At 64.2% G+C, this 56449-nt stretch carries 53 protein-coding genes (1 of these 53 cut by a window edge); 23 read left to right on the top strand and 30 right to left on the bottom strand.

What is annotated here, in order from left to right:
* The 3 genes in view from gmhB to GCN74_RS18120 are tightly spaced (at most 44 nt apart) and all read left to right on the top strand, a layout consistent with a single transcriptional unit that may run on beyond the window.
* Positions 1–121: the end of a D-glycero-beta-D-manno-heptose 1,7-bisphosphate 7-phosphatase gene (gene gmhB / locus GCN74_RS18130; protein WP_152257969.1), read on the top strand. It extends 467 nt beyond the left edge of the window; 121 of the gene's 588 nt are visible here — the last part of the coding sequence; the start codon falls outside the window, past its left edge; it ends in the stop codon at positions 119–121.
* 16 nt (positions 122–137) lie between these two features.
* A complete protein-coding gene (locus GCN74_RS18125) occupies positions 138–878 on the top strand; it encodes a lysophospholipid acyltransferase family protein (RefSeq protein ID WP_152257968.1) in 741 nt (246 codons plus the stop codon).
* A 44-nt stretch (positions 879–922) separates the two neighbouring features.
* Positions 923–1846 (top strand): M48 family metallopeptidase, encoded by a 924-nt coding sequence (locus GCN74_RS18120; protein WP_152257998.1) that lies wholly within the window; start codon positions 923–925, stop codon positions 1844–1846.
* Positions 1847–1892: 46 nt separating this feature from the next.
* Here the strand turns inward: GCN74_RS18120 and waaA are convergent, their stop codons facing one another.
* From waaA to GCN74_RS18100, 4 genes are all read right to left on the bottom strand, one after another.
* Positions 1893–3167, bottom strand: a complete 1275-nt coding sequence (gene waaA / locus GCN74_RS18115) for a lipid IV(A) 3-deoxy-D-manno-octulosonic acid transferase (RefSeq protein WP_152257967.1) — start codon at positions 3165–3167, stop codon at positions 1893–1895.
* A gap of 17 nt (positions 3168–3184) precedes the next feature.
* On the bottom strand, positions 3185–4207 hold the full coding sequence (waaC, locus tag GCN74_RS18110; protein ID WP_152257966.1) for a lipopolysaccharide heptosyltransferase I: 1023 nt from the start codon (positions 4205–4207) through the stop codon (positions 3185–3187).
* A 4-nt stretch (positions 4208–4211) separates the two neighbouring features.
* Positions 4212–5594 (bottom strand): phosphomannomutase/phosphoglucomutase, encoded by a 1383-nt coding sequence (locus GCN74_RS18105; protein WP_152257965.1) that lies wholly within the window; start codon positions 5592–5594, stop codon positions 4212–4214.
* A 93-nt stretch (positions 5595–5687) separates the two neighbouring features.
* Positions 5688–5996: an H-NS family nucleoid-associated regulatory protein gene (locus tag GCN74_RS18100; protein ID WP_152257964.1), complete on the bottom strand. Its 309-nt coding sequence runs from the start codon at positions 5994–5996 to the stop codon at positions 5688–5690.
* Between the two features lie 455 nt (positions 5997–6451).
* Between GCN74_RS18100 and GCN74_RS18095 the strand changes: the two genes are divergently transcribed.
* The 7 genes from GCN74_RS18095 to GCN74_RS18065 all read left to right on the top strand — a co-directional run bounded on the left by GCN74_RS18095 (position 6452) and on the right by GCN74_RS18065 (position 12892).
* Entirely contained in the window at positions 6452–7291 is an 840-nt protein-coding gene (locus GCN74_RS18095) for a symmetrical bis(5'-nucleosyl)-tetraphosphatase (RefSeq protein WP_152257963.1), read from the top strand.
* An 89-nt stretch (positions 7292–7380) separates the two neighbouring features.
* Positions 7381–8301: an AraC family transcriptional regulator gene (locus tag GCN74_RS18090; RefSeq protein WP_152257962.1), complete on the top strand. Its 921-nt coding sequence runs from the start codon at positions 7381–7383 to the stop codon at positions 8299–8301.
* A 118-nt stretch (positions 8302–8419) separates the two neighbouring features.
* Positions 8420–8974 carry a carboxymuconolactone decarboxylase family protein gene (locus GCN74_RS18085; protein WP_152257961.1) on the top strand — a complete coding sequence of 185 codons (555 nt, stop codon included), beginning with the start codon at positions 8420–8422 and terminating at the stop codon, positions 8972–8974.
* A gap of 1 nt (position 8975) precedes the next feature.
* Positions 8976–10061: an acyl-CoA dehydrogenase family protein gene (locus GCN74_RS18080; RefSeq protein ID WP_152257960.1), complete on the top strand. Its 1086-nt coding sequence runs from the start codon at positions 8976–8978 to the stop codon at positions 10059–10061.
* Complete coding sequence (locus tag GCN74_RS18075; RefSeq protein WP_152257959.1) at positions 10058–10864, top strand: ABC transporter ATP-binding protein; 807 nt, start codon at positions 10058–10060, stop codon at positions 10862–10864. The genes GCN74_RS18080 and GCN74_RS18075 overlap by 4 nt, the downstream gene beginning before the upstream one ends.
* A 16-nt stretch (positions 10865–10880) precedes the next feature.
* Entirely contained in the window at positions 10881–12125 is a 1245-nt protein-coding gene (locus GCN74_RS18070; RefSeq protein WP_152257958.1) for an ABC transporter substrate-binding protein, read from the top strand.
* Between the two features lie 2 nt (positions 12126–12127).
* Positions 12128–12892: an ABC transporter permease gene (locus GCN74_RS18065; protein WP_152257957.1), complete on the top strand. Its 765-nt coding sequence runs from the start codon at positions 12128–12130 to the stop codon at positions 12890–12892.
* On the opposite strand, the gene GCN74_RS18060 is transcribed toward GCN74_RS18065, so the two are convergent.
* The 6 genes from GCN74_RS18060 to GCN74_RS18035 form a co-directional block, all read right to left on the bottom strand.
* The gene (locus GCN74_RS18060) at positions 12889–13635 is read right to left on the bottom strand and encodes a lysophospholipid acyltransferase family protein (RefSeq protein WP_152257956.1); all 747 of its coding nucleotides are present in this window, start codon (positions 13633–13635) and stop codon (positions 12889–12891) included. The genes GCN74_RS18065 and GCN74_RS18060 overlap by 4 nt on opposite strands.
* 100 nt (positions 13636–13735) lie before the next feature.
* Positions 13736–15037, bottom strand: coding sequence for a dihydroorotase (locus GCN74_RS18055; RefSeq protein ID WP_152257955.1), 1302 nt, complete (start codon positions 15035–15037; stop codon positions 13736–13738).
* A 24-nt stretch (positions 15038–15061) separates the two neighbouring features.
* Positions 15062–16027 carry an aspartate carbamoyltransferase catalytic subunit gene (locus GCN74_RS18050; protein WP_034746695.1) on the bottom strand — a complete coding sequence of 322 codons (966 nt, stop codon included), beginning with the start codon at positions 16025–16027 and terminating at the stop codon, positions 15062–15064.
* The gene (gene pyrR / locus GCN74_RS18045) at positions 16020–16544 is read right to left on the bottom strand and encodes a bifunctional pyr operon transcriptional regulator/uracil phosphoribosyltransferase PyrR (protein WP_152257954.1); all 525 of its coding nucleotides are present in this window, start codon (positions 16542–16544) and stop codon (positions 16020–16022) included. The genes GCN74_RS18050 and pyrR overlap by 8 nt, the downstream gene beginning before the upstream one ends.
* Positions 16545–16583: 39 nt before the next feature.
* Positions 16584–16982, bottom strand: coding sequence for a Holliday junction resolvase RuvX (ruvX, locus tag GCN74_RS18040; protein ID WP_223278885.1), 399 nt, complete (start codon positions 16980–16982; stop codon positions 16584–16586).
* Entirely contained in the window at positions 16979–17581 is a 603-nt protein-coding gene (locus GCN74_RS18035; RefSeq protein WP_035822086.1) for a YqgE/AlgH family protein, read from the bottom strand. The genes ruvX and GCN74_RS18035 overlap by 4 nt, the downstream gene beginning before the upstream one ends.
* A gap of 442 nt (positions 17582–18023) precedes the next feature.
* Between GCN74_RS18035 and GCN74_RS18030 the strand changes: the two genes are divergently transcribed.
* A complete protein-coding gene (locus GCN74_RS18030) occupies positions 18024–19487 on the top strand; it encodes a cryptochrome/photolyase family protein (RefSeq protein ID WP_152257953.1) in 1464 nt (487 codons plus the stop codon).
* A gap of 102 nt (positions 19488–19589) precedes the next feature.
* On the opposite strand, the gene GCN74_RS18025 is transcribed toward GCN74_RS18030, so the two are convergent.
* The 6 genes from GCN74_RS18025 to GCN74_RS18000 form a co-directional block, all read right to left on the bottom strand.
* Positions 19590–24932 carry an Hpt domain-containing protein gene (locus tag GCN74_RS18025; protein WP_193317144.1) on the bottom strand — a complete coding sequence of 1781 codons (5343 nt, stop codon included), beginning with the start codon at positions 24930–24932 and terminating at the stop codon, positions 19590–19592.
* Between the two features lie 74 nt (positions 24933–25006).
* Positions 25007–27244, bottom strand: coding sequence for a methyl-accepting chemotaxis protein (locus tag GCN74_RS18020; protein ID WP_152257952.1), 2238 nt, complete (start codon positions 27242–27244; stop codon positions 25007–25009).
* Entirely contained in the window at positions 27244–27855 is a 612-nt protein-coding gene (locus GCN74_RS18015; protein ID WP_319633470.1) for a chemotaxis protein CheW, read from the bottom strand. Before GCN74_RS18015 ends, GCN74_RS18020 begins: the two co-directional genes overlap by 1 nt.
* Before the next feature lie 26 nt (positions 27856–27881).
* A complete protein-coding gene (locus GCN74_RS18010; protein WP_152257950.1) occupies positions 27882–28247 on the bottom strand; it encodes a response regulator in 366 nt (121 codons plus the stop codon).
* A 35-nt stretch (positions 28248–28282) separates the two neighbouring features.
* Positions 28283–28693, bottom strand: a complete 411-nt coding sequence (locus GCN74_RS18005; protein WP_152257949.1) for a response regulator — start codon at positions 28691–28693, stop codon at positions 28283–28285.
* A gap of 85 nt (positions 28694–28778) precedes the next feature.
* Positions 28779–28931, bottom strand: a complete 153-nt coding sequence (locus GCN74_RS18000; RefSeq protein ID WP_038488910.1) for a rubredoxin — start codon at positions 28929–28931, stop codon at positions 28779–28781.
* A 96-nt stretch (positions 28932–29027) separates the two neighbouring features.
* Here GCN74_RS18000 and thiD point away from each other — a divergent pair, with 96 nt between their 5' ends.
* Both thiD and hemL read left to right on the top strand, forming a co-directional pair.
* Positions 29028–29885 (top strand): bifunctional hydroxymethylpyrimidine kinase/phosphomethylpyrimidine kinase, encoded by an 858-nt coding sequence (gene thiD / locus GCN74_RS17995; protein ID WP_152257948.1) that lies wholly within the window; start codon positions 29028–29030, stop codon positions 29883–29885.
* 50 nt (positions 29886–29935) lie between these two features.
* Entirely contained in the window at positions 29936–31225 is a 1290-nt protein-coding gene (hemL, locus tag GCN74_RS17990) for a glutamate-1-semialdehyde 2,1-aminomutase (RefSeq protein WP_152257947.1), read from the top strand.
* 71 nt (positions 31226–31296) lie between these two features.
* On the opposite strand, the gene GCN74_RS17985 is transcribed toward hemL, so the two are convergent.
* On the bottom strand, positions 31297–32013 hold the full coding sequence (locus GCN74_RS17985) for an HAD family hydrolase (protein WP_152257946.1): 717 nt from the start codon (positions 32011–32013) through the stop codon (positions 31297–31299).
* Positions 32014–32218: 205 nt separating this feature from the next.
* Between GCN74_RS17985 and GCN74_RS17980 the strand changes: the two genes are divergently transcribed.
* Entirely contained in the window at positions 32219–32701 is a 483-nt protein-coding gene (locus GCN74_RS17980; RefSeq protein ID WP_152257945.1) for a nuclear transport factor 2 family protein, read from the top strand.
* 28 nt (positions 32702–32729) lie between these two features.
* Here the strand turns inward: GCN74_RS17980 and corA are convergent, their stop codons facing one another.
* From corA to mpl, 8 genes are all read right to left on the bottom strand, one after another.
* Positions 32730–33695, bottom strand: a complete 966-nt coding sequence (gene corA, locus GCN74_RS17975) for a magnesium/cobalt transporter CorA (RefSeq protein WP_077408488.1) — start codon at positions 33693–33695, stop codon at positions 32730–32732.
* 221 nt (positions 33696–33916) lie between these two features.
* A complete protein-coding gene (gene mtgA / locus GCN74_RS17970) occupies positions 33917–34648 on the bottom strand; it encodes a monofunctional biosynthetic peptidoglycan transglycosylase (protein WP_152257944.1) in 732 nt (243 codons plus the stop codon).
* Entirely contained in the window at positions 34645–35487 is an 843-nt protein-coding gene (gene aroE / locus GCN74_RS17965) for a shikimate dehydrogenase (protein WP_152257943.1), read from the bottom strand. The genes mtgA and aroE overlap by 4 nt, the downstream gene beginning before the upstream one ends.
* Positions 35484–36341, bottom strand: coding sequence for an energy transducer TonB (locus GCN74_RS17960; RefSeq protein WP_152257942.1), 858 nt, complete (start codon positions 36339–36341; stop codon positions 35484–35486). The genes aroE and GCN74_RS17960 overlap by 4 nt, the downstream gene beginning before the upstream one ends.
* A 137-nt stretch (positions 36342–36478) precedes the next feature.
* On the bottom strand, positions 36479–38566 hold the full coding sequence (locus GCN74_RS17955; protein WP_152257941.1) for a ribonuclease catalytic domain-containing protein: 2088 nt from the start codon (positions 38564–38566) through the stop codon (positions 36479–36481).
* A 2-nt stretch (positions 38567–38568) separates the two neighbouring features.
* Positions 38569–39183, bottom strand: a complete 615-nt coding sequence (locus GCN74_RS17950) for a chorismate--pyruvate lyase family protein (RefSeq protein WP_152257940.1) — start codon at positions 39181–39183, stop codon at positions 38569–38571.
* Positions 39180–39764: a YqiA/YcfP family alpha/beta fold hydrolase gene (locus GCN74_RS17945; RefSeq protein ID WP_152257939.1), complete on the bottom strand. Its 585-nt coding sequence runs from the start codon at positions 39762–39764 to the stop codon at positions 39180–39182. The genes GCN74_RS17950 and GCN74_RS17945 overlap by 4 nt, the downstream gene beginning before the upstream one ends.
* Positions 39761–41137, bottom strand: coding sequence for a UDP-N-acetylmuramate:L-alanyl-gamma-D-glutamyl-meso-diaminopimelate ligase (gene mpl, locus GCN74_RS17940; RefSeq protein WP_152257938.1), 1377 nt, complete (start codon positions 41135–41137; stop codon positions 39761–39763). Before mpl ends, GCN74_RS17945 begins: the two co-directional genes overlap by 4 nt.
* Before the next feature lie 111 nt (positions 41138–41248).
* Here mpl and GCN74_RS17935 point away from each other — a divergent pair, with 111 nt between their 5' ends.
* From GCN74_RS17935 to GCN74_RS17900, 8 genes are all read left to right on the top strand, one after another.
* Positions 41249–41887 (top strand): hypothetical protein, encoded by a 639-nt coding sequence (locus tag GCN74_RS17935; protein ID WP_152257937.1) that lies wholly within the window; start codon positions 41249–41251, stop codon positions 41885–41887.
* 19 nt (positions 41888–41906) lie between these two features.
* Positions 41907–42473 (top strand): TlpA family protein disulfide reductase, encoded by a 567-nt coding sequence (locus tag GCN74_RS17930; protein ID WP_152257936.1) that lies wholly within the window; start codon positions 41907–41909, stop codon positions 42471–42473.
* 82 nt (positions 42474–42555) lie between these two features.
* Positions 42556–42993, top strand: a complete 438-nt coding sequence (gene aroQ, locus GCN74_RS17925) for a type II 3-dehydroquinate dehydratase (RefSeq protein ID WP_034746628.1) — start codon at positions 42556–42558, stop codon at positions 42991–42993.
* A 90-nt stretch (positions 42994–43083) separates the two neighbouring features.
* Positions 43084–43548, top strand: coding sequence for an acetyl-CoA carboxylase biotin carboxyl carrier protein (gene accB / locus GCN74_RS17920; RefSeq protein ID WP_077408497.1), 465 nt, complete (start codon positions 43084–43086; stop codon positions 43546–43548).
* Between the two features lie 101 nt (positions 43549–43649).
* Positions 43650–45065, top strand: coding sequence for an acetyl-CoA carboxylase biotin carboxylase subunit (gene accC / locus GCN74_RS17915; protein ID WP_152257935.1), 1416 nt, complete (start codon positions 43650–43652; stop codon positions 45063–45065).
* Positions 45062–46006, top strand: a complete 945-nt coding sequence (gene prmA / locus GCN74_RS17910; RefSeq protein WP_152257934.1) for a 50S ribosomal protein L11 methyltransferase — start codon at positions 45062–45064, stop codon at positions 46004–46006. Before accC ends, prmA begins: the two co-directional genes overlap by 4 nt.
* 8 nt (positions 46007–46014) lie before the next feature.
* Positions 46015–47280 (top strand): DUF3426 domain-containing protein, encoded by a 1266-nt coding sequence (locus GCN74_RS17905; RefSeq protein WP_152257933.1) that lies wholly within the window; start codon positions 46015–46017, stop codon positions 47278–47280.
* An 11-nt stretch (positions 47281–47291) separates the two neighbouring features.
* Positions 47292–48230: a carbohydrate kinase family protein gene (locus tag GCN74_RS17900; protein WP_152257932.1), complete on the top strand. Its 939-nt coding sequence runs from the start codon at positions 47292–47294 to the stop codon at positions 48228–48230.
* 91 nt (positions 48231–48321) lie between these two features.
* Here GCN74_RS17900 and GCN74_RS17895 read toward each other — a convergent pair whose 3' ends face one another.
* The gene (locus tag GCN74_RS17895) at positions 48322–48855 is read right to left on the bottom strand and encodes a YggT family protein (RefSeq protein WP_034780256.1); all 534 of its coding nucleotides are present in this window, start codon (positions 48853–48855) and stop codon (positions 48322–48324) included.
* Between the two features lie 166 nt (positions 48856–49021).
* On the opposite strand from GCN74_RS17895, the gene GCN74_RS28795 reads away from it, so the two are divergent.
* Positions 49022–50092 carry a hypothetical protein gene (locus GCN74_RS28795; protein WP_193317143.1) on the top strand — a complete coding sequence of 357 codons (1071 nt, stop codon included), beginning with the start codon at positions 49022–49024 and terminating at the stop codon, positions 50090–50092.
* A gap of 878 nt (positions 50093–50970) precedes the next feature.
* Here the strand turns inward: GCN74_RS28795 and GCN74_RS17885 are convergent.
* From GCN74_RS17885 to GCN74_RS17870, 4 genes are all read right to left on the bottom strand, one after another.
* Positions 50971–52122, bottom strand: coding sequence for a ribonucleotide-diphosphate reductase subunit beta (locus tag GCN74_RS17885; protein WP_070218582.1), 1152 nt, complete (start codon positions 52120–52122; stop codon positions 50971–50973).
* Positions 52123–52240: 118 nt separating this feature from the next.
* Positions 52241–55192 carry a ribonucleoside-diphosphate reductase subunit alpha gene (locus tag GCN74_RS17880; RefSeq protein ID WP_152257930.1) on the bottom strand — a complete coding sequence of 984 codons (2952 nt, stop codon included), beginning with the start codon at positions 55190–55192 and terminating at the stop codon, positions 52241–52243.
* A gap of 384 nt (positions 55193–55576) precedes the next feature.
* The gene (gene ampD / locus GCN74_RS17875) at positions 55577–56188 is read right to left on the bottom strand and encodes a 1,6-anhydro-N-acetylmuramyl-L-alanine amidase AmpD (RefSeq protein ID WP_152257929.1); all 612 of its coding nucleotides are present in this window, start codon (positions 56186–56188) and stop codon (positions 55577–55579) included.
* Positions 56166–56449 (bottom strand): helix-turn-helix domain-containing protein (locus GCN74_RS17870; RefSeq protein WP_319633469.1); only part of this gene is annotated, 284 nt, incomplete at its 5' end. The genes GCN74_RS17870 and ampD, both read right to left, overlap by 23 nt.

Below are 56449 nucleotides of genomic sequence, written 5' to 3'. Positions count from 1 at the left end.
AACCGATGAAACGGGCGGCCTGCCGCCCGGTACCCAGGTCTTCCCCGACCTGGCCGCCGTGGTCAGCCACCTGCTCAAGGCGCCCGCTGTACCGGCGCCCACCGTGGCATTCAGTATCTAATTTTCGGAGAACCGCATTGCGTAATATTTCCCTGTTCCTGCGATCCCTGCTGTTCATGATCATCATGATCGTGGCCACCATCGTCTGGGCCTGCGTGTGCTTTTTTGCCGCGCCATTGAGCTACAACAAGCGCTATTGGGTCACCTCGCGCTGGAACGTGTTTATCCTGTGGTGTGCCAAGGTCATTTGCGGCATCCGCTATGAAGTCAAGGGTGCCGAGAATTTCCCCGACGCGCCGGCCATCGTGCTGTCGAAGCACCAGTCGGCATGGGAAACCATCTTTTTGCTGCCCAGCCTTCCCCGTCCGCTGGTCTACGTGTTCAAGAAGGAGATCCTGTACATCCCCTTCTTCGGCTGGGCCATGGCGCTGCTGCGCATGATCCCCATCGACCGCAAGCAGGGCAAGCATGCGTTCAAGAGCGTGGTCGCGCATGGCAGGCGCCGCCTGGCCGACGGCCAATGGATTATCATGTTCCCTGAAGGCACACGCATTCCCGTGGGCCAGGCGGGCAAGTACAAGAGCGGCGGCACGCGCCTGGCCATTGCCACGGGCGCCGTGGTGGTGCCGATTGCGCACAATTCAGGCGAGTGCTGGCCCAAGCAGTCGTTCCTCAAACGCCCGGGACTGATCACCGTCTCGATAGGCAAACCGATTTCGCCGGAAGGGCAAACCCCGGACAGCATGATGCAACAGGTGGAAAATTGGATAGAATCAGAAATGCGCGTCATTTCGCCTCACGCCTACAACGCTGGCTAGACGGCATCAGCGCGGTCATCCAGGAGCCGACCCTGCGCCAGCAGATGAAGACCATCAAGGTCGGCGACCAGCAACTGGATCTGTTCGCGCATGACGTCTCGACCAGCACGCCCCCGGCGGTGCGCCCCACGGCACCGCCAGCGCCGCCCGTGGCGCCACCGGTCGTGGCCCTGGTGCCCCCCGTCGTTCACCCCGCCCCATCCCCCCTGCCTTCCCCGCCACGCACCGCCGATGGCCCGCCGCTGCGCCAGCTGCAGCTGGGCAGCCACCTGGTCGAATTCGCCCTGCGCCGCTCCACGCGCCGTTCCATCGGTTTCATGATCGACGATAACGGCCTGCGCGTGACCGCGCCCAAACGCGTCACCCTGGCCGAAATCGACAGCGCCATCCGCGCCAAGCAGGGCTGGATCGTCTCGAAGCTGCTGGAACGGGGCGAGCGCAAGGTGCAGCGTTTGCAGCGCCCGCCCGTCGCATGGGTCGATGGCGCCGTGCTGCCCTATCTCGGCGGCGAAATCACCTTGCGATTGCACCAGGCGCCGCGCCACCGCGCCAGCTTCCAGCGCGAGACGAACGAATTGCACGTATGGGTCACGCCTGCCGGCAGCGAGCAGCAATTGAAGGAAAAAGTGAAGGGCTGGTTCCAGCACGAGGCGCGCCAGCTGTTCGAAGCGCGCCTGGACCTGTACGCGGACAAGCTGGGCGTGCGCTACGACTCGCTGTCGCTCTCGTCGGCCGGCACGCGCTGGGGCAGCTGCACCATCGAGCGCAAGATCCGCCTGAACTGGCGCCTGATCCACTTCGCCCTGCCGCTGATCGACTACGTGGTGGCGCACGAACTGTCGCACCTGCTGGAAATGAACCACAGCCCCCGCTTCTGGGCCACCGTCGAGTCGATCTATCCCGATTACGACGGCGCCAAGCAGGCGCTGAGGAAACGCTCGCAGGAGCTGCCCGTGTTGTTCGCGTAGGCCGGATCCGGCCGCAGGCCGTCATCCGGCAACGTGATTGGCGATATTACGGCAACAGCGGCTTGATGGCCGCTATCGTGCGCGGCGTGGCACCCCTGTGCTGGTTGGCAAACACCAGCGCCTGTTCTCCCATGGCCGCCAGGCGCGCGGGGTCCTGCAGCAAGGCTGCCGCTTGCGCCATCAGCGCGTCGGCGTCCGCCACCAGCGCGGCGCCGCCGGCGGCAATCGCCTGCTCGGTCACCAGCGCGAAGTTGAAGGTGTGGGGGCCGATCAGCACGGGCTTGCCCAGGGCCGCCGGCTCGATCAGGTTTTGTCCGCCCAGCGGCAGCAGGCTGCCGCCGACGAAGGCGCAATCGCAGGCCGCGTAATACGCAAACATCTCGCCCATCGAGTCGCCCAGCAGCACCTGCTTGCCCGCCGCCACGGCATCGTCCTGCGCCAGGCCGGACCTGCGCTGCACGGCCAGGCCGTGCGCCGCGATCAATTTTTCCACCTCGTCGAAACGCTGCGGATGGCGCGGCACGATCAGCAGCAGTGCATTGGCAGGCAGGCTGGCGCGGGTCAGGGCATCGAGGATCAATTGCTCCTCCCCTTCGCGCGTGCTGGCGCACAGCAGCACGGGCCGTGCGCCGATGGCGCCGCGCAGCCAGGCGCCCGTCGCCAGCGCCGCCTCGGGCACGACCACGTCGAACTTGATGCTGCCCGTGACGACCACGTCCTGCACGCCCAGCTGGCGCACGCGCTGCGCGTCGTCCTGCGTCTGCGCCGCCACCAGGGTGATGCCGCGCGCCGCCTCGGCAATGAGCCTGCCGAGGCGCTGCGCCTTGCCCAGCGAACGCTGCGACAGACGCGCATTGGCCAGCACCACGGGCACGCCGTGGCGGTTGCATTGGCGGATCAGATTCGGCCATACCTCCGTCTCCATCAGGATGCAGATGCGCGGCGCGAAATGGCGGATGAAACGGGCCGGCATGGCGCCCGTGTCGTACGGCAGATAGCTTTGCACCAGGCGCGCGCCGTGCTTGGCAAACAGCGACTTGCCCGTGGCGCGTCCCGTCGGCGTCATGTGCGTGAGGACGATGCGGCACGCGGGCCATGCGGCCAGCAGCGCATCGACCAGCGGTTCGGCCGCGCGCGTCTCGCCGACGGAGACGGCATGCAGCCAGATGGTGGCGGGCGCAGTGCCGGCCTGGCGCTCATAAAAGCCCAGGCGCTCGCCCCAGTGCTGGCGGTAGCCGGGTTCCTGGCGGCCGCGCAGCCACAGCCGCGCCAGCACCAGGGGCAAGGCCAGCCACCAGGCAAGGGTATAAAGAAGTCGCATGATAGGTAACGTTGAGGTCAGGCGGGAGGATATTCGGCCAGCAGGCGCTGCGCCGCGGCCAGCACTTCCGGCACGCCGGGCGGCGCGCCTTTGTCGCCCAGGTTGATGATTTTCGGCGACCAGTTGCCTTCCGTTTTCCACAGCGGCGAATCGGCATAGATTTCCACCGTCGGACGCAGGAAGGCGGCGGCGATATGCGTCAGGCCCGTATCGACGCCGACCACCAGCGCCGCGTGGCGTGCCAGCAGGGTGGCGTCGGCCATCGACAGTTTCGGCAGCACGCGCGCGTTCGGCAGGCCGGCCGCCAGTTGTTCGGCTTCCGCCTTTTCCCTGGGCGAACCCCAGGGCAGCAAAATCGGCATCGGCGAGAGCGCCTGGCCCAGCGCGATCCAGTGCTGCTGCGCCCATTTCTTGGCGTCGCGCGCCGTGCCGTGGAAATACACGCAATACGGCGCATCGCCCATCCAGTCCGGGCGCGGCTCGCTGCCAGATAATTCCGGCAAGCCGAAATCGGCCGGCGTGTCGGCCGCGTAGCCCAGCGCCGCGGCGGCCACCAGGCGGCCGCGCGCTACCGCGTGCGTGCGCGGGTCGAGCGGAATGCTTTTCGTATGAAAAATGCGCGAGATGCCTTCGTAGCCGGAACCTTCGCTGCCATTGGCCAGGCCGACTTTCTGTCCGCCCGGCGCCAGGCGCGCGGCGCCCATGATGATGCCCGTCTTGAGCAAGCCCTGGGTATCGAACACGTAATCGTAGCGCGTCTGGCGCAGGCTGCGGAAAAAGGCGGCGATTTCCGCGCGCGTCTCTTTCTTGCCCAGGCTCTTGCGCCAGCGCCGTAGCGCAAACGGGAAAATGGTATTCACGCGCGGATTCAGGCGCACCAGGCTGGTATAGCCCTCCTCCACCACCCAGTCGATGGTCGCATCCGGATAATGGCGGGCGATGTCTGCCACCATCGGCAGATTATGCAGCACGTCGCCCAGCGAAGATACCCGCACCAGCAGGATTTTCAGGGGCGCCCGTGCGCCTGCTTGACCGGCCATGCTGTCAGAACGGCAGAACGGCGTCAGGCTTGGCGGCCAGGATCACGCTCTTGAACTGTCCCTGGATGCGTGCCAGGGCTTCCGGCGTTTCCGCCTCGAAGCGCATGACGATCACCGGCGTGGTGTTCGACGAACGAGCCAGGCCGAAACCATCCGCATACTCCACGCGCAAGCCGTCGATGGTGATGATCTGCTCATTGCCAGGGAAGACGGCGTCGCGGCGCAGCATCTCCATCAGCGCGACATTCTCGCCTTCCTTCAGTTCCAGATGCAGTTCGGGCGTGCTGTCGGACTGCGGCAGGGAGTTCAGCAAGGCAGATGGATCGGCTTCGCGCGTGAGGATTTCCAGCAGGCGCGCAGCCGAATACAGGCCGTCGTCGAAACCGTACCAGCGGTCCTTGAAGAAGATATGGCCGCTCATTTCGCCGCCCAGCGGCGCGCCCGTTTCACGCAGCTTGGCTTTCACCAGCGAGTGGCCCGTCTTGTACATCAGCGGCACGCCGCCATGCTTGCTGATCCACGGTGCCAGGTGGCGCGTGCATTTCACGTCATACAGGATCTGCGCGCCCGGATGGCGGGTCAGCACGTCGGCGGCGAACAGCATCATCTGGCGGTCAGGGTAGATGATCTGGCCATCCTTGGTGACCACGCCCAGGCGATCGCCGTCGCCGTCGAAGGCGATGCCGATTTCCGCATCCGTCTCGGCCAGGCAGCGGATCAGGTCTTGCAGGTTTTCCGGGTGCGCGGGGTCCGGATGGTGATTCGGGAAATTGCCGTCGACGTCGCAGAACAATTCGATGACGTCGCAACCCATGCCGCGGAACAGATCGCCCGCGAACGCGCCGGCCACGCCGTTGCCGCAATCGACGGCAATCTTGATCGGGCGCGCCAGCTTGACGTCGCCCAGGATGCGCTCCAGGTAGGCGGCGCGGATATCGTGCGTGGCGTACGTTCCCGGCGTGGCGCTGGCGCTGCCGTCGTGCGCCACGATGCTGTGATACAGCGCCTGGATCGCTTCGCCGTGGATCGCTTCGCCGGCCAGCACCATCTTGAAGCCGTTGTAATCGGGTGGATTGTGGCTGCCCGTGACCATGATGCCGGAGCGCGTGTCGAGCACGTTCGTGCCGAAATAGACCATCGGCGTGGCCACCACGCCCAGGTCGATCACGTCGACGCCTGCGGCTTGCAAGCCCTGCGCCAGCGCCGCCGTCAATTCAGGTCCCGACAGGCGGCCATCGCGGCCGATCACGACCCGCTGCTCGCCCTTGGCCAGCGCAGCCTGGCCAAAGGCCTGACCGATCTTGTAGGCCACGCTGGCATCGAGGGTTTTAGCGATGATGCCGCGAATATCGTAGGCCTTGAAGATCGTTCTGGACAATGGAAGCATGGTGTGGACGGTATAAGTAAGGGTATCAATAGGGTGCGAGGCAAGGTGCGGCGCGAAACTGCCAGCTTGCCACTGCGCCAAGAGTATACCGAATTATACGCGCAGCAGATCGATAGACTTGCCCGATTCCACCCATTGCTTGACCCACAGCGGCTGGCGGCCGCGGCCTGTCCATTGCTCAGTCGCATTGTCCGGATGGCGGTAACGCACGGCGACCTTGCCCGCCCGCGGGTGCAGGCCGTCGAGTATCAGCTGCTTCAGCGGAATGCCCGCTTGCTGCGCGATGGCCATGATCTGTTCGCGCGCCTTGCTCAAGTCTTCACGTTCGCGGCAGCTCAATTCCTGCTTGACATTATCTTCCAGTTTGCGCAATTCCTGCATCGTCATCGTCGACAGATCCATTCCGTATATCCCTTACATTAATTGAATTAATAAAATCACGTGAAATATACTACATTGTATAAATATTTGCGCACCGCAGCATAATCCATCGCCATTTGAATCGCGGCCATCGGTTTTTTTATCCACTCAATATTAAGATCAAATGAAGAATATGCAGAAATAAGGCGCGAAACATGAATTGACATGAATGAAATGATATTCCAACTGGCATGCACCTACTGCTTGCGGGACTGGCCGCTACAGCCAGCCATTCCCGCAAGCGGACCGGGAAATGATTATCGACGTACGGCAGCGGCGCATTAAACAGGAGTAATTGCCGCTCCGGTTTAATCCGCATCCGTTTTTTCCGGCCTGCCGCGCCCACGCGCCATCTGCTATTTTCCGACAATGTCTCCAGCGCCAACGGGCGGCCGTGCTTATAATGCATGCGCGTCGTTCACTTCACTCCGGCACATATGAAAACCTACTTTATCGGCGATCTGCAAGGCTGCCATGCACAAACCGTCGAACTGATCGAGCGCATCCAGGTGGCGGCAGATGGCCCGTACCGGCTCCTGTTCGCCGGCGACCTGATCAACCGTGGTCCCGCCTCGCTGGCCACCCTGCGCCACGTGCATGCGCTGGCGCAGCAGGGCCTGGCCGACAGCGTCCTGGGCAACCATGACTTGCACTTGCTGGCCGTGGCCAACGGCATCCGCCCGGAGCATGCGTCCGATACGCTGGCCGACATCCTCGATGCGCCCGACCGCGAAGAATTGCTCGCCTGGCTGCGCCAGCGCCCGCTCGCCTTGCAGCACCAGGGCCACGTGCTCGTGCATGCGGGCTTGCTGCCGCAATGGAGCGCCTCGCAGGCCCTGTCGCTGAGCGAGGAAGTAGCCGCCATGCTGCGCAGCGACGGCTGGGTGGCGTTCCTGCGCACCATGTACGGCAATGAACCGGCCGCCTGGCGCGACGACCTGCAGGGCGCCGACCGGCTGCGCTGCATCGTCAACGCCATGACGCGGCTGCGCTTTTGCACGCCGGACGGCGTCATGGACTTCAAGATGAAGGAGAGCGGCAGCGCGCCGCCGGGCTCCGGCCTGCTGCCCTGGTTCGACGTGCCGGGACGGCGCAGCGCGGACGACACCGTCGTCTTCGGCCACTGGTCGGCGCTGGGGCTGCAGTTGCGGCCCCGCCTGATCGGCCTCGATAGCGGCTGCGTCTGGGGCGGCAAACTCTCCGCCGTGTGCCTGGAAGACCGCTCGCTGCTGCAAGTCGACTGTCCCGCGTTCCAGCAGCACAGCGGCAAGCGCTAAGCTGCATGGCGCACATATGCTTAGTCGAAAACGGTCGTTTGCCTTGCCGCGCCTGCGCCGTATGATGCAGCTTTTGCCTTTGCCATCCCATGCATCCTGATACCGACAGACTGGCGCGCTGGCTGCTCGGCAGCCTGGAACTCGACACCGCCGTGCTGCATGTGGGCCAGTACTGCGGCCGCTGGCGCGCTTCCACGGCGGGCCGGGAACTGGGCAGCTTTCACCTGGTGCTCGATGGCCACTGCTACCTGCATCTCGATGGCGCGGCGCCGATTGCCCTGGGCCCGCGCGATGGCGTCTTCCTGCTGCGCGACTTGCCGCACTTCCTCAGCCCCCATGGCGATCCCTTGCAGGCGGTGAGCGCACAAACGATGCTGCCGCTGCAGGCGTCCACGGACAGCCCCGCAACGGCGCTGGCCTGCGGCTTCTTTCAATTTCGCGGCGCCCTCTCCGCACTGATCGTCGACTCGTTCCCGCCGTATCTGCTGATACGCGGCGACGCGCCCGCCTTCAGCGCCGCCGCCGCGCTGTTCGACCTGATCCTCGGCGAGGCGGGCGGCGATCCGGAACAGCCGTCGCCCCTGATCGCGCGCCTGGTCGAACTGCTGTTCTTCTACCTGATCCGCCATGTGGCGCAGGGCGAACAGGTGGCGGCCGGCCTGCTGTCGCTGCTGCACCAGCCCGCATTTTCGCCGCTGCTCGAACGCATGCTCGACGCCCCCGCCGCCGACTGGTCGATCGAGAACATGGCCAAGGCCGCGTGCATGTCGCGCGCCAGCTTCTGCAAGCATTTCGCCAGTGCCAGCGGCCACTCGCCGGCCCAGTTCCTGCTCCTGCTGCGCATGAAGATCGCCGCCCGGCGCCTGCACGACGGCGTCTCCGTCGAACGCGCGGCCGAACTGGTGGGCTACCGCTCGCACGCCGCGTTTACGCGCGCGTTCAAGCGGGTCACGGGCGAGCAACCGGGCGCCTACCGGCGCGACCAGCGCCAGCGCCAGCTGGCCAGCTGACATCAAGGTTTGCGCAATCAAAGACGAACGAGCACAAAAGGACGACGCTGACGTCTGTTACCTGCACGGCATGGCCGATATAATGGCCGGGTGACTTACTAAACTAGCAAGGTACCCCATGTCCCGTCTGACGCTGCACACCCTCGACACCGCCCCGGCCGATAGCCGCCCCTTCGTGGAAAAAGCCATCGCCAACAACGGCTACCTGCCCAACCTGATCGGCGTGCTGGCCAACGCCCCGCTGGCGCTGGAGACTTATCTGACCGTCTCCGGCATCAATGCGCGCGCCAGCCTGAGCCTGATGGAACGCGAAGTGGTGCAGATCACGGCTGCACGCATCCACGGCTGCGATTTCTGCATCGCCGGCCACAGCGCCATCTCGCTGAAAAAGGCGGGCCAGACGCCGGAGACCGTGCGTGCCCTGCAGCACGGCCAGCCGACGGGCGACGCGCAACTCGACGCCGTCGCCGCCTTCGCCACGGCCGTCATCGCCACGCGCGGCGCCGTCGCCGACGGCGACTATCAAGCCTTCCTGGCCGCCGGCTACAACGAGCAGCAGGCGCTGGAAGTCGTGCTGGGCATCAGCCTGGCCACCCTGTGCAATTTTTCCAACAGCCTGGCCGGCACGCCCGTCAATCCGCAATTGACGCCCTACCTGCCTGGCGCCGTCTGACATGGCCAAGCTCCCTCACTGGCTGCACATGCACGCCGACCAGCTCGACCAATCGTCGGACCTGGCTGAAACCGTTTTGCCGGCGCTGGCCGGCGACCAGCTGCTGCGCATCGGCGTGCCGCAGGAACACGGCGGCGCGGGCGGCGACGTGCGCGACGCCATCGACGCCATCGCCACAGTGGCCGAGCAATCGGTGACGGCGGCCTTTGTCTTCTGGGGCCAGCGCTGCTTCATCGAATTCCTGCTGCAAAGCGACAACCGCGCGCTGGCCGAGCGCCGCTTGCCTGGCCTGCTGGCCGGCGCGCAGGCGGGCGCCAGCGGTCTGTCGAACGCCATGAAATTCCTGTCCGGCATCGAGCAGCTGCAAATCACGGGCGCGCGCCACGCCGACGGCTTGCTGGTCGACGGCGGCCTGGCCTGGGTGACGAACTTGCGCAAGGCGGGCTTTGTCGCGGCCGCCGCCGTGGCGCCCAGCGATGGCGCGCCCCCCGTCATCGTCGCCTTCGACAGCGGCACGGCAGGCGTCAAGCGCAGCGACGACCTGGACCTGATCGCCCTGCGCGGCAGCAATACGGCTTCCGTCAAGCTGGCGCAGGTGCACATCCCCGCCGCCGACATCATCAGCGACAATGCGCCAGCCTGGCTGCCGCAGGTGCGCCCATCGTTCCTTGGCATGCAGTGCGGCCTGTCGATCGGCCTGGCGCGTGCCAGCCTGGCGCAGGCGGCGCAGATCTCCGCCGGCTCGCGCAACCAGCTCACGCCGCGCATCGAAGCGCTGCAAGCGACCCTGGAGGCAGCCGTCGCTACCTTGCTGGCCGGCGTACACGATGGCCGCTTCAAGACGCAGGCGCCAGCCATGTTCCGCCTGCGCATACAGCTGGCAGAACTGCTGCAGCAGGCGCTGATGCTGGAACTGCAGGCCATGGGCGGGCGCGCCTACCTGAACGGGGAGCAGCAGGGTTTTGCCCGCCGCTGGCGCGAATCGTCGTTCATCCCCATCGTCACGCCCAGCCTGACGCAATTGCAGGCGGCCTTGCAGCTGTTCGACAGCCAGCAGGCGGCCAAGGCCGCGGGAGCGCAGGCATGACGGCAGCAGCGGAACCGCAACAATGGGCGCTGCAGGCGCAGGATCTCGGCTATGCCTATCCCGGCACGGCGCCCGTGTTCCAGCACGTCTCGCTGGGCGTGCGCAGGCGCGAAATCGTCTGCCTGCTGGGTGGCAGCGGCTGCGGCAAATCGAGTTTGCTGCGCGTGCTGGCCGGCCTGCAGCCGCCATCCACGGGCGAGATTCAATTTCTCGACGCGCCCATGCGCGAACCGGATCCGCGCAGCGCCCTCGTGTTCCAGCAGGCGAGCCTGCTGCCCTGGCTCAACGTCACGGGCAACGCCGGTTTCGGCCTGGACTTCAAGCACCAGCCGCAGCTGACGCGCGAGGCGCACCAGGCGCGCGTGGCGCAAGCCATCGAAGCGGTGGGCCTGAAGGGCCGCGAAAAATTGTATCCGTCCGCCCTGTCGGGCGGCATGGCGCAGAGGGTGGCGCTGGCGCGCGCGCTGGCGCGCGAACCGGAACTGCTGTTCGCCGACGAGCCGTTTTCCGCGCTCGACGCCATCACGCGCGCCGAGATGCAATCGCTGCTGGTCGACGTGGTGCACCGCTGGCATACGGCCGTGCTGCTGGTCACGCACGATATCGATGAAGCGATCCTGGTGGCCGACCGCATCCTGCTGATGGGCGGCAAGCCTGGCAACATCGTGCGCGAGTGGCCCGTCGCCATCGCCCGGCCGCGCATCGGCCACAGCGCCGACGTCATCGCGCTCAAGATGGACATCCTCGACGCCCTGCAAGCGCTGCAAAAGCAGGATCACGCGCCTGCCTTCGCCCAACTTTAATCGACCGGAACACTCCATGACATTCCAAGATCAAAACAAACCCCTGCACATCTGCGCCTCGTCCGATTGCGACTGCGGCCTGACGCGGCGCGACTTCCTGCGCATGTCGGCATTGGCCACGGCCAGCGTCGCCTCGCCGCTGCTGTTCGCCGGCGACGCCATGGCCCAGCAGGGTCCCAAAGGCGACGACCAGCCCGTGAAGATCGGCTACCTGCCCATCACCGACGCCACCCCGCTGCTGGTCGCCCACGCCCGCAAGCTGTTCGAAGCGGAAGGCTTGCAGGCGGAAACGCCGCGTTTGTTCCGCAGCTGGGCGCAGATCATCGAAGCGTTTGTCGCCGGCCAGGTCAACGTCATCCATCTGCTGTCGCCAGCCACCCTGTGGGTACGCTACGGCGCCAAGTTCCCCGCGAAAGTCGTGGCCTGGAACCACGTCAACGGCTCCGCGCTGACGGTGGCCAACGAGATCAACAAGGTCTCCGACCTGGGCGGGCGCACGGTCGCCATCCCGTTCTGGTACTCGATCCACAACATCCTGCTGCAGCAGATCCTGTCCGCCAACGGCCTGACCCCGGTCACGCGCGCGCGCAACGCGGCCATCAAGCCGAATGAAGTCAACCTGATCGTGCTGGCGCCGGCCGAAATGGTCTCCGCCCTGGCCAGCAAGTCCATCGCCGGCTACATCGTGGCAGAACCGTTCAACGCGGCGGCGGAAAACGCCGGCATCGGCAAGATCCTGCGCTTCTCGGGCGACGTGTGGAAAAACCATGCGTGCTGCGTCACTTTCCTGTCGGAGCGCGACATCAATACGCGTCCCGAATGGGCGCAGAAGGTCACCAACGCCATCGTCAAGGCGCAGCTGTGGACGCGCTCGAACCAGGTCGACACGGCCAAGCTGCTGTCGAACGTGGGAGAGAACCGCTACACGCCGCATCCGCTGCAGGTGCTGACCAAGGTGCTGGCCACCACCGATTACGCCAGCTACGAAAAGCAGGGACTGATCGTGCACAAGAACTGGCAGCAGCGCCGCATCGACTTCCAGCCGTATCCGTTTTCCTCGTACACGGAAGAACTGGTACGCGCCATCGGCCGCACCAAGGTGGAAGGCGATACGCGCTTCCTGTCCAGCCTCGATCCGAAGTTCGCCGCGCGCGACCTGGTCGATGACCGCTTCGTGCGCAAGGCCATCACGGCCGTGGGCGGCCCGGCCGCCTTCGGCTTGCCGGCCAACCTGCTGCGCAGCGAAACCGTGGCGGTCTGACGATGGCGAGCAAGTTGTTCACGAAGTTCGGCCTGCCCCTGGTGGGGCTGGCCTGTGCCTTGCTGTTGTGGTCCGTGAGCGTGACGGCGCTGGAGAAATCCACGCCGATCGCCACCGCCTTTGCGCCGCTGCCCACGGCGCTGGCGTTCAAGGAAATGCTGGGAGGTTCGGATATCTGGCTGCACGTGGTATTGAGCCTGCAAAGGGTGGCCGTGGGCCTGGGGCTGGCGATCGTCATCGGCGTGCCGCTGGGCGTGCTGGTGGCCATGTCGAAAAGCTTTTCCGGCGCGGCCATGCCCCTGTTCCAGCTGCTGCGCATGATTTCGCCGCTGTCGTGGATGCCGATCGCCGTGATGGTGCTGGGCGTGGGCGATGCGCCCGTGTACTTCCTGCTGGCGTTTGCGGCCGTCTGGCCTATCCTGCTCAATACGGCGGCCGGCGTGGCGCGGCTCGATCCGAACTGGCTGCTGCTGGCGCGCAGCCTGTCGGCCACGCGCAGCGAGATCGTATTCAAGGTGATTTTACCGGGCATCACGGCCGATATCCTGACGGGCGTGCGCCTGGCCATCGGCATCATCTGGATCGTGCTGGTGCCGGCGGAAATGCTGGGCGTTTCGGCCGGTCTCGGCTACTTCATCCTCGACACGCGCGACCGCCTCGCCTATTCGGAGCTGATGGCCGCCATCGTGCTGATCGGCATACTCGGCTTCATCCTCGACTACCTGGCCCGCGCCGCGCATGCACGCTGGCTGCACGTGAAGGGTTAGGCCGCCGGCTCCAGCGGCAGCGCGGCGGCCACCGCCGCCTGCGTTGCCGCCGCCAGGTCCCGTCGGTGCGCGTCCAGGGTCGCCACCGGCGCCAGGCAAGTCAAGCGCGCCGTGATGGGCGGGCCGCTCAGGATCGCCACCATGCTTTGCGCAAAACTCATCTCGCCGATGAAATCGACGGCATGGTGCAGCGCGCCCTTGTCATCCACATACACGAGCGCGAACGGCTGCACCGGCACTTGCGCGTCGATGGCCGCCTCGAACAGGTTGGCGTGGAACGGCAAAATCTGTCCCTGCGCGGCGGTCGTCCCCTCGGGGAAGAACGCGATGCGCTCGCCCGCCGTCAACTTGTCCACCAGGCCCTGGAAGATCAGGCGCAAATCGCGCTTGCTGCCGCGCGAAATGAAGATCGTGCCGGCGCGTCCCGCCAGCCAGCCCAGGATCGGCCAGGCGCGGATTTCCGCCTTGGCGACGAAGCGGCAAGGGTGCACGGCATTGATGACGAAGATGTCGAGCCACGACACGTGGTTCGCCACCACCATCGCATGGTCAAGCGCCGGCACGCTGTCTGCCGGCTGCGCCACGTGCACGCCGCAGATGTCGAGCAGCTGCGTCGACCAGCGGCGGATGCGCCGGTTGCGGCCCTCCAGGTCCAGCCAGGGAAAGAGCACGGCGCTCTTGGCCATGCCGCAGCTCAGATGAATGGCGATGCGCGCGAGGCGGTAGGTAAGCAGAAGTTTCAAATGACACCAGATAAAGAAGCAAACCCACAGCAAATTCTGGGGTCAGACCCGGCGGGTCTGACCCCGGCAGTATGCTGGAGTTTCACTCCAGTACAAAAAATTAACGCTGGAACGCCACCTGTCCAGCCACGATGGTCGCCTTGACGATGCCGCTCAGCTCATAGCCGAGGAAAGGCGTGTGCTTGCCCTGGCTGGCCAGCGAAGCCGACGACACGGTCCAGCGCGCGGCCGGGTCGAAGACGCAGATGTCGGCCGCTTCGCCCACGGCCAGGCTGCCGGCCGGGATGCCCGCGACACGGGCCGCGTCGGCCGTGACCTTGGCCACGGCACGCGCCAGCGGACGGGCGCCCGCTTGCGGCTGCGCCAGCGCATAGTCGTCGGCCCATTTCAGGGCCAGCGACAGCAGCAGTTCCAGGCCCGTGGCGCCCGGCGACGCTTCGCCGAACGGCAGCAGTTTTTCATCGTCGTCGACGGGCGTGTGGTCCGAGCACATGGCGTCCACCGTGCCGTCGAGCAGGCCCGCGCGGATCGCATCGCGGTCGCGCTGGCTGCGGAACGGCGGCGTGACGCGTGCGTTCGGGTCGAAAAAGCCGATGTCGGCGTCCGTCAGGTGCACATGGTGCACGCCCACGTCGCAGGTGACGGGCAAGCCTTCCGCCTTGGCCGCGCGGATCAGGTCCAGGCCCGCCGCCGACGAGATGCGGCACAGGTGCACGCGCGCACGGCTGGCGCGCATCAATTCGAAGATCGTGTGCAGGGCGATGGTTTCGGACATCACGGGCACGCCGGACAGGCCCAGGCGCGAAGCCAGCGGACCGCTGTGGGCGATGCCGCCGCGGCCGATGTGCGGGTCCTGCGGACGCAGCCAGACGGTGTAGCCGAATGTGTTCGCATACTGCATGGCGCGCAGCAGCACGGTGGTGTCTTCGATCGGCTCTTCCGCCTGCGCAAAGCCGATGCAGCCCGCTTCCGTCAGCTCCGCCATTTCCGTCAGCGACTGGCCCTTCAAGCCCATGGTCAGCGCGCCCAGCGGGTGCACGTGGGCCTTGTTCTGCGTCTTGGCGCGGTATTTCAGCATTTCCACCAGGCCCGGCTCGTCGAGCACGGGATCGGTGTCCGGCGGGCAGACCAGGCTCGTCACGCCGCCTTGCAGCGCCGCCTGCAGCTCCGACTCCAGGGTTGCCTTGTATTCGTAGCCCGGCTCGCGCAGGCGCGCGGACAGGTCGACCAGGCCGGGGGCAACCACCAGGCCGGCCGCGTCAAACGTGGTGTCGGCCTTGAAGCCGGCCGGGGCGCTGCCCACGGCCAGCACTTTGCCGTCGGCGATGAACAGGTCTTGCAAGCCATCGATGCCGTTGGCAGGGTCGATCAGGTGGCCGTTCTTGATATGTAGTGTCGTCATGCTCGCTTACTCGTCCTTGGGCTATCAGCCCTGATTACCAGCCAAAATACTCATCACCGCCATGCGCACGGCGATACCGAACGTCACCTGCGGCAGGATCACCGCCTGCGGACCGTCGGCCACGGCCGAATCGATCTCCACGCCGCGGTTCATCGGGCCCGGATGCATGACGATGGCGTCCGGCTTGGCCAGCGCCAGGCGTTCGGGCGTCAGGCCGTAGCTCTTGAAATATTCCTGCGCCGACGGCAGCAGCGCGCCGCTCATGCGTTCATTCTGCAGGCGCAGCATGATGATCACGTCGACGCCCTTGAGGCCTTCATCCATGTTGGTGAAGGTGCGCACGCCCATCTGTTCCAGGCCGCCCGGCAGCAGGGTGTGCGGGCCGATGGCGCGCACTTCCGGCACGCCCAGCGTGGTCAGCGCGTGGATATCGGAACGGGCCACGCGGCTGTGCAGGATGTCGCCCACGATGGCCACCGTCAGGTTCGTGAAATCCTTCTTGTAGTGGCGGATCGTGTACATGTCGAGCAAGCCCTGGGTCGGGTGCGCGTGGCGTCCGTCGCCCGCGTTGACCACGTGGACGTGCGGCTGCTTCGTGTCGATCAAATGCTTGGCGATCAGATAGGGCGCGCCCGACTGCGCGTGGCGCACGACGAACATGTCGGCGTGCATGGCCGACAGGTTGTCGATGGTGTCGAGCAGGGACTCGCCCTTGCTGGCCGACGAGGCCTGGATGTTCAGGTTGATGACGTCGGCCGACAAACGCTTCGAGGCGATCTCGAAGGTGGTGCGGGTGCGCGTGGAGTTTTCAAAGAACAGGTTGAAAACGCTCTTGCCGCGCATCAGCGGCACCTTCTTCACGTCGCGGTCGGAAATGCCCACGAACGAGGAAGCCGTATCGAGGATGTGGTTGACGATAGACTTCGGCAAGCCTTCAATCGTCAGCAGATGTTGCAGTTCGCCGTGTTTATTCAGTTGCGGATTAAGCATGGTGGGTATCTATGGTGAGCGTGAATTTTCCATCGTCGGCTTGCTTCAGGACCAGGGCCTGGCCCGCCGGCACGGCAGTGAAGGCGGCCACGAAATCGGCTGCCACCGGCAGCTGGCGCTCGCCGCGGTCGACCAGGGCGGCCAGCATGATCTTGGCCGGACGGCCGTAGTCGAACAATTCATTGATGGCCGCGCGCGTGGTGCGGCCCGTGTACAGCACGTCGTCGACCAGCAGGATGGTGGCGCCGGCCACGTCGAAGCTGATTTGCGTCGGCTTGACGTCCGCATGCAGCCCTTTCTGGGCGAAGTCGTCGCGGTAGAACGAGACGTCGAGCACGCCCAGGCGGTCGACCAGGTTCAGGTCGCGCGCCAGGCGTTCCGCCAGCCAGGCGCCGCCCGAATGGATGCCGACGATGGCCACGTTGGGGATGCCCGCCAGGCCGTTCTGCACTTGCTGCAGCAAGACCGCGTACAGGGCCTCGGCGTCGAGTTGGGAAGGATTCGTAGGATGCGGCATAGAGTTCTTAATCATTCAGGATTGGGGACTAGGGTCAGATTAATAGTTCGCGTCGAAATACTGTTGCAGGATGATGGCGGCGGCGCGGTCGTCGATCACTTCGCCGCGTTTGGCGGCAATGACGGCCGAGGAATAGCGCTCGTCGACCAGTTCCACGGGCAGGTTGAAGCGGCCATGCACCTGGTTGGCGAAACGGCGGCAGCGCGCGCTCATCTCGTGTTCCGTGCCATCCGGATGACTGGGCAAGCCCACCACGATGCGGCTCGCGCCCCACTCCTTGATCAGGCTGTCGATGGCGGCAAACTTCGGTTCATTCGCCGTGGCCGTGATCACGCTGAGCGGCTTGGCCTGGCAAATCATGGTATTGCCGATGGCCACGCCGATGCGTTTCAGGCCGAAATCGAAGGCGAGGATGGTGTCGATGGCGTCACCGCTCATGCGTGGCCAGCCTCGCTGGCGAGCATGAGCGGATCGATGCCCAGCAATTTGATGGCCGCCACGTAGCGCTGCTCGATGGGGAAGTCGAACAGGATGTCGGCCGAGGCGCCCACCGTCAGCCAGCCGTTGCGGCCGATCTCGTCTTCCAGCTGGCCCGGGCTCCAGCCCGAATAGCCGATGGAGACCAGCATGCGCTCGGGACCATCGCCCTTGGCGACGGCTTCGAGCACGTCGATCGAGGTGGTAAACGCGATTTCATCCGTCACCGTCAGCGACGAGGAATAGCGCGCGCCCGGCGTATGCAGCACGAAGCCGCGGTCATCCTGCACGGGGCCGCCGAACATGATCGGTTCGTTGATGATGGGCGTGTCGCTGCCGGCAGCCAGTTTCAGGTCGATGCGGTCGAACAGCACTTCCATGGTCATGTCGGTGGGCTTGTTGATGACGACGCCCAGCACGCCGTTCTCATTATGCTCGCAAACGTAGACGACCGTGCCGCCGAAGATCGGATCTTGCATGGCCGGCATCGCGATCAGGAAATGGTTGGCCAGATTCAGGGTGGAGGAACCGGTCGCGGCCGGCTCTCCAACACCCTGCATCAAACGATGCCCTGGTAGAGTCTGGTCGATTTTGCTCTTTTTCATACGCGATGCTCTCTCTGTGGCCTTGCTGGCAAGTCTCGCTTACCCCGCTATCGTACGCCTGGCGCACACTGCCGCGGATGTTGGGCGGCGAGAAGCGTGATGCCAGGCGCTATTCTTGTTATATTGTAAATTTGTTATACATTCGCTGAGCCATGCGGCGACGTCATGTACGCTTTGCAACTTGCGACCTATCCAGCATCGCCGCGCTTGCGCGCGCATTGCCATGCCAATTGTAAAATTGATTGCACAATCGCTGTCGCACATAAAACACCACGAACATAGCCGCTAGTTTACACTGAATTGCCGCCGCAGCGACGCCAAAGGCACGACGCGAGCGGCCATAAAGCCCTGTTGGCGGCAAAAAATAGCCTATCTTTGACCCTGAACACGCGAAATAATGACAATCAAGACTTCCCTGGTATGGTTCCGGCGCGATTTGCGCGCATTTGACCATGCTGCGCTGCACCACGCCCTGCGCCAGAGCCAGGCCGTGCATTGCGTCTTCGTCTACGACACCGCCATCCTGGCAGCGCTGCCGCGCCGCGACCGGCGCGTCGACTTTATCCATGCCAGCGTGGCCGAGCTGGCCGACGAGCTGCGCCAGCTGGGCGGCGACCTGATCGTGCTGCACGCGGACGCCGCCACGGCCATCCCCCGCCTGGCCGCCGAATTGAACGCCGACGCCGTCTTTGCCAACCACGACTACGAGCCGCAGGCGATCGCCCGCGACGCCGCGGTGGCCGCCGCGCTCACGCACGAGGCGCGTCTGTGGTTCAGCTTCAAGGACCAGGTCATCTTTGAAAAGGACGAGGTGCTGACCTTGTCGGCCAAGCCGTACACCGTCTACACGCCGTACAAGAATGCGTGGCTGAAGAAAATGCGCGCCGAACCCGCTTGCCTGGCGCCGTACGACATCGAACCGCATGCGGCCAGCCTGGCCCCGCCGCGCGCCGGCACGCCCGCCGCCCTGCCCACTTTGGGCGAACTGGGTTTCGAACCGAGCAACCTGGCCGACCTGGCGATTCCGACCGGCATGTCGGGCGCCAGCACGCTGTTCGAGGATTTCCTGCCGCGCGTGGCCCGCTACGACGTGGCGCGCGATTTTCCCGCCTTGAAGGGACCGTCCTACCTGTCCATGCACCTGCGCTTCGGCACCGTGTCGCTGCGCTACCTGGTGCGCACCGTGGTCGACCTGATGGACCGGGGCGGCGGCGGCGATGGCGCCCCCGTGTGGCTGGCAGAGCTGATCTGGCGCGATTTCTACGCCATGATCCTGTACCAGAACCCGCATGTGGAAGGCGGCGCCTTCAAGCCCGCCTACGACGCCATCGCCTGGGAAACGGGCCCCGAGGCCGATGCCGCGTTTGCCGCCTGGTGCGAGGGGCGCACCGGCTATCCGCTGGTGGACGCGGCCATGGCGCAGCTGAACCAGACGGGCTATATGCACAACCGCCTGCGCATGGTCACGGCCTGCTTCCTGGTCAAGGATCTGGGCATCGACTGGCGCCGCGGCGAAGCGTATTTCGCGCTGCACCTGAATGACTTCGACCTGGCCTCGAACAACGGCGGCTGGCAATGGGCCTCGTCGTCCGGCTGCGATGCGCAGCCCTACTTCCGCATCTTCAACCCCATCACGCAATCGGAAAAATTCGATGCGAACGGACGCTTCATCCGCCGCTACCTGCCGCAGCTGAAGGCGCTGGGCGACAAGGAAATCCATGCGCCCTGGCTGGTGCCGCGCATGCTGCTCGAACAGAAAAACATCGTGCTGGGGCGCGACTATCCGCAGCCCCTGGTGCAGCACGACGAAGCGCGCAAGGAGACGCTGGAGCGCTATGCGGTGGTAAAAGTGGTGGCGTAGGCCGGATTAGCGGGGCGAGGCCGCGCGTCATCCGCCGATATTGTTATCTTGGCCGGTACTGCGTCGGCTTGCGCGCTTCGCGCCAACCGGGCCTGCACCGACCTATGCCACGGCGCCGCCCAGCAGGCGCGCCACTTCCGCCAGCAAGTCCTCTTCCTGGAACGGCTTGCCGAAATACGCATCCACGCCCAGTTCGAACGCGTGCGCGCGGTGCTTGTCGGCGCTGCGCGAGGTGATCATGATGACGGGGATGGCGCGCGTCTTCTCGTCGCTGCGCACATTGCGCGTCAGGTCAAAGCCGTCCATGCGCGGCATCTCCACGTCCACCAGCAGCAGGGCCGGCATGGCGGCCGGTTCCAGCGCATGCAGCTGCTCCAGCGCATCGATGCCATCCTTGGCCAGCAGTACCTGGTAGCCTTCGCGCTCGAACAGGCGCTGCATCACGCGGCGCACCGTCAGCGAATCGTCGACCACCAGCACGCGGACGGCCGGCGCGGCCAGCGCGCTGGAAGCGGCATGCTGTGCGCTGCTGGCCAGCGCATATTGCGACAGCAGTTCAGGATGATGCTCCAGGTGCTGCGCCAGCGCCACCGGATTGAGGATCAGCACGATATCGCCCGTGCCCAGCACCGTGGCGCCGGCAATGCCCGGCATGCGCGCCAGCTGCGGCCCCACATGCTTGACCACGACCTCGCGGTTGCCCACCACGTCATCGACCTGCAGCGCCAGCCTGTCGTTGCCATTCCTCAGCAGGAGCACGGGCGCATAGCGCTGCATGGCCTGCGCCGCCGGCGTCTCGCCCAGCATGGCCGACAGGTGGTGCAGCGCCAGCGACTGGCCGTGCGACTCGATGCATCCGGCCGCCCGCACCTGTTCCAGCTGCCCGCCTTTCAGGTGCAGCACCTGCTCCACCAGTACCGATGGCAAGGCATACGTCTTGCCGTTCGCCGCCAGCAGCACCACTTGCGTAACGGCGAGGGTCAGCGGCAGGTGGATGGTAAAGCGCATGCCCAGGCCGGCCTGCGTCAGCGTCTCCACGCGCCCGCCCAGGGCCAGCGCTTCGGAGCGCACGATGTCCATGCCGAAACCGCGCCCGGCCAGTTCCGTCAGGCTGTCGGCAGTGGAAAAACCCGGCGTAAAAATCAGTTCGGCCGCCTGCGCGTCGGTCAATGGCGCACCCGTTGCCACCAGGCCGGCGCCGTGCGCCTTGGCGCGGATGCGTTCCAGGTCCAGTCCCGCGCCATCGTCGGAAAAGGCGATCGCCACTTCATTGCCCTGCTGGCTGAGCTGCACCAGCAGCTCGCCCGTCTCGCTCTTGCCGGCCGCCAGGCGCGCGTCGCGCGGCTCGATGCCGTGCACGATGGCGTTGCGCAGCAGGTGTTCAAACGGCGCCGCCATGCGTTCCAGCACGCTGCGGTCGATTTCCACGCCACCGCCGCGGATGTCGAGGTTGACGCGCTTGTCGACTTCCTTGGCGCTTTGCCGCGCCACGCGGAACAGGCGTTCGGCGATGCTGGAAAACGGCACCATGCGGATCTGCATCAGGTCGCGCTGCAGCTCGCGCGTCAGCCGCGCCTGCAGCACCAGGTCGTCCGTCACGGCATCGACGCTGTGGCTGAGGTTTTCATGGAAGGACGCCACGTCGTTGACGCTTTCGGCCATCATGCGCGTGAGTTCCTGCAGGCGCGTGAAGCGGTCGAATTCGAGCGGATCGAAATCGCGCTCGCTGCCGACGGCCATGCGCGAGGCGATCTGCGATTCGGCCTGCATTTCCACTTCGCGCAGCTGGCGCCGCAGGCGCGCCAGGTTGTCGGAAAACTCGGATAGCGAAGCGCCCAGCACGCCCACTTCATTTTCCATCTTCGAGCGCGTGATCGACACTTCGCCGGCCTGGTTCACCAGGCGGTCGAGGATGTCGGCGCGCACGCGCACCAGCGCCGCCTTCGGTTCGGCGGCCGGCGTGTCTTCCATGCCGGGCAAGGGCAGCAAGGGCTGCTGCAACTGCTCGAACAAATGCAGCGCATGGTCGTAATGGGCTAGCAATTCCTCGAAGGCCTGCGGCGTGGCGGTGCCCGCGTGCAGCATGTTTTCGATATGCGTCTCGATTTCATGCGCATGCTGGCCCAGGCGCATGGCGCCGGCCATGCGCGCGCTGCCCTTCACCGTATGCAGGGTGCGCAGCAGCATCTGCGCCTGGCCGCTGTCGTGCGGCTGCTGCTGCCAGCTGCGCAGCGCCTCGCCGATCTGCGGCAGCAGGTCTGCCCCCTCCTCCAGGAAGACGGACAGCAGGTCCAGGTCGAGTTCATCGCTGATGCCGGCGCTGGCCGCCAGCAGCGCAGCCGCATCGGCCGGCATGATGGCCGGCGCCGGCGCATCCGGTTCCTCCGGCGCGGCGTATTCCAGCGGCGGCGCGTGCTCGAAGCCTGCGTCGAACAGATCGTCGCTGGCGCCGATGTCGGCCGCGGGCACGGCGGCTGCAGCCGGCTGCAGCGCGTCGGCGACGATGCTCGCATACGCCGCCTCGAACAGGGTCTCGAGCTGCGCCGCGGGCACCGCGGCCAGTTCTTCACCCGGCTCTACGTCCTTCTTTGCGTCCTGCTTTGCGTCCTGCTCTGCGGCCAGGGCTTCCGCGGGCTGCGCCGGCGTGCCCACGATGCTGGCGTAAGCGGCGGCAAACAGGGCGTCGAGCCGCCCTTGCCCGCTCTCGCCGGGCGGCGCCGTCAATGCGCGCCACAGGGTGTTGAGCGCTTCGATCATGTCCGGTTGCGCCGGCGCCAGGTCGCCCAATGCGAACGCCTGCAGCATCTGCCCGATGCGCTGCGTGGCCTGCTCCAGCACGTCGTGCTGTTCGGCGCGCAGGCCGGCCAGCGGCGACGCCACCGTCTCGATCACCGTCTCGAGCGCGTGCGCCAGGTCGCGCAAGGACTGGAAGCCGACCGTGCCCGACGTTCCCGCCAGGGTATGCACGGCGTGCAGCGCATCGGCGCTGACGGCGCGCTGCTCATGGCGCCATTCGCCAAAATCGCGCGTCAGCACGCGCAGCAATTCATCCGTCTCGGCCAGGTAGATGTTGTACAAGGGCAGGCTGATGCGCAGTTCGCCCACGTGTTTGAGGTGATCGTCGGGCGCTTCGTGCGCGGCCGGCGCCGTGGCGGATGGAAAGCCGATCACGTTGCCATTGCTGGCCGCGGGCACGGGCGGGCGCGGCTTGCGCAGTTCGAACGGTCCGCCATCGCGCACGCGCTCGGCCGCCGCCAGCAGCATGCCGGCCTCGCGCTCGCGCCCTGCGCCGCCTTCCAGTTCGGCCACCCATTCGCTGAGCTGGTACCAGCCGTAATTGAGCAAGGTAAACAGGTCGTCGCTGGCGGGGCGCGCCTCGGCCAGCCAGGTATTCATGACGCGCTCGATGGCGCCGGCCGCCTCGGCAAACTGCGCCAGGCCGATCATGCGGCTGCTGCCCTTCAGGGTGTGGAACGAGCGGCGCAGCATGGCCAGGTGGTCGCCGCTGGCCGCCTGCTCGCGCGGCAGGGCCAGCGTGGTATCGATAAAGGCCAGCACTTCGCGCGCTTCGGCGATGAAGATATCGAGCATCTCCGCGTCGACATCGGTCACGGCGGGCGCGGCATCCACGCCGGCAGGCGCGGCGGGCGCCAGGGTCTGGTCGAGCAAGGGCACCGGCACGGCACCGGCGGCGGCGACTTTTTCAAATGGCAGGGCGCGGAAGGTGCCGGCAGCGGCATCGAAATGGAAACGCCCGCTGGCCGCCTGCGCGTTGCGGCCCAGCATATCGACAAAAAATCCCAGCGCGCTGACATTTTGCGCGATCTCGTCGAGCGCCTCGGCGTGCGCCTCCGCATTGGCATCCGCCTTGGCGTCGCCACCGGCCAGCTGCCGCACGGCAGTGTCGACCTGCAGCACGGCAGCGCGGGCGTCTTCCTGTCCCAGCCCGGCCAGCTGCTGCAGCAGCTGCCCCAGCACGGGCGCGACGCCGTCGAGGGCACCCGCCCGTTCGCGCGACGCATCCGCGTAATAGGCGTTGAGCACCTTTTCCACCTGGCGCAGACCCGTCTTCATTTCCTCGGCCAGCGCGGCGACGGTCTGGCCCTGTTCGATCTGGCGCGACAGCTCGCCCGCGGTGACGGGCGGCGGCGCCTCGCCAGCCAGCAGCGCCTGCAGGCGCGCGGCGATGGTTTCCGCATTGCCGGCGAAATCGTCGGGCAGGCGGCGCACCTGCTCCAGCCCCGTGTCCGCAAACAGCAGCGCCATGCCGATTTCATTTTCCAGCGCCGCACTGCGCCCGCTGGCCACCGCCTGCTGCGCCACGGCCGCGCATTGGCGCAGCAGGCCGGCCAAGGCTGGCTGCTTCAGGATCTCGGCCTGCGCCGCCACCTGCTGCAGCGACTGTTCGAATGCTGCGCCCAGGGCGGGATCGAGGTCCGCTTGCGCCAGGCGGCTCCAGCTGGCGCGCGCCTGCGCCAGGGCCGCGCGGGCGCCTTGCAGGGCATCCTGGTCGACCTGGCCGTAGCGCCGCGTTTCCAGGTCGGCGGGCACCTGCCCCTCCAGCGCGAAAGCGGCACGCAGCTGGCTCGCCTCCGGCGTCGGCTCGGCGGCGGCCGCGATGAAGAACAGGGCGTCGCGCAGCATCGCTTCGGGCAGGCTGGCCGTGCCCTGCGCCAGGCGGCGCAATTGCAGGTTGATCAATCCGAACAGCTGCTTGACGTTGAGCGTGCCCATGCCCTCGCCGCTGGCCGCCAGTCCCGCAAACGCCTGCATGGCGAACCAGAAGGTGCGCGCCGGCGCTTCCTGCTGCGCATCGGCCACCAGGGTCAGGGTGGCATGCAAGTCGCCGGCGTGCTGGCGCCGCGCCGCATCGTCCTGCGCCTTCAGGAACGGCAGCAGCGATTTTTCGAAGCGTCCGCGCCAGGCCGGATAGTCGGCCACAGGAGGCGCGTCCGCCAGCGCGACCGCATGCCCATCCAGCATGGCCGAGGGCGGGAAAAACAGGTCGGCCGGGTGGATGCGTTCGGCGCCCAGCATGGTTTGCAGGTCGCGGTAGTAGGGGAACAAACGCATCGGCTGCGGCGGCGTGCCGGCCACCAGGTCTTCCAGGTATTCGACGAGGGCCTGATACAGCCCGGCGACGATCTGCGCATGGTCCAGCGTATATTCCAGGCTGCCGTCACGAAAGCGCGCCAGCGCCTGTTCCGCGCCGTCCGTCAGCAGGCCGGCACCGGCCACGTCCACCATCACCAGCGCGCCATGCGCCTGGTGCAAATGCGAGCGCGCATGCTGCAGGGCCGTGGCGCGTTCCTCGCGCTCGCGGCCACCCGCTTCGAACAGGGCCGTTTTCGAACGGCCCAGCGCTTCGCGGATTTCCACCATCACCCACGACAAAGGTTCGCTGTCGAACGGCTTGGACTGCTGTGGACTATCAGGTGTGCTCATGCATGCCTCGGTAAGGAAATCGTAACGCAACATTCGGTACGCACAACGCGCCGCGCCCTGGAATGGCGCAGCGTTCAGGCGGCGACGCGGAAGCGCGACACCGAGTTTTTCAGTTCCTGCGCCAGCATCGACAGCTTGTGAATCGACTGCGCCGTCTGCTGCGTGCCGTCCTGCGTCTGTTCCGTCACGCTCAGGATATGCTGGATATTCAAGGCCACGCCGCTGGCCGAACCGGCCTGCGTTCCCGTGGCGAACGAGATGCCCTGGATCAGTTCGGCCAGGTGTTTCGACACCTGGCTGATGTCGTTCAGCGCCGCGCCGGCCGCGTCGGACAGGTGCGCGCCTTCGACCACGCCCTGCGTGGATTTTTCCATCGCGCGGGTGGCGTCCTGGGTATCGGCCTGGATGGTGCGCACCAGCGCGCCGATCTGCTTGGCGGCGGCGGCCGAGCGTTCGGCCAGGCGCTGCACTTCCTCGGCGACGACCGAGAAGCCGCGCCCCGCCTCGCCGGCCGATGCGGCCTGGATGGCGGCGTTCAGCGCCAGCACGTTGGTCTGTTCGGTGATGTCGGAAATGAGCTCCGTGATTTCGCCGATTTCCTGCGACGATTCGCCCAGGCGCTTGATGCGCTTGGACGTATCCTGGATCTGCTCGCGGATTTCATGCATGCCCTTGATGGCGTTTTCCACCGCCGTCGAACCCTGCTGCGCCGCCGCCACCGACTGGCGCGCCACGTCGGCCGAGACGCTGGCCGACTTCGACACGTCGGTAATCGCATTGGCCATCTTCACCACGGTGGCGCTGACGCCCTGGATTTCGCGCGACTGCTGCTGCGAAGCGATCAAGAGTTTGCTGGAGATGCTTTGCGCCTGCGTCGAGGCGCGGTTGACCTGCTCGGCCGTCGCCGTCACGCGCCCCACCAGGCCGCGCAATTCCTCGACCGTGTAATTGACGGAATCGGCGATGGCGCCCGTGATGTCTTCCGACACGGTGGCCTGCACCGTCAGGTCGCCGTCGGCGACCTTCTGCAATTCGTTCATCAGGCGCAGGATGGCAGCCTGGTTCTGCTCGTTCTTGGCCTTGGCCTGCTCTTCCTTTTCCTGCGACAGCAGGCGCTGGATTTCCGCCTCATGGCGGCGCCGCTCCGCGTCGCGCGTGCGGTTGACGGAATCCTGCAGCAGCACGCGGCCGATGCCGGCCGCCGCGATCAGCGTCAGCAACACGCCGCCGACCATCATCCAGAAGGCCAGCCCCAGCGTTTCCTGGTTCACGTGGTACATCTGCTGCAGCAGGGTCAGGCGCTGGCGCAGGTCTTCGTTCTCGTTGAAGATCAGCTGCTCGGCGCTTTTCGCCGAACTGAATTTATCCAGACGGTCGAGGATCGACGAGACGAGCTTCTGGTAATTATCGAAACTGGCTTTCAGCGCCACCAGCCGATCGCGCAGTTCGGCATCGCGCGTGGCCGCCAATTGCAGCGATACGCTGCCATTGAGCAGGCCTTCCACGGCGGCGCGGAAATAGGTCGTGTCGCGCCCCAGCGAAAACGCCGTTTCCGAGCTGATGCTGCCCGACGACAGGAACTCGCTGGCGCTGCGGCTCATGCGCTGGCTCAGCATCATCAGGCGGCCGATGACGGCCAGGTCGCGCGCATTGCCGCCCCGCTGCACCTTGAGCGCCGCGATTTCCTCCGTCTGCGCCAGCAACGCCGGCGACAGCGCGTTCAATTGCTGCAAGGTCTTGTCGAATTCGCCCAGCTCCGTTTTCAGGCGCAAGATGGTGCTGGCCGCGCGGTCGCTGCTGGCCCATTTCTTGCGGGCGTCCGCCACCGCCGCCAGCAGGGCGGAACGCGATTCGCCGATATCGCGGCCGTGATACGTCCCGCCGCGCAGCATCAGGCGGAAATCCTGGTTCAATTCATTGCGGCTTTCCTCGAGCTGGCGGAAAGCTTCCGGATTGCCCTGCACGGCGTTCGGCGCGGCCTTGCCGATGCGCTGCGAATGCATCAGCGCATCGCTGGCCAGCTGCGTCTGCGCCGAGGCGATATTGCCGCTGCGCGTATTGAGGCCGACGAACAGCAGGCTGGCGGCCAGGCTCAGGGCCATCACCGTCGACAGGATGCTCAGTTGTTTTTGCAGCGGAAAATGGCCGATCAGCGGCAGCTTCAGGTCGCGCACCGGCGCATTGGCCAGCGACTTGCGCCGTCCCAGCGCGTCGCGCAGGCGCAGCGGCAGGTCGGCCGCCGATGCCGGCTCGCCGGTGGCGTGCTCCGCTTCGGGCATGCCGGCCGCCAGGATAGGGGAATGGGCGCCCATCAGCCAATGTCCTTGTGTGCGGCGAGGCCGCCAAAACCGGCATCGAGGAAGCGTTCCGATTGCGCCAGCTGCGCCAGGTCCAGGCGCAGCCACTGCTGCCCGTCGCTGTCGCGCAGCGCCTGCGCCGCCCACGGCGGCGGCGCGCCCGGCGGCGCCTCCGGCAGAGGCATGGCTTGCAGCGCGCGCAGCTGGCGCAAGCCCAGCACGCGCTCGACCAGCAGCGCGCAATTGAGGCCCAGACGGGGAGAAAACGTGATGATGCGGCAGTGATGGCCTGCCGCGCAAGCCGGCTCGCCCATGTAGCGGGCCAGGTCGACGATGGCCGTCAGGCGTCCGCGCATGGCCGCCAGGCCCAGGTACCAATCCTGCGCCAGCGGCACGCCCTGGATCTGCACGCCGGTGGCAATGACGATTTCGCCGAGCTGCGTCAGGTCGAGCAGGCACGACCGGCCGCCGAGCATCACGCCCAGCTCCTTGCGGGCCGCCAGCGCGCCGCTACGCGCGGCCTGTATCCGCTCGATCAATTGCAGCTGATACTGGCGCAAGCGCCCCTGCCGCGCGCCCGTCTCGAAAGACGGCATGGCGGCAGGCGGGAAAGCCCCGGTGGTCACGCCCTGACCTGGCATCGTCGGCATTCTCAGGACAGCGCGGCGATCTTGGCCAGCAGCTCGGCTTCCACCACCGGCTTGACCAGATAATCGCGCGCGCCCTGGCGCAAGCCCCAGATGCGGTCCGTTTCCTGGCTCTTGCTGGAACAGATAATCACCGGCACGTCCTGCAGTTCGGGATCGCGCGCGATGGCGCGCGTGATCTGGAAGCCATTCGCACCGGGCATCACCACATCCATCAGGATCAGGTCGGGCCGGGTCTGCTTCAGCTGCGCCAACGCGTCGGCGCCGTCCTGCGCCGTAACGACGGCATAACCGGCACGCACCAGCATCTCGCTCAGGTAATAGCGTTCTGTCGGCGAGTCATCGACGATCAGAATTGTGTGTATGGCCATCTGCTTCCTTGCTGCGTTGTCAATCAATAAACCACTTACTCAAAATGCCCGGCCAGGTGCAGCCGCACGGCCTCCAGCAGCGCCTCGCGCGCCAGCGGCTTGGCCAGGCAGGCGCTGGCGCCTGCCATGGCGCCGCGCGCGCGGTCGAACAGGCCTTCCTTGGCCGACAGCATCAGCACCGGCGTGGCATGAAAAGCCGCGCTGGCCTTGATCAGCGCGCACGTGCGGTAGCCGTCCAGGCGCGGCATCACGATGTCGCACACGATCAGCGCCGGCTGGCAGTCGGCGATCTTGGCCAATGCCTCAAAGCCGTTTTCCGCCACCACCACGCGATAACCGGCCTCGCGCAGGATCCGTTCGGCCGCGCTGCGGCTGGTGGCACTGTCATCGATGACCAGTATGCAGGCGCTGTCGGACGGTGCCTGGGGCGGCAAGGAGTGCGTCATTTAATTATTCAGCAATCTTTCATACCATAGCACAGGCGGCTGCGACACCTGCGTGCGGCAGCAACCTCCCATGGGTCGGCATCAATTAAATCGCTACCATCTCGAAATCATCCTTGCGCGCACCGCATTCAGGGCAGGTCCAGTTCATCGGAACATCGGCCCAACGCGTGCCCGGAGCGATGTCTTCGTCAGGCAGACCAGCCGCTTCATCATAAACCCAGCCGCAAATAAGACACATCCACGTTTGGAATTGCTGCGTTGTTTCGTTGCTACTCACGTTCTGCCACCCTTCAATCAAGTAAAATGCTGAATTAGGTATCTTAATCTACCCGCCGTGCAAAACCAAACTTCTCCCCTCATATTAAGCTTCGGCGTGTCCGATCCGGTCGGCGCGATCGGCATCCAGGCCGACCTGGCCACGTTTTCAGCCTTCGGCTGCCATGGCCTGTCGGTCACCACGGGCCTGTTGATCAGCGATACGGCGCGCGTGGAAGACGTGCAGGCGGTCGACCCGGACTGGGTTTCCGACCAGGCGCGCGTGCTGCTGGAAGACATGTCCGTCTCGGCCATCAAGATCGGCGCCCTGGGCAGCGTGGAAAACGTCACGGCCATCGCCGAAATCGTCTCCGACTATCCCGAGGTGCCGCTGATCCTCGATCCCTTCATTTCGGCGCTGCCGGAACAGGGCATGGACGACGAAGACATCCTCACCGCCGTGCGCCAGCTCCTGATCCCGCAAACGACCTTGCTGGTGCTCTCGCCGGTGGAACTGGAGCGCCTGGCCGAAACCTGGCGCGACGCCGACCCGGACGACACCCTGCAGAACGACGTCGACTACCTGGTGGCGCTGGGCTGCGAATACGTGCTCGTCACCGGCATGCCGGCCGACGCCAGCAAGTCCGGCACGGCCGAGGGCAAATTGCGCGCCAATACCCTGTTCGGCGAAGACGGCGTGGTGCGCCACGACGAATGGCAGCACCTGCCGGGCATCTTCAACGGCGCCGGCAGCACCCTGTCGGCGGCGGCCACCGCCCTGCTGGCCCTGGCCGACAATGAAGACGATGTGCCGCAGGTGGTCGTGGCGGCGCAGGAATTTACCGCCGGCGCGCTGGCCCACGCGCAGCGCCACGGCATGGGCAAGCTGGTGCCGAACCGGCTGTTCCGGCAGCAGCGCCAGCGCGGCGGCCAATAGACACCGACCAGACGACACAGACAACGATCCACTTTCAAGGCACGATTATCATGACGACGACTTCACAGAACGACATCCTGTTTGCCCGCGCACAAAAAACCACGCCAGGCGGCGTCAACTCGCCCGTGCGGGCCTTCCGCTCCGTGGGCGGCACGCCGCGCTTCATCACGCGCGCCGAAGGCCCGTACTTCTGGGACGCGGACGGCAAGCGCTACATCGACTACATTGGCTCGTGGGGCCCGGCCATCGTCGGCCACGCCCACCCCAAGGTAGTCAAGGCGGTGCAGGATGCGGCAGCACTGGGCCTGTCGTTCGGCGCGCCGACCGAAGGCGAAGTGCTGATGGCCGAGGAAATCACGCGCCTGGTACCGTCGATCGAGCAGGTGCGCCTGGTGTCGTCGGGCACGGAAGCGACCATGAGCGCCCTGCGCCTGGCGCGCGGCGCCACGGGCCGCGACAAGATCGTCAAGTTCGAAGGCTGCTACCACGGCCACGCCGACTCGCTGCTGGTGAAGGCGGGCAGCGGCCTGCTCACCTTCGGCAACCCGACGTCGGCCGGCGTGCCGGAAGACTTCGTGAAGCACACGCTGGTGCTCGACTATAACAACGTGGAACAGCTGAAGGACGCCTTCGACAGCTTCGGCGCGGACATCGCCTGCGTGATCGTCGAACCCGTGGCCGGCAACATGAACCTCGTGAAAGCCACGCCGCAATTCCTGCAGGCGATGCGCGAGCTGTGCACGCAGCACGGCGCCCTGCTCATTTTCGATGAAGTCATGTGCGGCTTGCGCGTGGCTCTGGGCGGCGCGCAGGCGCTGTACGGCATCAAGCCGGACCTCACCGCGCTGGGCAAGGTGATCGGCGGCGGCATGCCGGTGGCGGCCTTCGGCGGCAGCGCCGCGCTGATGCACCATATGGCGCCGCTGGGCGCCGTCTACCAGGCCGGCACCCTGTCGGGCAACCCGGTCGCCGTGGCGGCCGGCATGGCGACCCTGAAACTGATCCAGCAGCCAGGCTTCTACGAGCAGCTGGGCGCCACGGCCAAGCGCCTGGCCGAAGGCTTGACAAGCGCTGCGCAAGAGGCGGGCGTGGTCTTCTGCGCCGACTACATCGGCGGCATGTTCGGCATTTATTTCAGCGCCACGCCACCGACCAGCTACGCGGAAATGATGGCGGGCGACCGCGGCAAGTTCAACGCCTTCTTCCACGCCATGCTCGACGAGGGCGTGTACTTCGCGCCAGCGGCCTTCGAGGCAGGCTTCGTCTCGGCACAGCACGACGATGCCGTCATCGACGCCACCATCGCCGCCGCGCGCAAGGTGTTCGCCAAGCTGGCGTAAGGCACCGCCCTGACAAGACCTGCTGCGCGCCGCGCCTTGCGGCCGGCGCGCAGCGGTATTGCCAGCTGCCGCTACACTGTGGCGCCCTGCAGCAGCTGCGCCACCAGCGCCGGCAGCTTGCCCATGTCGTTGAACACGAGGTGCGCGCCAGCGGCCTTCAGGCGCGCTTCCTGGCCGGCGGCGATATGCCCGCCGCCGATGAATCCCAATACCGTCGTACCTGCCGCCACGGCCGCCGTCACGCCCGTGACGCTGTCTTCCAGCACCAGGCACTGGCCTGGCGGCACGCCGAAGGCGGCAGCTGCCGCCAGATAGACGCCCGGATGCGGCTTGGCGTGCCCCACCAGGTCCGGCGTGAAGACGCGCTTGTCGAACAGGGGCGCCATGCCCGTGCGCTCCAGCGCCGACAGCACGCGTGCGCTGACGCTGTTCGAAGCCACGGCCTTGTGCAGGGGAATGGCGGCCAGCGCCTGCGCCACGCCGGGCACGGCGCGCAATTGGGCGTCGCAGGCCGCATCGACGGCGTTACCGATGGCCATGATGTCATCGGCCGGCAGCGGCGGCAAATCCAGTTCCCGGTAAATATCCTGCATCAGCGGCACCAGGCGCTGGCCCAGGCGCGGCTCGATCAAGCCTTGCAGGGTGACACCCTGGGGCAGGTTCGGCAGGCGCGGTCCCAGCAATTCCAGCAGCGCCTGCAGGGCCACGGCTTCGCTGTCGATCAGCACGCCATCGCAGTCGCTGATCAGGTGGGTGAAACGGGGAAGGGAAGGAACGGTGTCAGGCATGTATTCTCCAATAGGGGCGAAGCGCACCGTGCGCGCCGCCAGCATAGAACAGGGGGGCGTGGCGCGCTACGCCTGGCCGGCCACATCCCGATACTTTGCGTTGCGTGCCGGCCATCGGCCGCATGAAGTAATTTCTTTTAGATAACTTCAATGGCATACTTTGCCTGCCCTGATCGCTTGAATCAGGCCCAACAGGATCGATACCATGACACGCAAAAATTTTCTGCAAGGCCGATTATCCCTGATTTCCACAATTGCCGCGCTTGCCTTCGTGGCGACCGCGCAGCCCGCACGGGCGGCGGACGACGATGCGGCCGTCCTCAACCTCGTGCGCCAGCACGTGGCAGCGCAAGCCAGTTTTGACGCACCGGCCCTGGCAGCCCTGACGGCCGACAATTACGCGGAAGTGTCGCCGCTGGGCGATGTCGACACGCGCGAAAAGATGCTGGCCTTCTATGCGCCCGAGAAAAAATCCGCCGCTCCCGTCATCGCGGTGGAAGAGCCGTTCGTGCGCGTCGCGGGCGATACGGCCGTGCTGATCGCCCGGCTGGCGGTAACGGTACAGGCGGGCGGACAGCAGCGCAACATGGCCCTGCGCGCCAGCTATGTGGCGAAAAAGGAAGGGGCGGCGTGGAAACTGCTGTCGGCGCAATACACTGGCATCGCACCGAAAAAAGCGGCGCCCTGAAAAAAAACGGGCCTGCGGGCCCGTTTTCTTATTTCAGCCAGCCCCGGTGGCGGAAGTACAGGAAAGGCGCGATGGCGCTGGTGACCATCAGGCCCCAGGCCCACGGGTAGCCGAACGACCATTCCAGCTCCGGCATCAGCTTGAAGTTCATGCCGTACACGCTGGCGATCAGGGTGGGCGGCAGGAAGGCCACGCTGGCCACCGAGAAGATCTTGATGATCTTGTTCTGGTTGATGTTGATGAAACCGACGGTGGCGTCCATCAGGAAGTTGATCTTATCAAACAGGAACGAGGTGTGGCCATCGAGCGATTCGATGTCGCGCAAAATCTGCCGCGCTTCCTCGAACTGCTCGGAATTGAGCAGCCGGCCGCGCATCAGAAAGCTCACGGCGCGGCGCGTATCCATCATGTTGCGGCGGATACGGCCATTCAGATCTTCCTCGTGAGCAATCGCATTCAACGCTTCGGCCGCGTGCGCATCCGTAAATTCCTTTTGCAGCACGCGCGTGCTCACTTCTTCCAGGTTCTGGTAGATGCCTTCGAGCACGTCGGCCGAATATTCGGCGTCGGTGGCGTACAGGTCGAGCAGCACGTCCATGTAGTCGGCGATCGAGCCTGGCCGCGAGCGGGCGCGCATGCGCACCAGGCGGAACACGGGCAGGTCGTCCGTATGCATGGAAAACAGGATCTTGCGGGCCAGGATGAATGCCACGGTGATGACGCGCGAAGGGCCGTCGTCCTCTTCGCGCAGGAAATCCGTGCGCAGGTGCAGGTCGCCGTTTTCCGCTTCGTAATAGCGGGCCGACGCTTCAATATCCTTGACTTCGTCTTCGCCCGGCAGGGTGACGTTGTAGATGGCCTTGACCCAGGCCCGTTCATCATCGGTGGGGTCGGTCAGGTCGACCCACACCGGTTCGGCATTTTCGAGGTCTGCGCGGCTGTCGATCGGCACCTGGTTGAGCCGGCCATTCTGTAATACAAAGACATTGATCATGCGCGCTCTCAGCCGGATGTTGGGTTATCGTGATGTGCTGGCGCTGGCGCCAAAAATGAAAACAGCGCAAGTGTACCCGCAAAGGCCTTTTCACGACCACCCCCGGCACCGCTTTTTCACGGAAAAAGTGCGGTGATGCACCAAGCTGGCCTATTAAGATGCTGCGCTGCAATAGTGCCAATAAGACAGCTTTAATGTAATGCAAACAAAGCCGGCCATCCTCAAGGCAATTCCGCCGCCCCCATGCGGCGCAGGATGACACTGGTGCGCCGGTTCAGGTAGCCAGTATCGCGGTGGCGGTCGTAAAAGCGGGGATTCGGCAGCATCACGGCCAGTTTCGCCGCCTGCGCCGCACTCAGGCCCGCCGCGCTCACATGGTAATAGTGGCGCGCGGCCGCTTCCGCGCCGAAGATGCCCGTGCCAAATTCCACCACGTTCAGGTAGATTTCAAAGATGCGCTGCTTTTCCATCAGGCTTTCCAGCATATACGTGATGATCAGTTCCTGGCCCTTGCGCACATAGCTGCGCGAGCCGGACAGGAACAGATTCTTCGCCAGCTGCTGCGTGATGGTAGAGCCGCCCGCCACGACCTTCTGCTTTTTGCTGTTTTTTTCATATGCCTTTTGCAAGGCATCCCAGTCCACCCCTTCGTGCTCGGAGAAGTTCGCGTCTTCCGAGGCGATGATGGCCCGTTTCAGGTTGTTCGAGATGCGGTTGTACTGCACCCACGTCTGCTGGATGGTGGCCTTGGGATTCTTGTCCTGCAAGACAGACAGCTGTTCGCGCATGAACGCCGTGCTGGACGGGTTGTGGTCGACCCACCACCAGATTTGCAGGAAGAAATACAGCTGCACGACGACGAAGGCCAGCACGGGCACGATGAACAGCCACTTGATCCAGCCGTAGCGGCTGCCGCTGCCGCCCTTGCGCACGCCCTTCTTGCTGGCGCTCACAGGCTGCCCCGCAATTGCGCCAGCAAGTCCTGCGTCTGCGGGCGCACGCCGCGCCACACGCAAAACGCTTCGGCCGCCTGCTCCACCAGCATGCCCAGGCCGTCGCGCACCTGCGCGCCATGCTGGGCGGCAAAGTCCATGAAGACGGTGGGCTGGGCGCCATACATCATGTCCAGCGCCAGGGTATGGCTGCCAAAGATACTTGCCGGCACGGGCGGCAAGTCGCCCGCCAGGCTGGCCGAGGTGGCATTGATGACGATATCGAAGACGCCCTCGGGCTGCGTGAACGGGCCGGCGCGCAACTGGCCGGGATGGCCGAGCGCATCGGCAAACTGCGCCACCAGCGCCTCCGCCGTGGCCACGGTGCGGTTGGCAATGAAGATTTCCTGCGGCGCCTGTTCCAGCAAGGGCAGCACGACGCCGCGCGCCGCGCCGCCCGCGCCCAGCAGCAGCACGCGCTTGCCGGCGATGGCCACGCCCGCGTTGCGCATGATGTCCGCCACCAGGCCGGCGCCATCGGTATTGTCGCCAAGAATGGTATCGCCATCGAAACGCAGGGTATTGACGGCGCCGGCCGCCTGGGCGCGCGGCGTCAGTTCCGTAGCCAGGGCGCAGGCGTCGAGCTTGAAGGGCACCGTCACGTTGGCGCCCTTGCCGCCCTCGGCGGCAAAGCTGCGGGCCGCCAGGGCAAAGCCATCGAGCGGCGCCAGCCGGCGTTCATAGGCCATGGCTTGTCCTGTCTGCAGGGCAAACGCGGCATGGATCAGGGGCGACTTGCTGTGGGCAATCGGGTTGCCGAAGACACAATATTGATCGGGATGAATATTTTTCTTGCTCAATTGCTGCCGCCAGTCAGGTTAGCTTCCATTTTTTCTTCGCGGGTAAATTTGAAACGGGTGATGACGACCCACAGGTCATCCTTGTCACTCGACAACATATTCGGTGGAAAACGGCCATACGGCGCTGCGCGGCGCACGATGGCCAGGGCGGCCGCATCCAGCGCCGGGTTGCCCGAGCTTTTCTCCACGCGGGCGCCGCCCTCTTTCTGGTAAATCGTGCCGTCCTGGAAGATGGGGATGTAGACGACCAGTTCGCCATACATCTTGCGGCCATTCTTTTGCGGGAAATTCAGGGTGCCGATTTCCTCGATGCGCTTTTGCAGGGTCTTGTAATACATGGCATAGCCGACCTCCTGCGTGCTGGGCGTAATGAAGGTCTTGCGGGGACGCTTGTTCTGGTCTTCCACGGTCTGGCTGATCTCGGCCGCCATGCGGGCGATGGCCTTGCTGCTTTCCATCAAGTCCGAGCCGCTGGCCAGGGGATTGGGCTTGTCCTTTTCCGTGACGGGGGCGGCGCTGTACGGCGTGGGCTTGGCCGCCTGCGTCAGCAATTCCTGCTGTTTTTGTTCCAGTTCGGCAATGCGCCGGGCGCTGGCCTTGACGCTGTCGCCCTCTTCCACCTTGCGCATGTCGGGCAAGGGCGACTTGGCGCGGCCCTTGTCGGCCTGTCCACCGCCGTCCAGGTTCGCTTGCGCCAGGGCGTCGGCCTGCAGCGGCTTATTGGCATGCTTGGCATTGACGAGTATCACTTCCAGGCCGGGATCCGTGGCCACGGCCCGTTGCGGGGCCGGGGCGACAAAATGCATCGCCAGCAAGGCGCCGTGCGCCAGCAGCGAGACCGCCACGGCTATCATCAGGAAACGATTCTCTCGGAAAGACTTCACGCGCAACCCAGTTCGCAACAAGCACACCATACAAGATGGCTGAATTCTACGTCAAAGGGCGGTGCCGACAACAGTTTTCGGCACCGCCCTGTGACTGGAGCGGCGCCTTACTTGACCTCGGGCTCGCTGACCACGTCTTCGCTGGCCAGTTCCGCCACTTCCGCATCGGCGTCGCTGACCTGGTTGGCCGCTTCCGGCGACGCTTCCTGCGCCACGTCGCCCTCGTCGGCGCCGTCGTCGCCCGCTTCTTCCTCGTAGTCGAGTTCGGCATCGGCCGCCGCATCGGGCACGGCAGCGATTTCCAGCAGGCGCGCTTCGATGCTCAGGTCGACCTCATCCCAGCGCAGCAAGTCCAGTTTGACCTGGGCGCCGCGCGCCACCGATGGCATGCCCGGCAGCTTGATGACCAGCGGAATGTCGACCAGGCGCAGGATTTCATCTTTCAGGACCACGGCATCGACCTGACGTGCGTTTTCCTGATGCAGCCAGCGCAAGCACCAATAGCGTTCCATGTTCGACTGGAAATCGCCATACGCGGCATACGCAGCGTCGAAGGCCGAAACGATGGCGAACAAGTTGGCATCGCGGGGCTTGAACGGGGCCACCAGCGGCGCCGTCACGCCGTGCTCGGCGCAGGCGATGATTTGCCACTGATTCACCAGATCGGTATACCGGCGCAAGGGCGAGGTGCTCCACGCGTATTGATCCACGCCCAGGCCCTGGTGCGGCGCCGCGTGGGTGACCATGCGCACCTGCATCTTTGCCGCCCAGCTATTGCCGCTGCCGCCGCCCTGGCTGCGGTAGATGCCGGGCACGCCATGGTCGTGCAGCATCTTGCCCCAGGTACTATTGGCAAAAATCATCAGTTCAGCGACGATCTTGTCCAGCGGCGCGCCACGCTTGCGGCGCGCCACGGTGACGATGTCGTTTTCCACATAGAAATTGAAATCGACGCGGTTATTCTGTTCCGGCTTCAGGCCGAACGCTTCGCGCTTCTTCATGCGGCCCTGTTCCAGCTGCTGCGCCCAATGCCACAGCACGGCAAAATCGGCCTTGTGCGGATACTCGCCTTCGCCGCTGGCCAGGGTTTCCTCGTTGACCAGGTCGTCCAGCTGGTTATGGCGCAAATTGCTGGCGATGGGTACCAGCTCGGCGCGCGTCTGCGTGCTGACCACGGCCCATTCCGCTTTCGGGTCCAGGGTCGCGTACAGCGACAGGGCCGGGCACGTCGTGCCTTCGGCGAGCGTGAAAGCATTGACGATTTCGTCCGGCAACATGGTGATCTTGTCACCCGGCATGTAAACGGTGGACATGCGCTGGCGCGCCATCTTGTCGATCACGTCTTCCGGGCGGATGCCCAGGCCCGGCGCGGCGATGTGGATACCCACTTTCACGGTGCCGTCGGGCAGCGGCTGCACGGAGAAGGCATCGTCGATCTCGGTGGTGGTCACGTCGTCGATGGAGAAGGCGGCCACGTCGGCCAGCGGCAGCTTGGCCGTCACGGAGGGCACGGGCACGCTCGGGAAGCCGGCGCCTTTCGGGAAATTCTCGAAGAGGAATTTCGACAGGTGCAAATCTTTCGGCGAAGCGATGCCCCCCACGGCCAGCATGAGGCGGGCCGGCGTCGTGTGCAATTCCGTGCACGCCGCTTCCAGCGCCTTGTATTCGATCGTGTTCTTGTCCGGCTTGAACAGCAGTTGCAGCACCATGGGCTGCATCGGGACAGGCAAGCGGTTCTGTTTCAGCTCATCCACGTACGCGGCTTGCACCAGCGCCTGCTGCTTTTTCTTTTCGATGCCGGCCAGCGCGGCCTTCAGCGAGGCTTCCGGCGCCGCCTTGTAGCGGCCGCGGCCCTTCTTGTAAAAATACACGGGCGCCGAATGCAGGGCCAGGATCAGGCCGGCCGCTTCCGGCGGCAGCGGGGCGTGGCCGAAATACTCGGCGCCCAGCTCGGCAAAGCCGAACTCGTCTTCGCCCGCCACTTCCCACAGGAAATCGAGATCGATATCGGCAGCCACAGCCTTGGCTTGCTCGAGCAGCTCGGCCGGCGCCGGCTTTTCATACTGCAGCAGCACATCCTTGATCTTGACCTTGGTGCGCTTGCCGCTGGCCATTTCGACCTGGTACGCCTCACCCGCTTGCGACAGGACCGTGCCGACCTTGAAATCGCCGGATTCTTCAAAAAATAGATTCATTGTTATGCTTTGTTTATTAATGTGTCGGTTGCAACGGTGCGAGTGAGGGACGTCAGCTCGAGCACCGCCGGCAAAAATACTTCGGTTACCAGCAGCAAGCCCTGGTGACGCTGATACAGGCAGCGCCGGGCCAAAAACAGCGCCTGCGCGTCGACGCGCTGCCCTTCCAGCGCCAACGCGGCGCGTACCCGCTGCACCAGCGGGTGCCCGGCACGCAGGCGGGCAAATTCAAGCGTGCCGCGCCGTACCATGCGGTCGCCAAACAGGGTCGTGCCCAGCGAGCGTTCGCCCAGCGCGGAAAACAAGGGCCAGTCCGTGGCCGTCGCCTGCATGGGCACGACGGTATGGCCAAACACGGCCGGTTTGTTATCACAGCGCAACAGCACTTCGCGTTCCCAGACCCGGCCCGCGCGGTACAAGCCGATGCTGGCGGCCTCGTCGCTCAGGCAACGTGCCGTTTCCTGATGCAAACATTGCACGCGAAACGCGCCGCTATGCGCTTTCAGCTTGGCCGTCAGCGACCCGCCGCCCGTGAGCCAGTGGCGCAAGGCCGGCGGCGCATTGACGGCGTTGACGTGCGCATGCCACTGCGCCTGCCGCAGCGAACCGGGCCTCACAGGGCCGCGTCCGCAGCGATGCCGCAAAAGGCCAGCACGGGCGCCAGGTAATCGGCAAATTCGCTGATGCCATGGTCGCTGCCCTCGATGACGAGTTGCCGCGCCCCCTGATAATGCGCCACCATGTCGCGGTAGTCGAGCACTTCATCGCCCGTGGCGGCAATCAGGAAATAGCGTTGCGGCTGCGTAATGGCCGGCACGGCAAACGCGCGCAGCTCATCGATGTATTCGCGCTTGAACTCGAATGGCTTGTCCGAATGGAACTCCGTCGTCACGCCCACATGCTGTTCCAGGTCGATCAGGGGCACGATGGCAGGGTTGAGCAGCACGGCGCGGCAACCGAGCTGTTCTGCCAGCCAGGTGGCGTAATAGCCGCCCAGCGAGGAGCCGATAATCGTCAGGTCGGCCGGTGCCACGCCCTTGACCAGCGACAAGGCCAGTTCGATGGCCAGTTTCGGCGACGCGGGCAATTGCGGGCACCGCCATTCTGCCTCGCGGCCCAGCGCCTGCATCTGCGCGGCCAGCAGGCGCGACTTCATCGACAATGGCGACGAGCGGAATCCATGCAGGTACAGAATCATCGGCCCAGCGCCTCCAGCAATTTCTGGTGCACGCCGCCAAAGCCGCCGTTGCTCATGACGACGATCTGGTCGCCGGGACGGGCGCTGGCCGCCACGGCCGCCACCAGCGCATCGATGTCTTCGTAGGCGCTGGCAATCTTGCCCAGCGGCGCCAGCGCGTCGCCCAGGCTCCAGCCCAGCGCGGCATGGCTGCCGAAACCGAAGACCAGGTCGGCATCCTTGAGGCTGCCCGGCAGCGCATCTTTCATGGCGCCCAGCTTCATGGTGTTCGAACGCGGTTCCAGCACGGCCAGGATGCGGCCGCTGCTGCCGATCTTCTGGCGCAAGCCGCCCACGGTGGTGGCGATGGCCGTCGGATGGTGGGCGAAATCGTCGTACACGGTCATGTTATTGACCACGCCGCGCACTTCCATGCGGCGCTTGACGCTCTCGAAGCTGGCCAGCGCGGCGCAGGCCTGGGCGATGGGCACGCCCACGTGGCGCGCGGCAGCGATGGCTGCCAGCGCATTGCTGCGGTTGTGCTTGCCCGTGAGCGCCCACGCCACATGGCCTTCCTGCTGGCCATTGAAGTACACGTCGAAGCTGCCATCGGCCTGCTCTTGCAGTTGCCAGTTGGCATCTTGGCCAAAACTTTCCTTTTCACTCCAGCAACCGCGCGCCAGCACGCGCTGCAGCGACGCTTCGTCGCCGTTGAACACGAGGCGGCCGATGCCGGGCACGGTGCGCACCATGTGGTGGAATTGCGTCTCGATCGCGTGCAGATCGGGGAAGATGTCGGCGTGATCATATTCCAGGTTATTCATGATGGCCGTCTTCGCGTGGTAATGCACGAACTTGCTGCGCTTGTCGAAGAAGGCCGTGTCGTATTCATCGGCTTCGATGACGAAGAAGTCCGAATCGACGCTCTTGCCATCGATCTTGCCGCTGAGGCGGGCAGAGATGCCAAAGTTCATCGGCACGCCGCCGATCAGGAAGCCCGGCGCGTAGCCCGCGTCTTCGAGTATCCAGGCCAGCATGGCCGACGTTGTCGTCTTGCCATGCGTACCGGCCACGACCAGCACCCACCGGTTACGCAAGATGTGTTCGCCGATCCATTGCGGACCGGACACATACGGCAGGCTGCGGTTGAGGATTTCTTCCACCAGCGGGTTGCCGCGCGAGACCACATTGCCTATCACATACAAATCCGGGTTCAGCTTGGTTTGTTCCGGGTCAAAGCCCTGGATCAGTTCGATTCCCTGCGATTCCAGCTGCGTGCTCATCGGGGGATAGACGTTGGCATCGCAACCGGTGACTTTATGGCCGGCTTCCTTGGCCAGGACGGCCAGGCCGCCCATGAAGGTACCGCAAATGCCGAGAATATGAATATGCATGTGATCAGTGCGACAAGTGCGCGCGTAGGTAAGATGGTGAGATTAAAAAGGTCAAGTATGGGATTTTAACCGACGCCATGACTTTTTCCGCTTCAGAGTATCATCTCGCTCATGACGAACGATGCATTTGACGATAGCGCGCAGTTGCGCCTGGAAATCGCCGCCGCTGCCGCGCGCCTGGTGGCGCAGGATGGCGCCGACTATGGCAGCGCCAGGCGCAAGGCGGCGCGGCAGGTGCTGGGCGACGCCCCCAGCCGGCCCAATATACTGCCGGACAACGAGATGATCGAGGAACAGGTGCGGCAATACAATGCCCTGTTCCTGGCCGACAGCCAGCCGGCGCGATTGTTCCAGCTGCGCACGATCGCGCTGCAGGTCATGGAAGCGTTGCAGCAATTTCATCCCCTGCTCAGCGGCCCCGTGCTGAACGGCACGGCCGGCCCCCACGACGAGATCTATCTGCAGCTGTTTGCCGAGAGCGCCAAGGAAATCCACATCTTCCTGTTGAATAAAAATGTCGTGCTCGACATGTCGGAAAGCCCGCATTTCAAGGGAGCGCGTTATGATGCGGTCGAGACAGCCAGTTTCTTGTGGAAAAACGAAGGCGTGCACGCGGCCCTGTATGAGCTCGACGATATGCGCGGCGCACTGAAAGCCAAGGCGGATGGAAAAGTGCTGCGCACCGATATCGCCGGGCTGCGCAGCCTGCTGGCCGCCAGCCTCGCCGATGGCGCGCCGGCTACCCACTAACATTGATATAGATAAAGTTATGACAAAAAAGAATTGGATCGTCGGCGCCATCGTTGCACTGATGTTTGGCGGCATGGGCGCATATGTTGGCTTGAGCAAGGAAAAAGCGAAGGAAGCGGCAAAAGAAGCGGGACCGCAGACGACCGCCATCGCGCCAGGCGCGACGGGCCCCGTCAACGAGCTGTATGCGCTGTCCCTGCCGGACGCGGCTGGCGCCACGCAAGCCTTGTCGCAATGGAAGGGTAAAAACCTGCTGGTCAATTTCTGGGCGCCGTGGTGCCCGCCATGCGTGGAAGAAATGCCGGAACTGTCGGAAGTACAAGGCCACTATGGGGTGAAAAACCTGCAGGTGATCGGCATCGGCATCGATTCGGCCAGCAATATTGCCACTTTTGCCAGCAAGGTCAAGATTGCCTATCCCGTGTATGTGTCCGGCATGAGCGGCACCGACCTGTCGCGCCATTTTGGCAATGCCACGGGCGGTTTGCCCTTTACGGTGCTGATCGGCGCCGATGGCGAAGTCAAAAAGACCTATCTGGGCCGCTTGAAATTTGATCAGTTGCGCGCCGATCTGGATAAATTGTAAATTCGGAGCGTGCTTTTTTCTCTTGCCAATGCGTATCTTTGGCGGCAAAATGCGGAACTTTCGCTAAAACGGTCTTCCATACATGGCAAAAAACCTCCTTCTGCTCAACGGTCCCAACCTGAATTTGCTGGGAACGCGCGAGCCTGAGGTCTACGGCGCCAGCACCTTGGCCGATATCGAGCAGGCAGCAATGGCGCAAGCCATGGCGGCCGGTGCCGACCTGGTCTGCTTTCAAAGCAACCATGAAGGCGCGCTGATCGACCGCATCCATGCCGCGCGAGCGGAAGGGATCGATGCCATCGTCATCAATCCGGGCGGCCTGACCCATACCAGCGTCGCCTTGCGCGATGCGCTGGCCGGGGTCGCCATTCCGTTCGTGGAAGTCCATATCTCGAATATTTATCAACGCGAAACGTTTCGACATCACTCATTTCTCAGCGCGATCGCGCAGGGGACGATCTGCGGCCTGGGTATCGATGGATATCGGTTTGCCATCGACTTTGCGCTTAAAAAACGTTAATCTACGCGATCTGCACGCATTTAGCGCGGCGATAGGTTCTGGACATCACCGCATCACTCATAAAACAAACTACATTCCTAGGGGTTTTACATGGATCTACGAAAACTCAAGACCTTGATCGACCTGGTCGCCGAATCGGATATCGCAGAGCTGGAAGTTACCGAAGGCGAAAGCAAGGTTCGCATCGTCAAATCGTCGGCCATGCCGCAAAACCAGATGGTCATGATGCAGCCGCAAGGCATGCCAGCCCAATACCAGCCAGCCGCGCCAGCCGCCGCTCCTGCTGCGGCAGCCGCCGTCGTGGTCGCCGCCGAGCCAACGGGCTATGTGGTCAAGTCGCCGATGGTCGGCACCTTCTACCGCTCCTCCGCTCCTGGCAGCGCCGCCTATGTTGAAGTGGGCTCGACCGTCAAGGAAGGTGATACCCTGTGCATCATCGAAGCGATGAAGCTGCTCAATGAAATCGACTCCGACAAAGCCGGTGTCGTGACCCAGATCCTGGTCGAAAACGGCCAACCGGTCGAATTCGGTCAACCCTTGTTTGTGATCGGCTAAAACCCAGTCCACACGGCCGGCAACGGCCGTTTGCAGTTTTAGCCCCTCACACTTGTTGTTTCGCCGGCTCGCCGGCTCTCACAGACATACGCGAACCTACCATGTTTGAAAAAATCCTGATTGCCAACCGTGGTGAAATTGCCCTCCGTATTCAGCGCGCCTGCCGCGAAATGGGCATTAAAACGGTTGTAGTCCACTCCGAAGCCGACAAGGACGCGAAATACGTCAAGCTGGCCGACGAATCCGTTTGTATCGGGCCGGCACAGTCCGCCCTGAGCTACCTGAACATGCCCGCCATCATCAGCGCCGCTGAAGTGACGGACGCGCAAGCGATTCACCCAGGCTATGGCTTCCTGTCGGAAAATGCCGACTTTGCCGAACGCGTCGAGAAATCGGGCTTCGTCTTCATCGGCCCCCGTTCCGAATCGATCCGCTTGATGGGCGATAAAGTGTCGGCCAAGCAAACCATGATCAAGGCTGGCGTACCGTGCGTGCCCGGCTCGGAAGGCGCGTTGCCGGACGATCCGAAAGCGATCGTGCAAATTGCCCGCAAGATCGGCTATCCCGTCATCATCAAGGCGGCCGGCGGCGGTGGCGGACGCGGCATGCGCGTGGTGCACACGGAAGCGGCCCTGATCAACGCCGTGGCGATGACCAAGACGGAAGCCGGCACGGCTTTCGGCAACCCTGAAGTGTATATGGAGAAGTACCTGGAAAATCCGCGCCACGTGGAAATCCAGATCCTCGCCGACGAACACAAGAACGCCGTCTGGCTGGGCGAGCGCGACTGCTCCATGCAGCGCCGCCACCAGAAAGTGATCGAAGAAGCACCGGCGCCGGGCATTCCGCGCAAGCTGATCGAGAAAATTGGCGACCGCTGCGCGGAAGCGTGCCGCAAGATCGGCTACCGCGGCGCCGGCACCTTTGAATTCCTGTACGAAAACGGCGAGTTCTATTTCATTGAAATGAATACCCGCGTGCAAGTTGAGCATCCGGTCACCGAAATGATCACCGGCATCGACATCGTGCAAGAGCAGATCCGCATCGCCGCCGGCGAAAAACTGCGTTTCCGCCAGCGCGACGTCCTGCTGTCGGGCCACGCCGTCGAGTGCCGCATCAATGCGGAAGATCCGTTCAAGTTCACGCCATCGCCCGGCAAGATCGTCTCCTGGCATGCGCCGGGCGGCCCCGGCATCCGCGTCGACTCGCACGCCTACGCCGGCTACTACGTGCCGCCGCACTACGACTCGATGATCGGCAAAGTGATCGCTTACGGCGCCACGCGCGAGCAGGCGATCCGCCGCATGCAGATCGCCCTGTCCGAAATGGTGGTCGAAGGCATCAACACGAACATCGCCTTGCACCGCGAACTGATGATCGACGCGCGCTTCATCGAAGGCGGCACGAACATTCACTATCTGGAACAGAAACTGGCCGACATGCCGGACCTGGGCAAGAACCTGAATAGCGGCAGCCCCAGCATCGCCAAGAAATCCGAAATCAAGGCGGGCGCATGAGCTGGACGGAAATCGTCATTGAAATCGCCCGCGACAACGCCGAAGCCATGTCCGACGCGCTGATGGAAGCGGGCGCCCTGTCGGTGTCGGTGGAAGACGCCGATGAAGGCACGGACGCCGAGCAGCCCCTGTTTGGCGAACCCGGCATGGAACCGAAGGAAGCGGCGTGGGAACGCAGCCGCGTGGTGGCGCTGACGGACGTCGACGCCGACCAGGCCGCCATCGTGGCCGCCGCAGCCCAGGCTGTCGGCATGACGGAAGTTCCTGCCTTTAGCATGCGCCCCGTGGAAGAGCAGGACTGGGTGCGCCTGACGCAGTCGCAATTCGCCCCGATTCACATCGGCAAGAATATCTGGGTCGTGCCCAGCTGGCACGAGGCACCGGACCCTGACGGCCTGATCCTGGAACTGGACCCGGGCCTGGCCTTCGGCACGGGCAGCCACCCCACCACGCGCCTGTGCATGGAATGGCTGGAAGCGAACCCTGCCCCCGGCAAGACCGTGCTCGACTACGGTTGCGGTTCCGGCATCCTGGCCATGGTGGCCAAGAAGCTGGGCGCGCAAACGGTGGCCGGCGTCGATATCGATCCGCAAGCGATCGAATCGGCCCGCGACAATGCCGAACGCAACCAGTGCGAGATCGAATATTTCTTGCCAGACACGTTTGCCACCTCGGCACACGCCACGGCCAAGTTTGACATCGTCGTTGCCAACATCCTGTCGAGCCCATTGAAACTGATGGCACCGATGCTGTCTGGCCGCGTTGCCGACGGCGGCGCACTGATCCTGTCCGGCGTGCTGGCACGCCAGGCGGAAGAAGTGGCCGCAGCCTACGCGCCTTTCATCCAGCTGGGTGTATGGGCCGAGCAAGATGGCTGGGTGGCCCTGCATGGCCGCCTGGGCAGCACGCAAGCGCCTGCGCCCCGCGCGGAAGGTGCATAAGCACAGCAATGGCCCTCGCCACCAAATGCCCCCATTGCAACACGATATTTCGGGTCGCTGCTGACCAGTTGAAGTTACGTGGGGGCATCGTGCGCTGTGGCACGTGCAGGGAAGTCTTTGACGGCAATGCCGCGCTGGTCGATCCAGCCGCGGCATCGCCGTTTTTAACATCGGCCCCCGGCGGCGGCACCCCGCTGCCGAGCGCTTACCCGCTTGACGCCAGCCTGCCGTCCGCCACGGACGACGAACCCATCTATTCTCTCGACTTCGACACCTCGTTCGACCCGTTCGGCATCTTGCCGGAAACGGCGCAGCTCAAGGAGGACGAAGACGATGGCGAAACCATCGAACTGGACCTCGACGTCAGCCTGCCTGCCGAGACGCCGGACGAAGTGCCTGTCGCCGCCCCTGTCGTCCCTCCCGCAGTGATACCGATGGCAGCGCCGCCCCCCCAGCCGGAGCCGCCGCTGCCCCAGCCGATGGCGCCGTTCAAGCGCCGCCAGGTCGATGACGCGCCCGCCTTCGCCACATATTTGCGCGAGAGCCGCCGCGAACCGAACCTGGAAGCCGAGGAAGCGCCGGTACTGCCTGCCGCCGACAAGGTCAGCCTGGACAAGCCCGTGCCGCGGGCACCCGTCGCGGCGCCCCCGGCGCGCGTGGAACCGACGCTGGCCGACCAGGTGGCACAAGCGGCCGCCGTGCCGCCTGAATCCGCCGTGGCCGCCGAGGCAGCGCAATTGCCGGCCGACGACGACGAACCGGCTTTCGTCACCCGGGGCCGGCGCCGCGAACAAAGCGGCAAGGCCCTGCGCGTGGCCATGGCCCTCGGCTCCGTGGCGCTGTTGCTCTTGTTATTCCTGCAAGTGATGACCACCTTCCGCAATCCGCTGGCGGCACAATTTCCGCAGTGGAAGCCAACCCTGGTGGCGCTGTGCAAGCTCAGTGGCTGCCAGGTCGACTTGCCGGCGCAGATCGAGGCGCTGTCCATCGAACAGGGCGAATTACAAACCATCAAGGAACAGACCTTTTCCTACGTCTCGCTGCTGCGCAACCAGAGTCGCAGCGTACAAGCCTGGCCCAGCATCGAACTGATCCTCAACGATGCCAATGACAAGCCCGTCCTGCGCCGGGTGATCGCGCCGCGCGACTACCTGCCGGCCACGATCGACGTGAGCACGGGGTTTGCGCCCCGCTCGGAACAAATCATCAAACTGTACTTTGCCTTAGACCAGCTCACGGCGTCTGGCTACCATATCGCCATCTTTTACCCTTAACAGACACTATCATGACCAAAACCTCGTTGATCTGCGGTTCGCTTGCCACCGACACCATCATGCAATTTCCCGGCCGCTTCGGCGAATCGCTGCTGGCCGACCAGTTGCACAAGGTAAATGTGTCCTTCCTCGTGCCGACCATGCGCACGGAGTTCGGCGGCTGCTCGGGCAACATCGCCTACAGCCTGAAAATGCTGGGCGGCGACCCGCGCATCGTCGGCGTCATGGGCCAGGATAGCGCCGCCTACCTGGAACGCCTGCAAAAGCTGGGCATTTCCACCGCCAACATCCTGATCAAGGCCGACAGCTACAACGCGCAGTGCTTCGTCACGGCCGACGCGGACAATAACCAGATCAATGCCTTCCACCCGGGCGCCATGTCGTTTGCGCATGAAAACCCGATCGCCAATGCGGGACCGGCCAAGGTGGCCATCATTTCGCCGGACGGCGACCAGGGCATGCTCAAGCACGCAGCCGACCTGGCCGAACTGGGCATCCCCTTCATGTTCGACCCGGGCCAGCAGTTGCCACGCTTCGATGGCGCCCAGTTGATCGACTTCATCAACAAGGCCACGTATGTATCGGCCAATGACTATGAAATGGAAATGTTGATGGAGCGCACGGGCTTGACCCTGCCGGAAATCGCCAGCCGCCTGGAAGCGCTGATCGTCACGCGCGGTGAAAAAGGGTCGGAAATCTATACGGACGGCAAGCGCATCGACATTCCTGTCGTGGCCGCCAAGGAAGTGCTGGATCCTACCGGCTGCGGCGACGCCTACCGTGCAGGCTTGCTGTTCGGCATTACCAACGACCTGGGCTGGGAAACCAGCGGTCGCCTGGCCAGCCTGCTGGGCGCCATCAAGATCGCCACCCAGGGTGCGCAAAACCATGTGTTTACGCCAGAAAGCATTGCCGACCAGTTTGAAGCGGCGTTCGGCTACCGCTATTGATATGCAGGCCGGGTGAAACCTCACCCGGCAACGCTACAGCTTGTTCAAGCAGGGTCGGCTTGCGCGCAAACGCCAGGCCGGCCTCCCCGCCTTACCTCACGACAATAATCATTCCCACCAGTACTTGCGCGATCTGCAACAGGATCAGCGCCACCAGCAGCGACAGGTCCAGGCTGCCGACCAGCGGCACGACCTTGCGGATCGGACGCAGCAGGGGCTCGTTCAGGGCCCGTACGAACGGCGCCAGCGGCGCATGCGGGTTGACCCAGCTGAAGATGGCTTCGATGATCAGCAAGGCCATGAAACCGTAGAGTATCCATTGCAGGAAGCGTTGCAGCGACTTGAGCAGCACCACTTCGACGGGATAACCGGAAATAAATAGGACCGAGCTGGCCAGCAGCACGATCAGGAAGGCGCCGATCAGGCTGGCCCAGTCATACCCGCCCACGCCCGGCACCACGCGGCGCAGGGGGCGTACCAGCCAGTCGGACAATTGAAACGTGAATTGCGCCACCGACGACGGCGGCCGCACGCGCACCGCCTGCATCCAGAAGCGCAGCAGCAACACGCCGCCCAGCAAGGTGGCGATGGTATCAACGATCAATGTAAGGATAACGATCAGCACGACTAATTCTCCAAAAAAAAACCGCTGTGTGATTGAGTCACACAGCGGCGTGTTGCCTCATCCAGGCACCCGTATCGTTGGAATTACGATGGGCGGGTGCTGGTTGGGAATGGCCAGGCTGCAGCCGGTGCCAACACGGTTTTTGCTACAGGTGCGATAGGCGCCGATGGCTTGGCGACAGGCGCGGCCTTCTTCGGTGCGGCCTTTTTCGGCGCGGCCTTCTTGGCTGCCGGTTTGGCGGCCACGGCGGCTGGGGCCGCTGGTGCGGCTGCCGGCGCGGCTACCGGTGCGGCTGCCGCGACTGGCGCTGCTGCAGGCTTGGCGGCAGGTTTCGCTGCTGCTTTCGCTGCCGGCTTGGCCGCTGGCTTGGCGGCAACCTTGGCTGCCGGTTTTGCTGCTGGCTTCGCTGCTACCTTGGCCGCTGGCTTGGCTGCCGGTTTCGCTGCGACTTTGGCGGCAGGTTTCGCTGCGGCTTTGGCGGCTGGCTTCGCAGCAACTTTGGCCGCTGGCTTCGCTGCTGCCTTGGCCGCTGGCTTGGCTGCCGCTTTTGCTGCTGGCTTCGCTGCTGCCTTGGCGGCTGGCTTCGCTACCGCTTTTTTCGCTGCCGGCTTGGCTGCTGGCTTCGCTACTGCCTTGGCGGCAGGTTTCGCTGCGGCTTTCGCGGCTGGCTTGGCTGCCGGCTTGGCAACGGCTTTTTTCGCTGCTGGCTTCGCTGCTGCCTTGGCCGCTGGCTTGGCTGCCGCTTTGGCTGCCGGCTTCGCTGCTACCTTGGCTGCTGGCTTGGCTGCAGCTTTTGCTGCTGGCTTCGCTGCTGCTTTGGCGGCCGGCTTGGCTGCTGCCTTGGCGACGACTTTTTTCGCCGCCGGCTTGGCTGCTGCCTTGGCGACTGGTTTGGCTGCTGCCTTGGCTGCAGGTTTCGCTGCGGCTTTTTTTACGGCTGGCTTGGCTGCTGCCTTGGCGGCAGGTTTGGCTGCCGCTTTTGCTGCTGGCTTGGCAGCGGCTTTTTTCGCCACTGGTTTGGCCGCTGCCTTGGCGGCAGGTTTCGCAGCCACTTTTGCTGCTGGCTTGGCTGCCGGTTTTGCTGCTGCCTTGGCCGCTGGTTTCGCTGCGGCTTTCGCTACCGGCTTGGCAGCCACTTTTGCTGCTGGTTTTGCGGCTGGCTTGGCTGCAGGTTTCGCTGCGGCTTTGGCAGCTGGTTTTGCGGCTGGTTTGGCTGCGGCTTTGGCAGCTGGTTTAGCGGCAACCGTCTTCGCTGCGGCTGCCGGCTTCTTCGCGGCAGGAGCAGCCTTGGCGGCTGGTTTCTTTACTTCTGATTTCTTAGCGGCTGTTGCCATTTGTCTCTCCTTCATCTGAGATGAGAAATTTAAGCTACAAGATTTAAACCCGTCCGACCCACCACAGGGATAGGCCAGGCGAATTATTCATCGGCACAAACGGTCGTTTGCGCTAATGAATTCGGCACCAGCTGAACTGCTGCAACTCCTCACGTTTGCAGCACTTCAGCCATCGTCGGTGCCACCCTGCTTTATCTCGCAGCTGGTGGCAAAGTCTGAATTCGGTCATTCGTTTTCGATGCCGTGCGTTTTTTCGCTCCTCGCATCGCGCTCGCCACAACACCCAAGCGTCAAATAAAAAACCGCCATGCCTGAAAAAATTCGGGCACGGCGGCAGACGAAAACGGTGTGGTTTTGTGCATATCCGTGTAAATCTGTATCCCTGTTTTGCGAGGTTTTTTCGTTACCGCGCTGGTTAAAAAACCCCGCATTCTAACGCTCGCATTTGCAATCTCATAAAGTACACGAAAACCTTGTCAATGCGCAACCGGCACGACACGTTTTCGCCCGCTTTTTTGCACGTTACGCGTGCTATCGCACAATCGCGCGCCAAATGCCGCCGCCAGCGTCTCCGGAAACGATATTTTCGGCCTGCGATGCGGGCCCGCGTGGCCGCCGAAAAATCCGCCGCAAGCCGCTTCGCGGCGCCCGATGCGCACGCCGTTTTCCGCTGCGCCGACGGCGTGTTCCGCGGCCTCCCTGCAACCGTATTTTTCGACGCCAGGCACGAAAAAAAAGCGCCGTCACAGTGACGGCGCTTCTGGCTTTCGAGAGCGAACGCTTATTCCCAGTTCAGCGCACCGCCGGTCTGGTATTCGGTCACGCGCGTCTCGAAGAAGTTGCGTTCCTTCTTCATGTCGATCATCTCGCTCATCCACGGGAATGGATTTTCTTCCTGGGCGAACAGCGGCTCGATGCCGATCTGCTGCGCGCGGCGGTTGGCGATGAAGCGCAGGTAGCCCTTGAACATCGGCGCGTTCAGACCCAGCACGCCGCGCGGCATGGTGTCTTCCGCGTACGCGTATTCCAGTTCCACGGCTTTCATGAACAGATCCTTGATCTCTTCGCGGAAGGCGGCCGTCCACAGCTGCGGGTTTTCCATCTTGATCGTGTTGATCAAGTCGATGCCGAAGTTGCAGTGCATCGATTCGTCGCGCAGGATGTACTGGTACTGCTCGGCAGCGCCCATCATCTTGTTCTGGCGGCCCAGCGCCAGGATCTGCGTGAAGCCCACGTAGAAGAACAGGCCTTCCATCAGGCAGGCAAACACGATCAGGGACTTGAGCAGCTTCTGGTCGTTTTCCACCGTGCCGGTGACGAAGGCGGGATCCGTCAGCGTGTTGATGAACGGGATCAGGAATTCATCCTTGTCGCGGATCGACTTGACTTCGTTGTAGGCGTTGAAGATCTCGCCTTCGTCCAGGCCCAGCGATTCGACGATGTACTGGTAGGCGTGCGTGTGGATCGCTTCCTCGAACGCCTGGCGCAGCAGGTACTGGCGGCACTCGGGCGCCGTGATGTGGCGGTAGGTGCCCAGCACGATGTTGTTGGCGGCCAGCGAGTCGGCCGTCACGAAGAAGCCCAGGTTGCGCTTGACCAGGCGGCGCTCGTCGTCCGTCAGGCCGTTCGGGTTCTTCCACAGCTCGATATCGCGCTGCATGTTCACTTCCTGCGGCATCCAGTGGTTGGCGCAGCCGGCCAGGTATTTGTCCCACGCCCATTTGTACTTGAACGGCACCAACTGGTTGACGTCCGTCTTGCCGTTGATGATGCGCTTGTCGTCGGCGTTCACGCGGCGCGCCACTTGCTCGGCGTTCGCTTCGGACGGCTCGGCACCGGCCGGCAGGTTCAAATCGGTATTTCCCAGCGGCGCTTGCTGCGCCGGACGCGGCACAGCTGCCGACGTGGTTTCATCATCCCAAGACAACGACATATTCTTCTTCCTTTCCATGCCGGCGAGCCGGCGATCCGCAACAGGCCCGTTCAATCGGACAATGCAGACATTGACAACATTGAATCAGCCCGGCCGTGCCGGGCTGACAACTAAAATCTTACTGGCAGGCTTCGCATTCCTCGAAACCGTCGTCGCCCGGACGCAGGTAGCAGGCTTCGCCATCGGCGTCGTCCGCTGCCGCTGCCACGACCGGCGCCACCGCCGGAACGGCTGCCACTGCGGCAGCTGCCGCAGCGCTGTGCGCGCTGGCCGACATGCCGCCATCGACTGCCACGGCGTTCAGGGCGCCCGTCTTGGAGGTCGATTTCTCCATGTGGGTGGCGGCGATGGTACGCAGGTAGTAGGTGGTTTTCAGGCCACGCAGCCATGCCAGCTTGTAGGTTTCGTCCAGTTTCTTGCCCGAAGCGCCAGCCATGTAGATGTTCAGCGACTGGGCCTGGTCGATCCACTTCTGGCGACGCGAAGCCGCTTCCACCAGCCAGCTTGGCGACACTTCGAAGGCCGTGGCGTAGATATCGCGCAGGTCTTGCGGGATGCGGTCGATCTTCACCAGCGAGCCGTCGAAGTACTTCAGGTCCGAGATCATGACTTCATCCCACAGGTCGCGCGCCTTCAGGTCGCGCACCAGGTAGCCGTTGATCTCCGTGAATTCGCCCGACAGGTTCGATTTCACGTACAGGTTCTGGAACGTCGGTTCGATACAGGCCGAGACGCCGATGATGTTCGAAATCGTCGCCGTCGGGGCAATCGCCACGCAGTTCGAGTTGCGCATGCCGAACTTGGCGATGCGTTCGCGCACCGGGGTCCAGTCCATGGCCGACGAGGAATCGACTTCCAGGTAGCCGCCGCGCTCTTCAGCCAGCAGTTTCACCGAGTCTTGCGGCAGGATGCCGCGGTCCCACAGCGAACCGGCGTACGATTCATAGCGGCCGCGCTCTTCGGCCAGTTCCGTCGACGCCAGGTAGGCGTAGTAGCAGACGGCTTCCATCGAGGTGTCGGCAAACGACACGGCGGCGTCCGAGGCGAACGGGATGCGCATCATGTGCAGGCAGTCCTGGAAGCCCATGATGCCCATGCCGACGGGACGGTGGCGCATGTTCGAATTGCGCGCCTTGTCGACGGCGTAGTAATTGATGTCGATGACGTTGTCGAGCATGCGCATGGCGGTGCGGATGGTCTTGGCCAGCTTGATGTGATCGAGCTTGCCTTCCTTCATGTGCGCCGGCATGTTCACGGAACCCAGGTTGCAGACGGCGATTTCATCGCTGCTGGTGTTCAGCGTGATTTCCGTGCACAGGTTCGAGCTGTGGACGACGCCGACGTGCGACTGCGGGCTGCGGATGTTGCAAGGGTCCTTGAACGTGATCCATGGGTGGCCCGTTTCAAACAGCATCGACAGCATCTTGCGCCACAGGTCCAGCGCCTGGACCTTCTTGAAGACGCGGATTTCGCCGGCGGCGGCCTTGGCTTCGTAACCCAGGTAAGCCTGTTCAAAGGCCTTGCCGACCTTGTCGTGCAGGTCTGGCGTGTCCGACGGCGAGAACAGGGTCCACTCGCCTTTTTCCATGACGCGCTTCATGAACATGTCGGGAATCCAGTTCGCCGTGTTCATGTCGTGCGTGCGGCGGCGGTCGTCGCCCGTGTTCTTGCGCAGGTCGAGGAATTCCTCGATGTCCATGTGCCAGGTTTCCAGGTAGGCGCAGACGGCGCCCTTGCGCTTGCCGCCCTGGTTGACCGCCACGGCCGTGTCGTTGACCACTTTCAGGAACGGCACCACGCCTTGCGACTTGCCGTTGGTGCCCTTGATGTGGGCGCCCAGGGCGCGCACTGGCGTCCAGTCGTTGCCCAGGCCGCCGGCGAACTTGGCCAGCAGCGCGTTGTCCTTGATGGCGTCGTAGATGCCTTCCAGGTCGTCCGAAACGGTGCTCAGGTAGCACGACGACAGCTGCGAGCGCAGGGTGCCCGAGTTGAACAGGGTCGGGGTCGAGCTCATGAAGTCGAACGAGGACAGCAGGCTGTAGAACTCGATGGCGCGCGCTTCGCGGTCCGCCTCGTTCAGCGCCAGGCCCATGGCCACGCGCATGTAGAACGCCTGCGGCATTTCGATGCGCACGTCCTGGATGTGCAGGAAGTAGCGGTCATACAGGGTTTGCAGGCCGATGTAGCCGAATTGCAAGTCGCGGTCGGCCACGATGGCTTTGGCCAGGCGTTCCAGGTCGAAGCTGGCGAGTACCGGGTTCAGCAGCTCGGCGGCGATGCCCTTGGCGATGTATTGCGGGAAATACGTCAGGTATTCGGCGGCAGCGGCCGCTTGCGGCACTTCCTTGCCGAACACTTCCTTGCGCACCGTGTGCAGCAGGATGCGGGCCGTGACCTGGCTGTAGGCCGGGTCTTTTTCCATCAGCGCGCGCGCTGCCAGGATGGCCGACTTGTGCAGCTCTTCGACGGGCACGCCGTCGTACAGGTTTTTCACCGTTTCAGCCAGGATGGCGTCGGCATCGACGTGCTTTTCCAGGCCGGCGCAGGCGGCATTGATCAGGTCGCGCACTTCCTGCATGTCCAGCAGGCGGCGCACGCCGTTGTCCGTCACGTTCAATTGCGGTGCGGAAACTTGTGCGGAAGCGCCCTGCGCTTCCTTCTGCAAACGGCGCTCTTCCATGTGCTTGGCGCGGTACAGCACGTAGGCACGCGCCACGTCGTGCTCGCCCGAGCGCATCAGCGACAGTTCCACCTGGTCTTGCACGTCTTCGATATGGAAGGTGCCGCCGCCTGGGTGGCGGCGCACCAGCGCCGCGACGACGCCGTCGGTCAATTGTTCCACCAGTTCGCGGATGCGTGCCGAAGCGGCGCCCTGGCCGCCGTTAACGGCCAAAAACGCCTTGGTCATGGCGATGGCGATCTTCGAAGGCTCAAATGCCACCACCGCGCCGTTGCGGCGGATGATGCGATAGTCGCCCAATGCCGCGCCCGTACTCGCCACGCTGTTGGCCGCGCCTGGCGCTGGCGATACTGGCGTTGGATGGATGGAAATATCTTGTGGTGATTGCATTGAAGCTCCCGTTGTCAGCTAAAGTCAGCCTGCAGTTTTGCTGCCGCGTGTGTTGTTGAATAGAACGCCCGATGGTCTGGGTTTCCTCAGGTAATTTTATTGCCAAATAGTAAATAATGCACAGTCAGAAATCATGCGACCAACCTGTCTTGTCCGGCTGGCGCGAAATGCGATCAAGGGTGATGAACCGCCAGTTCCCGTTGTCATATCAACAAACAGGGTAGCTTTGGTAATAATTCTGAAAACGTCTGTGATGGCACTACATATAGTCACTAAGTTCAAGTTCTGCACTAATTGTAGTGCCCATCGAAAGGCGATGCAATAGTTTTCCGGCATCCGTCGGCGTAATTTTTTGTGTTTTCATATACGATTTCGGTTGACTTTTCAGGGCATGGATGGAAAGCCCAATCCCCGCGAAGTAAGCGCTAACGCAGCTTGCCCGTGCAGCGTTTCCAGCCAGCATTTTTGATAAAAATGCCAGTCAAAAAACGGCCCCGGATCCGTCTTCCTCCCCGGCGCAATATGCTCGTGGCCCCGCACCTGCGTCAGCCCGTAGCGCGCCACCAGCGCCGCCGTCAGCGCCGCCAGGACATGGTATTGCCGCGGCTGGAAAGGCACGTCGTCCGTGCCTTCCATTTCGATACCGATGGAATAGCCATTGCACTGCGGGCGTCCTTCGAACATGGACGCGCCGGCATGCCAGGCACGTTGATCAGTAGAAACATATTGCAACAGCGCACCATCGCGCCGCACAAAAAAGTGCGCCGACACCTGCAAGCCACGCAGGTCGGCGAAAGAAGGATCGGCATTATAGTCTACCCGGCCCGTAAACAAGTCCGACACATGCGGTCCGCCGAAGTGGCCGCCCGGCAAGCTGATGTTATGGATCACCAGCAAATCGACTTGCATGCCGTCCGGGCGCGCATCGTGGTGCGGCGAGTCATAGCGCAGCGCGCCGTCGCACCAGCCGTCTTCATCTATCGTCCATGCGCTCATCAAATAGCGGTTCCTGTATCGTCAGTTTCTGCATGCGGTAACGCAACTGGCGCACGCTGAGCCCCAGCTGGCGCGCTGCCCGTGCGCGGTGGTAGCGCGCCTGCACCAGCGCCCGCATGATCATGTCGCGCTCGGCCTGGCGCAAATACACCTGCAGCGGCAAGACCGGGCCCACGCCGCGCAGCGCCATGCCGGGCAGGCACGGTTGCCGTTCCGGCGCGGCCGGCGACGGCAGCGCCCGCAGCGGCATGGCGCCCGCCG

The sequence above is a fragment of the Janthinobacterium sp. FT14W genome (assembly GCF_009208755.1).
GTDB classification, from domain to species: Bacteria; Pseudomonadota; Gammaproteobacteria; order Burkholderiales; family Burkholderiaceae_D; genus Janthinobacterium; species Janthinobacterium violaceinigrum.
The sequence above is the reverse complement of the archived record's forward strand: the minus strand, read 5'-3'. Positions and strand labels throughout refer to the sequence as shown.

Coding starts and splice junctions, on each gene's coding strand:
- GCN74_RS18120 (WP_152257998.1), top strand. CDS start 923: ATGAAGACCATCAAGGTCGGCGACCAGCAACTGGATCTGTTCGCGCAT.
- waaA (WP_152257967.1), bottom strand. CDS start 3,167: ATGCGACTTCTTTATACCCTTGCCTGGTGGCTGGCCTTGCCCCTGGTG.
- waaC (WP_152257966.1), bottom strand. CDS start 4,207: ATGGCCGGTCAAGCAGGCGCACGGGCGCCCCTGAAAATCCTGCTGGTG.
- GCN74_RS18105 (WP_152257965.1), bottom strand. CDS start 5,594: ATGCTTCCATTGTCCAGAACGATCTTCAAGGCCTACGATATTCGCGGC.
- GCN74_RS18100 (WP_152257964.1), bottom strand. CDS start 5,996: ATGGATCTGTCGACGATGACGATGCAGGAATTGCGCAAACTGGAAGAT.
- GCN74_RS18095 (WP_152257963.1), top strand. CDS start 6,452: ATGAAAACCTACTTTATCGGCGATCTGCAAGGCTGCCATGCACAAACC.
- GCN74_RS18090 (WP_152257962.1), top strand. CDS start 7,381: ATGCATCCTGATACCGACAGACTGGCGCGCTGGCTGCTCGGCAGCCTG.
- GCN74_RS18085 (WP_152257961.1), top strand. CDS start 8,420: ATGTCCCGTCTGACGCTGCACACCCTCGACACCGCCCCGGCCGATAGC.
- GCN74_RS18080 (WP_152257960.1), top strand. CDS start 8,976: ATGGCCAAGCTCCCTCACTGGCTGCACATGCACGCCGACCAGCTCGAC.
- GCN74_RS18075 (WP_152257959.1), top strand. CDS start 10,058: ATGACGGCAGCAGCGGAACCGCAACAATGGGCGCTGCAGGCGCAGGAT.
- GCN74_RS18070 (WP_152257958.1), top strand. CDS start 10,881: ATGACATTCCAAGATCAAAACAAACCCCTGCACATCTGCGCCTCGTCC.
- GCN74_RS18065 (WP_152257957.1), top strand. CDS start 12,128: ATGGCGAGCAAGTTGTTCACGAAGTTCGGCCTGCCCCTGGTGGGGCTG.
- GCN74_RS18055 (WP_152257955.1), bottom strand. CDS start 15,037: ATGACGACACTACATATCAAGAACGGCCACCTGATCGACCCTGCCAAC.
- GCN74_RS18050 (WP_034746695.1), bottom strand. CDS start 16,027: ATGCTTAATCCGCAACTGAATAAACACGGCGAACTGCAACATCTGCTG.
- pyrR (WP_152257954.1), bottom strand. CDS start 16,544: ATGCCGCATCCTACGAATCCTTCCCAACTCGACGCCGAGGCCCTGTAC.
- ruvX (WP_223278885.1), bottom strand. CDS start 16,982: ATGAGCGGTGACGCCATCGACACCATCCTCGCCTTCGATTTCGGCCTG.
- GCN74_RS18035 (WP_035822086.1), bottom strand. CDS start 17,581: ATGCAGGGTGTTGGAGAGCCGGCCGCGACCGGTTCCTCCACCCTGAAT.
- GCN74_RS18030 (WP_152257953.1), top strand. CDS start 18,024: ATGACAATCAAGACTTCCCTGGTATGGTTCCGGCGCGATTTGCGCGCA.
- GCN74_RS18025 (WP_193317144.1), bottom strand. CDS start 24,932: ATGAGCACACCTGATAGTCCACAGCAGTCCAAGCCGTTCGACAGCGAA.
- GCN74_RS18020 (WP_152257952.1), bottom strand. CDS start 27,244: ATGGGCGCCCATTCCCCTATCCTGGCGGCCGGCATGCCCGAAGCGGAG.
- GCN74_RS18010 (WP_152257950.1), bottom strand. CDS start 28,247: ATGGCCATACACACAATTCTGATCGTCGATGACTCGCCGACAGAACGC.
- GCN74_RS18005 (WP_152257949.1), bottom strand. CDS start 28,693: ATGACGCACTCCTTGCCGCCCCAGGCACCGTCCGACAGCGCCTGCATA.
- GCN74_RS18000 (WP_038488910.1), bottom strand. CDS start 28,931: ATGTGTCTTATTTGCGGCTGGGTTTATGATGAAGCGGCTGGTCTGCCT.
- hemL (WP_152257947.1), top strand. CDS start 29,936: ATGACGACGACTTCACAGAACGACATCCTGTTTGCCCGCGCACAAAAA.
- GCN74_RS17985 (WP_152257946.1), bottom strand. CDS start 32,013: ATGCCTGACACCGTTCCTTCCCTTCCCCGTTTCACCCACCTGATCAGC.
- GCN74_RS17980 (WP_152257945.1), top strand. CDS start 32,219: ATGACACGCAAAAATTTTCTGCAAGGCCGATTATCCCTGATTTCCACA.
- corA (WP_077408488.1), bottom strand. CDS start 33,695: ATGATCAATGTCTTTGTATTACAGAATGGCCGGCTCAACCAGGTGCCG.
- GCN74_RS17960 (WP_152257942.1), bottom strand. CDS start 36,341: ATGATAGCCGTGGCGGTCTCGCTGCTGGCGCACGGCGCCTTGCTGGCG.
- GCN74_RS17955 (WP_152257941.1), bottom strand. CDS start 38,566: ATGAATCTATTTTTTGAAGAATCCGGCGATTTCAAGGTCGGCACGGTC.
- GCN74_RS17945 (WP_152257939.1), bottom strand. CDS start 39,764: ATGATTCTGTACCTGCATGGATTCCGCTCGTCGCCATTGTCGATGAAG.
- mpl (WP_152257938.1), bottom strand. CDS start 41,137: ATGCATATTCATATTCTCGGCATTTGCGGTACCTTCATGGGCGGCCTG.
- GCN74_RS17935 (WP_152257937.1), top strand. CDS start 41,249: ATGACGAACGATGCATTTGACGATAGCGCGCAGTTGCGCCTGGAAATC.
- GCN74_RS17930 (WP_152257936.1), top strand. CDS start 41,907: ATGACAAAAAAGAATTGGATCGTCGGCGCCATCGTTGCACTGATGTTT.
- aroQ (WP_034746628.1), top strand. CDS start 42,556: ATGGCAAAAAACCTCCTTCTGCTCAACGGTCCCAACCTGAATTTGCTG.
- accB (WP_077408497.1), top strand. CDS start 43,084: ATGGATCTACGAAAACTCAAGACCTTGATCGACCTGGTCGCCGAATCG.
- accC (WP_152257935.1), top strand. CDS start 43,650: ATGTTTGAAAAAATCCTGATTGCCAACCGTGGTGAAATTGCCCTCCGT.
- prmA (WP_152257934.1), top strand. CDS start 45,062: ATGAGCTGGACGGAAATCGTCATTGAAATCGCCCGCGACAACGCCGAA.
- GCN74_RS17905 (WP_152257933.1), top strand. CDS start 46,015: ATGGCCCTCGCCACCAAATGCCCCCATTGCAACACGATATTTCGGGTC.
- GCN74_RS17900 (WP_152257932.1), top strand. CDS start 47,292: ATGACCAAAACCTCGTTGATCTGCGGTTCGCTTGCCACCGACACCATC.
- GCN74_RS28795 (WP_193317143.1), top strand. CDS start 49,022: ATGGCTTGGCGACAGGCGCGGCCTTCTTCGGTGCGGCCTTTTTCGGCG.
- GCN74_RS17885 (WP_070218582.1), bottom strand. CDS start 52,122: ATGTCGTTGTCTTGGGATGATGAAACCACGTCGGCAGCTGTGCCGCGT.
- GCN74_RS17880 (WP_152257930.1), bottom strand. CDS start 55,192: ATGCAATCACCACAAGATATTTCCATCCATCCAACGCCAGTATCGCCA.
- ampD (WP_152257929.1), bottom strand. CDS start 56,188: ATGAGCGCATGGACGATAGATGAAGACGGCTGGTGCGACGGCGCGCTG.